Genomic DNA, 49294 nt, shown 5'->3' on the forward strand with positions numbered 1-49294 from the left:
GTACAGCCACTCGTCGAGGCTGGCTGCTTCCCAAATCGGGTAGAAGTGCAGACCAATTGCGTTGGAAGACGGCACAACGGCACCGGAGATGATGTTGTTGCCGTACATCAGGGAGCCAGCAACCGGCTCGCGGATGCCGTCGATGTCGACGGGCGGGGCTGCTACGAAAGCGATGATGAAGCAGGTGGTAGCAGTCAAGAGCGTGGGGATCATCAGCACGCCGAACCAGCCTACGTAAAGGCGGTTTTCGGTACTGGTAACCCACTGGCAGAACTGCTCCCACAGGTTGGCGCTCTCGCGCTGCTGCAGGGTAGTCGTCATGATGAGTGCTTATTGATTATTCGTTGTGGTGCACTTGGCACCATGTGTGTCATGATAGCGAAACCTTGCTGATTGTAAAGCGAATTTAATATTCATCTAAGCGTCGCTTCTACCCAGGTGGCCATTCCATCTGGCGTCCGCCGAGAATATGGAAGTGCAGGTGATCTACGGTCTGACCGCCATCGCGACCGGTGTTGGCAACCACGCGATAGCCATCGCTCAGCCCAGCTTGCTCTGCAATCTGCTTAAGAGTGACTAGTAAGTGTCCGAGGAGGGCCCGATCGCCGAGTTCGGCTGCAGAAAGCCTTGGTATGGGCTTTTTGGGGATCGCGATAATGTGGACGGGCGCTTGCGGGTTGATGTCTTCAAAAGCAAGGACGAGGTCGTCCTCATATACGATGTTTGCCGGGATTTCTCGGCGAATGATTTTGCCGAAGATAGTGTCGCTCATAGAGATTGACCGAATTTCTGCTCTCATTTTAGGGGGGTGGGGTCCGACAGCCTGACTATAACGAGTGCGATCTGCGTCTTAGCCTGGATTATTCACGAAGATTTTTACGAGGCCTCAAACCTTTGCTCTGACTAGGCTCCAATCCAGGTGAATAGAAACGCACTGTCATTGAGCGAAAAAGTCTGCAAGTCTTTCACGGCAAAAGCTTTAGGGTCTCCGCATAAGAGTTCATGAATAATCCAGGTTAGAAAATGCAATGGCGTCGCACGTTTATGCGACTGACGAACTCGAACAAAAGTACTAATCTCAACCTACGGGTTGAGGAAGGAGTATGCTGGCTCGGGTTTGGAGTGCGACACTTGTTGGGATTGATGCCATCAAGGTTGGGGTTGAGGTAGATATATCTGGCGGCTTGCCGGGCATTGTTGTCGTCGGTTTGCCCGATGCGGCGGTACAGGAGTCGCGCGAGCGGGTGAAGGCCGCGCTCAAAAATGCCGAGCTTGCCTTCCCCATGCGCAAGATCGTTGTCAATCTGGCACCAGCAGATTTACGGAAGGAAGGACCGAGCTTCGATCTACCGATAGCCGTTGGGATTCTGGCAGCGTCAGAGCAAGCCAGCGCGCAGTTGCTGCGGGACTATCTTTTCTTAGGGGAAGTGTCGCTAGACGGCAGCCTGCGACCGGTTGCAGGTGTGTTGCCGATCGCCGCTGCCGCTGCACGTCTGGGAATTGCTGGGGTGGTGGTGCCAGCGGACAATGCCCGCGAAGCAGCTGTAGTGGAGGGATTGACCGTTTATGGCTGCAAGCATCTTGGTGAGGTTGCCGGATTGTTAAGCCATCCGCAGCAAGCTACTCCCGTTCGATCGGATGCCCGCGAGCAATCGATCCAATCTCCAGTTGCCGCGCCAGACCTCAAGGACGTGAAGGGACAGAGCCATGCGCGACGCGCACTAGAGATTGCAGCCGCCGGCGGCCACAATCTGGTCTTTGTCGGACCTCCGGGAAGTGGCAAAACGATGCTGGCCCGTCGCCTTCCGGGGATTTTACCGCCGCTGTCCTTTAGCGAGGCCTTAGAGGTGTCCCAAATCCATTCGGTGGCTGGATTGCTCAAGGAGCGCGGTTCGTTATTACACGAACGTCCGTTTCGCAGCCCGCATCATTCCGCATCAGGACCTGCTTTGGTCGGCGGCGGCAGCTTCCCGCGACCGGGAGAGATTTCCCTGGCACATCGCGGCGTGCTGTTTTTAGACGAGCTGACGGAGTTCAAGCGCAACGTGTTGGAGTACTTGCGCCAGCCCCTGGAGGACGGCTGCATATCCATTTCGCGAGCGCGTCAGTCGGTAGGATTTCCAGCGCGGTTTACGCTGATTGCAAGCACGAATCCTTGTCCGTGCGGGTACTACGGCGACCCAATCCAGTCTTGCTCTTGCTCGCGAGCGCAGCGCGAGCGCTATTGGGCGCGTCTCTCCGGTCCGCTCATGGACCGCATCGACCTACAGGTTGCGGTCAATCGGCTCAAGCCCGAGGAGATGACTCGCCAGGCACGGGGCGAGTCATCGGCGAGCGTTCGCGATCGCGTGAAGGCTGCTCGCGAACGGGCGTTCCATCGCTTCCAAGCTACCGGACTGAGTTGCAATGCCGAGTTGCAGAACCAGCAGCTGCAACGTGTCTGCACCTTGGACGATGCCAGCCGCGGGTTGCTGGAAGGGGCGATTAGACGTTTAGGATTGTCAAATCGCGCGATGGACCGGATATTGAAGGTGGCGCGCACGATCGCGGATCTAGCCGGTACAGATCGGCTGCAAGCCACGCATGTAGCCGAAGCTATCCAATACCGCACGCTCGACCGCATGCAGCAATGATGCCAATGTAAGCGCAACGTGTCTGCCAGGCGGCCGCTATGGCAGGAAATCGATTCAGTATCAGTATCAACTGCAGCGTGCACTCGAACTGGCTTGCTTCTCTTACATGGGCCGCTTGCTTGCGCTAGTTATATCCCACGCAACGACATTTAAGGGACGACATTTCAGGTTAAGAGTGTTGAGTGTCAGGTCGCTCGGCACCAGAGGATTGCGTATCGGCAACAACTGCGGTGGTGTAGGCGGCTTTAGCTGCCGCTTGCTCGGCCGCCTTTTTTGAAGGTCCCGTCCCTATACCGAGGCAGTTGCCGCGAAACCAAACCTCGGCAGTAAAACGACTGGATGGATCCGTTGCGACCTTGGCTGCACGCACGCGATATTCCGGCAAGCTTTTGTGCTGCGCCTGAGTCCATTCTTGGAGGGCGTCTTTGTAGTTGTAGAGTGCTGGGTCGCGGCGGATGTCGTCTGCCCGGGGCACCAATAATGGGTCGAGCCAGGGACGGACCAGATCGAACGAGTGCGTACTGGCATAAAGCGCGCCCAGTACGGCCTCAAAGGCATCGGCCAGACGCGATCGTCGACCTGCAGGGTCTCCTGCCGCGCCGGTTGACATGAGCAAATAGCGCTCTAGTCCCAATCCATCTGCGAGTTCGGCGAGGACGCGATCGCTGACCAAAATCGAGCGCAATGCCGCAAACTCGCCGACCGTGCCGTCGGGGTACATCTCTTGGAGCAACTCCGATGCAGCCAAACGCAGCACAGAATCGCCGAGAAACTCCAGCTGTTGGTAGTTGACGCACGACGCGCTCGGGTGAGTTAGGGCACGGTCGAGTAATTCCCAGGCAATTGGGGCATCAGCCGGCAGTCCGAGCTTGAGAGTCAGACACTGTAAGTGTTGGAGGCGGGGTTGCGGTACGGTCATGGATTCGCAGTTGCGTGCAGTTGCGATTTTCGAGAGTGGGGCTCTCGGTGTGCCCGAATCCCAGCAGTGCGGCATCGCCGCTTAGAAATTGCTCGGCAGTCGCAGCAAGTATCAGCGTAAAGGCAAAAAAAATAGCCTTGGGTGCGATTGCAGGTCCATTCGCTCAACACTCGTTCATGCGTTGGGTTATCGCTACTTAGGCACGGATATCATACCCAGCTGCTATTCCTAACGAAGAAGCGTGCGAACGAACCCAGCTTCCGACGGAACTTGCTCGAGGCGTGCGATGAAGGAACGTTTGATTTTGAGGACATCTGCAGGCGAAAGGTTGAAGATGTCCCTAATTAGTTACTTTAGGGGAAGGATAAAAAGTCGATCTGTTCGACGCTGGTTTAATAAAGATTTCGAGCCGGCTCGAACGAAGACCTATCGTTTAAGCCATTCTCTGCCTGCAGTAACAAAAACAGAATTATAGCAAGCTGCACCAAGCTGTAGGCAGAGGCTGAAATGCCTGATTTGTAATAGTCTTCAGCTTAGGTCCGTACTTTGGAAAGTCCCTCACCCTCTATTCTTTACCCTGAACCATTCTTGCTAGATCGAGTGGCGACCAATTTCAGTGTGGAGCTGTTCGACCTGAACATCAATGCCATGCTGTCCGTGCTCATATGTCAGCATGCTGGTGATGCTGACAGCAACAACAGGCAGCAGCAAGAAAGTATTGAGGATAGTTGCGCGAAGCAAGAGCAAAGCGCGCGAAAGGAGCAAACGAACTACACCCGAGATCGATGGGGATCCAGTGGGCTGCTGGAGCGGCGAAATGTAATACACATAGTGCAAGCTAAACATGCACTTACAATTGCCCTAGACAGCATTGAAATCCCCAAAAAGTAACGGCACGTTTGGGTGCTAGAGCACGCCGCCCTCGCTCGCGATCGCTCGCGATCGCTTTCGTAGAGGGCGAGCAAATGCCTCTGCGGGTGGAACTTCGCAGTTTCGACGGGACCGCACGAGCGCATGGAAACCAGGCTTTGAAGGGTGCGGATGTACCCGGGAGCGATCGTTTACAAGGTTCGTGCACGACATCCATTGCCGCTTGCTGAGTTTGCCAGGAAATGCCAATGCGATCGCCTCGCAACGAATGCAGAGGGCTACATACTGTCGGCGATCGCCGCGAAAGGGGCACAATCTTGAGGTAGGAATTCGGTCGGTTTGTGCCGTGAGCGACCCGTTATTTGTCCCGTATCTTCCCCTTTCCGCGATTGCCCTGACGCCGTCCGCAGCTCGCACGCTCCAGCCGCTGGTGGCGGCCGGCGCGACGCTGTGGGTGCCGCCCGCGCTGATGCCGCTGCCAGATGCTCGACCCTATGAAGAACCGTTTGGGGCGTGGCTTGCCGCCCAGTGGCTGCAGCAGCGAGCTTTTGTCTTCGCGATGGCTACCGGTGCAGTCGTGCGAGCGATCGCGCCGCTGTTGAGCAACAAGTCCAGCGACCCGCCTGTGGTAGTGGTCGATCGCGCCGGCCAGTTCGCGTTGGGACTCTGCGGCAGCCATGCCGGTGGCGGCAATCGTCTGACGCGCTTGGTCGCCAACTATCTTGGCGCAGTGCCGGTTTTAACTGATGCGGCAGCTGATGCAGACCTGCCGAGCGTCGACGTGTTGGGCGTGCCTTTTGGCTGGCACCGAGGGAACGGCAACTGGACGGCCGTAAGTGCCGCTGGTGCGCGGTCGGAGCCGATCCGGGTGTGGCAGTCTGCCGGGTCGCATCTCTGGCGCGAGCAGTTGCCTGACGACCATCCTTTTGTTTTTGCAACGGACGCCGCAACTGCACCACTCGCTCCGGAGGCGGCCGGCAAGCCCATAGCAGAGCTGTGGATCGATGCGGTCGAGCGGGAATTTCCCCCCGAAACAGCAGCCGTGCAGTGGCACCCGCGGGTGCTCTGGATCGGCATCGGTTGCGAGCGGGGGACGCCACAAGCACTTTTGGAATCGGCGCTCGCGCGCGTGCTGGCAGAACGGGGTCTGACTGCCGAGGCAATTGCAGGCGTTGCCACGCTGGACCTCAAAGCCGACGAGCCGGGCCTGCGGTCGTTCTGCCGCGATCGCGACCTGCCGCTACAGGTGTTCGCACCGGAGGTGCTGCAGGCGGTGCCCGTGCCCAATCCGTCAGAGGTGGTCGCCGAAGCCGTTGGCACGCCGAGCGTTGCCGAGGCAGCCGCGCTGCAAGCCGCGGGCGATGGGGCAGAGTTGCTGGTGCCAAAGCAAATCGAACGTGGGGAAGGCGGAGCAGCCACGATCGCGATTGCGCAGGCAGTTTACGAGTTCACTGGACGAAGCGGGCGGCTGTACCTAGTCGGGATCGGTCCTGGCGCGACCGCGCAGGTCACCCCAGCAGCACGGGCAGCGCTGCAGCAGGCCGACGTTCTTGTTGGGTACGCGCGCTATCTGGACTGCGTTGCACCGTTGCGACGGCCGGGGCAGATTGTCGAACCCTATCCGATCGGGGCGGAGTTGGAACGGGCCCGTCGGGCGATCGCACTGGCCGAATGGGGGCTAACGGTTGCCGTCGTTTCATCAGGGGATGCAGGCATCTACGGTATCGGTGGCGTGGTTATGGAAGAGCTGCGCCAGTTGGGATGGGACGGACGCGAGCCGGCAGTCGAGATTTTTCCCGGCATCACCGCGCTGCAGTCGGCTGCCGCGCGCGTTGGTACGCCCTTGATGCACGATTTCTGTGCTATCAGCCTCAGTGATTTACTTACCCCTTGGAGCGCGATCGCCGCCCGTCTGGAAGCTGCCGCCAGTGCCGATTTTGTGACGGCTCTCTACAACCCGCAGTCGCGCGATCGCAAGCGCCCTTTTGCAGCAGCTTGCGAGATCTTTATGCGCTACCGCGATCCAGAAACACCCGTGGCAATCGTGCGCAATGCTCTGCGCAAGGACGAGCGCGTCTACCGCACGCAGCTCGATCGCCTAGAAGATGCGCCGGTGGATATGGTTTGCACGGTTATCATCGGCAACCGCAGCACGCAGTTTTATGGCGACTGGATGCTGACGCCGCGCGGCTACCTCGGGTTCGGGGCAGATGAAAATACGCCTGCAGACGATTAACACCGATGCCGCGCGAACGGCATGCTTCAGGACCTTATCATCAAGATCGTCAAGGCCCGCAAAGGGCATCGCCGAGGCGATCGCGGCAGAAGGCTTGTTCTTGGGCGTTGAGGTCGGTCCACTCGACGTCGCGGCGGAGAACGATACCGTTGTGACCGGCTAGGAAGCGCGGGAGTTGCCCGTAGGCAATTGTCTCCAAGGTGCGAATATCGTAGGTGGTGTAGGTCGTCAGTTCTGGTTTCTCGAAGTTAACGTCGAGAACCGTTAGGGCTTTCCAGGGCGGGAGGTTGCTATCGATCAGCGGGCGCGGACCCGAGCCGAGAATGCCCATGTGCAGCAGCTGTAAGTCGCCGCGATGGCCGGGATAGTAGGCGTGGTGGTGGCCGCTAATATAGGTGTGGACGTTATATCGCTCTAGCATCGCGCGCAGTTCGTCGGCGTTTGCCATCACTTCCGCCGGTTCGTTACGCCCGACTGCCACGGCGTAAAGCGGCAAGTGCCCGAGCAGGACCCGCAGCTTGGCATTTTGGGCTTCGGGACTGGCGAGCGCCAGCTCTACCCAAGCCAACTTCTCGTCAGGAATGCGATGCGAGGAGCCGTCCCACGCCAAGAAGAAAACATCGCCGGATTTGAAAGTGTAATAGAACGGAAACTCAAAGCGATCGATGAAGTCAATGCCGGGGTCGTGCTCTGGTTCGAGCCAGTATTCCGAAGCCAGGTCGCGTTCGCGTTGGAACAGAAAGGAACCGCCGACGCCAAGGGCACTGGAGGCATCGTGATTGCCGATGGTGAAACCGTAGGGCAACCCCGCGTTCCGCAGCGGCGCCGCAACGTGCTCGTCGAATCCCTGCCACATGGCGCGGATTTGTTCATCGGAAAGCGTGGGGTTTTGCCCTGCCACCATATCGCCGCTGCAGACGACGATATCCGGGTTCCAGAACTGAATTAGCGCCATGCCTTTGTCGACTTCCGGATCGTAGTCCGTTGAGCCATAAATGCCGTTGAGGTCGCTGACGACGACCATGCGTACGTCGCCGCGCGGCGGATCGAACACCTTACCTGCACCGCCCGCGTTTGCCAAAATCGCTTGCGTTGCCTCAGGGAGCAGTCTTGGTGCGGGTGCGGACAGTTGCGGTTCCGAGGCGTCGGGTTCGGGTGCGATCGCCTCTACTGGCGGTGACGCATGCGGGGCAGTTGTCTCGGGTTGTTGGGGCGAGCGGCACCCCCACGCCACAACCAGGACCAAACATATTCCGATTGCGAGTCTCCGTCCAAAACGCTTCCAGTTCATAGACCAACACTTGCAAGTTGCTATCGAGCCCATTCCTATCGAGCCCATTCATTGTCAATCACGCTGCAGTCATTTGACCTGCAGCGCTTCCCCTGGAAAAAAGCAGGCAACCGTCCCAATAGTCTGGGGATAGTCTGGTGCGACCTCAGTGTTGAAGAGCGAACAGAGATTTAGAGTTTGTTGAGGATCTTGGCAACAATTTGCATGCCTGAGACTGCCTGCCAACCGAAGATACCGAGCATCGCTAGGTTTAGAGCAATGTGGGTGTTGCGGGCCCATTCATGTCCTTGCTGCATGAGCGGCGTCAGGGCTGCGGCAATTGTCAGCATGCCTACCATACCCAAACCGGCAAGCAGATGCGGACCGAGGAATAAGCGGCCGTTGTTGATATACGTCACCGCCATCCCGCCGAGACACCCTAGCGTAACTAACGCTAGCAGCGCCGATCCGATCTGGTGATGCTTGTCGCGCGACTTCCGCTCGATCAGCAATTGCTTGCGGAGAGCCTTGTCATCCGTCGTCCGTCCCCGCCGCGCCTGCCAGCCGAGATAGAGCGCGTAACCAGCTCCTGCTAGCAGCACCCACATAAAAATTGGGTGGAATGCCTGCGACCAAACCTTTACCGAATCGGGAATTTCGATGCCCATGACTGCCAGTCCTTGCAAAACTCGCTCTCAAAACCGGACTCTTCAAGCGCGCGCAATTCGCGCTCGGAAATCCTTTGGCTTATTTTAAGCTTTGTAACAAGCATTGCATAGGCGTTTGCTGGATGTGACTAAGAGAAGTTTGGGATAGGTCAGGATCTCCTGCAAAGTCCGGGCTCGGTCCCTCAATCCAGCTAGGTGTGGTGATGTGCTTCCCCATCGGCTGGCTGCCTGACCCAGTTGCAATCGCTGATGACCGATCGCATCATCACTGGCGTCTCTTCTCAAACCTTGCCACACTTGTTCTGTCAGCGGAGCCACCGTCCCGCTTTTTGTCTCAGGATTCCATCCGCTCGTTCCAAACGCTGCGGGTTCTCATTCCCGACTAGGTGCTGCTGAACTGGCCTCAACACTCGCCCGTACCGACCCCACTCATCGGTACATCAGCAGACACAATCGGTCTCACCCCTGTTCGGCACCAGCTCTGCCGGCAACGGCTCGTTGTGCTTGCCGACCGGCCCATCTAACATCAGCCCGCGTTCTTGGGCAAAAGTGACTCCAACCCAGCGGTCGCCACAATCAATGTCTTGAAGGCTGTAATGATTCTGCATTTTTTGATCGAGGACCAAATTTTTTCGGCACCCACAGGTTCGCACGCTACGTTCCAAATTAGCTGGTGATGTATGAGTGCGCTTTATTGCCTCAAGCGGGCTGGCTGAAGTGGCTGATGCCCTGCAAATGCTGACCTCAGCGTGAGTTTGCAGGATGTGTTCTCCTGCTGCGGCATTACTTGGTATCGGAAGTAGAGGGTGCCGAATGTGTCGACAAAAGCAGGTTTGCATCAATGGCATTTGAAGCGACGGCTATCTTAGCTGATGCCACCTTGTTTGTGAGTCTTGAGACGATCGCTGAGGAGGCAGTGGATTGAAACGAGTCTTGACCGACGCCGAAATTTCCTCTGACAGATCCAACTCTGCTTTGGTTAACAACCCGCAAACCTTTTACGAGTGTGATAGCCAAGATTATTGTTCGAGGTATGTATAATTACGCAATCCACGTTCGTACGTACGGAGCAGGCGCTGGGCGTCGGGTAGTGCGATTTGCTGGCTCGCGATCGCGCACTCGGTTCGCCGGCGCAACGCCTCGACTAAGTCTTCGGCATCGTAATGAACGCGCGCGAGTATCTCGGTCGCCGTATCGCCGCGGATTAGGTGCTCGATTTGATAGCCGTCTGGGCGGACACGTACGTGGGCAACGTTCGCATCGCCGAACAAATTGTGCGCGCTCCCTAAAATCTCTTGATATGCGCCGACTAGAAACACGCCCAGGTAGTAGGGCTCGCCCGCAACCGGCGGGTGTAGCTCGAGAAAGGGTTTGCTATGGCCGCTTGTGCTCGGAAAGCGATCCAGCCGTCCGTCGCTGTCGCAGGTCAGATCCGCGAGGGTGGCGCGCTCGGACGGTTCGGTATCGAGGCGGTGAATTGGCAGTATCGGGAATAGTTGCTGTAGCGCCCAGCTATCGGGCAACGAGCGAAATACCGATAGATTGACGTAATACGTTGCTGCCAAAGTCGCTTCCAAATGGCTGAGGTCGTCGGGCACGCTCGGTAGGGTGCGCAGGCAATCGCGGATCTGGCGGCAGCACGCCCAATACAAACGCTCGACCCGGGCGCGATCGCGCAAGCTCAGGTACCCGAAGTCGAACAAGCTCGCAGCTTCGTCCTTAAATTGGACGGCGTCGTGATAGGACTCCTGCAGGTTGTCCGGCGCGATCGCGGCATAGGTGTCGCGCAGCTCTCGTACGAGTGCGTGTTCGGACTCTGCAGGGGAACTGTCCGAAGAGCTACTGTCCGAGCGCGACAATGCGATCTCTGCACTGGGTTGCAACTCGGGTGGGGTGTTGATGCCGAGCACGTTCGCAATCAATACTGCGTGATGCGCGGCGATCGCCCGACCGCTTTCGCTGATCAGGGTTGGCAAGGCAACCCCTGCGCGATCGCAGGCTTCTTTCACTTCTGCTGCGATGTCGTTGGCGTAGTTTTGCAGGCTGTAATTCTTTGAGGCATCGCTGTGAGTTTTGGAGCCGTCATAGTCCACAGCCAAACCGCCGCCCACGTCCAAGTAATGTAAATTTGCCCCGAGCTGCACCAGTGCTACATAAAGCTGGGCGGCTTCGCGGATTGCGGCTTTGATCGTCCCGATCGCGGCAATTTGCGAGCCGATGTGGAAGTGCAAGAGCTGCAGGCACTGTAACTGTCCGCTCGCGCGTAACTGCTCTACGGCTGCTAACAGTTGCGGCGCGCTCAGCCCGAACTTGGCGCGATCGCCTGTCGAAGCGCTCCAGCGTCCGCTGCCTGCTGCGCTCAGCTTGGCCCGCACGCCCAGTAGGGGCTCCAGATTGAACTCGTGACTTAACTCGAGTGCGATCGCGAGTTCCTCCAACTGCTCGACCACCACCACCGGCGTTTGCCCCAACCGCGATGCCAGCAACGCCATCGCAATGTAATCGCGGTCTTTGTAACCGTTGCATATCAAGAGCCCATCTGTGCCAGAGGGATCCCCATGTGCTTCCAGCACTGCCAGCGCCAGCGCCAGCTCGGGCTTCGAGCCCGCTTCTAACCCCAAGCAATAGGGCCGGCCAGCTGCCACGATCGCCTCAACTAAGTGGCGTTGCTGGTTGCACTTGAGCGGATACACGCCCCGATAGCTGCCGTCATAGCCATAGCGCGCGATCGCGCGTTCGAAGCAGGAGTAAAGCTGCCCGATTCGATCGGCCAGAATATCCGGGAAGCGGAGTAATAGGGGTAACTCAACGTCTCGCTGGCGCAGAGATGTCACCAAATCGTATAAATCCAGCGAGGCACCGCCCCCGCCTTGAGGCGACACTAGCACGTGCCCGCCAGCATCTGCTGAAAAATATGGCGCGCCCCAAGCAGGCAACCCGTAAAGCTCCTCGCTATCGGCTGACGTCCACGCGACGCGCTTGCGATCGGCTGGAAGCGCTGGCACTGAAGTTCCTCCTAATAAATGCAACTGGTCGAGATCGATGCCGAGACAGTCGACCGACTATTCCAAACTCCTCGCCAGCCCTGCAGCCATACGGACGTACTCCCCCTAGCTGCAAGCACAGAGGGTGCGCGTGGAAACACTGTCGACTGGGGATGCGGCAATCAGCAAACAGAGTTCTCCATCGCCGCTTGACAATGGCTGCTGTCTAGCCGATGTTACCGAATGCATTGCCAGCCCCTTGAAACAACAGCCACGACAAAAAGAAGTTGGTCACGAAGATTGCCAGCAGCGACGTCACCACCGCGGTGGTCGTTGACTGCCCGACTCCCTTGGCTCCTCCGGTAGTTGTCAAACCCCAACTACAACCGATTGTGGCAATGAGTGCCCCAAATACCACCGACTTGATCGCTGCACTAGCTAGGTCCCAGGAATCGAGAAATTCCCGGGCCGAATTCAGAAATACTTGTTGCGGCAAGTCGTACACGGTGGTTGCGATTAACAACCCGCCTGCCATACCTGTCAGCAATGCCAGAATTGTCAGTAGTGGCAGCATCAAGCAACAAGCGATCAAGCGCGGCAACACTAGGAAATCGATCGGATCGGTGCGCAGAATGTACAATGCGTCGATTTGCTCGGTCACTTGCATCGTCCCGATTTCCGCGGCAAAGGCCGACCCCACGCGTCCAGCCAGCACTACTGCCGTCAGCACTGGGGACAGCTCTCGTGCAATCGCGATCGCCAATACGCCGCCTACTGCCGAACTGGCACCAAAGTTGATAAACTCCCGCGCGACCTGAATCGTAAACACCATCCCGACAAATGCTGCAGTCAGCATTGTAATCCCGATCGAATCCGGGCCCACCACCGCCATCTGCTCGAGCGTGTTCCGTCGGTGAATATTTCCCGGTCGAAGGTGAAAGAGGAGCTGGCCGCCCAGAAACAGCGCTGCCAGTGCTCGCTCAGCCCAACGTCCAAATCCCGCAGCTGCTGCCATTGTCGGTCTAGCTCGCCTCGCCTGGATCGACGCGGAACCGTTCCACCGAAGCCAGCAGGTCGCCCGCCAGACTTACTAGGTTCTGAAGCGCACCAGACACCTGCTGTGACTCCTGAGATGTTCCTTGGGCAGTCATTTCAACGGACTGCATGACCTGTGCTACTGAGCGGGAGGTTTCTGTTTGCTCGACCGTGTCGGCCGTAATCGAGCGCACCAGAGTGTCGATGCGCTTGGAGACCTGAATAATGTCTTCCAGAGACTGCTTCGCCTGTTCGGCGCGATTCGTTCCTTCGATTACTTGTTGAGTGCCTTCTTCCATCGCCACCATGACCGAACTCGTCTCACTTTGAATCTGCAATACGATTTTTTCGATCTCCCGCAATGACTTTGCAGAGCGGTCTGCTAGCTGGCGCACCTCGTCTGCAATCACGGCAAATCCACGTCCCGCTTCGCCAGCGCGTGCCGCCTCAATGGATGCGTTCAATGCCAGGTTGTTGGTTCGAGAGGCAATCTGAGAAATTGCCGAGACGATCTTGGAAATCTCTTGGGATGATTCGGCAAGACGTTTTACTTTGCGTGCCGTTTGCGCCACCGTCTCGCGAATCTGCAAAATGCCAGCCACCGCACTGTCTACAGCTTCGCCCCCCCGCAGTGCCGTTTCCGATGCCTGCTGCGCCACGTCCTCTGCTTCCTGAGCGTTTTCAGCCACGCGTTGAATCGAGTCGGTCATCATCTGCACCGAATTTAACGTGACCGCTAGTTCCTCTGCCTGCCGCAGCGCGTCCTCCGATAAGCTGTGCGCGAAGGATTCGCTCTCGGCAGAACACTTGTTAACCTGCCGCGCAGCCTCTTTCACCTGCTGCACGATGGTTCTTAGGTTGCGAATCGTTAAGTTGAAGGCATCGGCAACTGCACCCAACACATCTGCACTAACTTCGGCCTGTACGGTCAAGTCGCCACGAGCTGCGCCTTCTACGTCGTCCAGCAGGCGGATCACCTGGCGCTGCAAGTCCTCTTTAGCTTGCTCTTGCTCTTGAGCTTTGCGCTGCGCTTCGTTGGTGACAGTCGCGATCGCGCGCGTCATCTGGTTGAAACCCGCCGATAGCTGCCCGAGCTCGTCGCCTGAGTAAACAGTTGCTTTCGCGTTTAAATTCCCTTGCTGTACGGCATAGAATTGTGCTTGCAAGTCAGCAGTCGCACGCTTGGTGTGGCGCGCAACTGCGCCGCCAATAAGCCAGACCGTCCCGAAGCTAGTAATACCCGCGATCGCGCCCATGGCTGCCGAGATCTTGAAACGAGCCGGGGGGGACGAACTGCCCCCGCCCGAAATTGGCAGTAACGTTCCGGCCAGGAGCACAGCCCCGGCTGCCACGATCCCGGCCGCTCCAGCCACATACAACTGCTTGCGCCCGAGCGGTGCGTCGTGTAGGGCGGCCAGTATCCCGCGTGACCGGACTGTCGGCTCTTCAGAACCCGACAAAAATTCTGCCGATGTATCGGCTGTCCACCCCGACGTTGAAGTTGCTTTGGAAGCTGGGGGAGACGGCACTTGCGTCCCGCTCGACATGGTGCCCAAGTCGTCCACTTCGTTATCCGCTGTGGCGAAGCTGCGACTTTCGAGCTCGTTCATATCTAGCTGGGGCAACCTGAAGTCCGCTAGGTCTTGAGCTGCTGCCGATTCCGACCACGTCGTTTGCTCGACATCGACTGACTGAAATCCATTCTCGACAGCGTCATGAGTTCCAGTCAGGTTTGCGTCGGACAGCTCGACAGATGCTTCAAAAGCATCGCCAGCCCCTTCACCCGGCATCATCAGCAGCGTGGCTGCATCGCTAAGCTCGCTGTCTGCTTCCCCTTCACCATCGTCTTCGCGAGCAAAACCGGTGACTTCGCCCGTCGTATTCTCTCCCGTATCAAACGGTATCCCGGTGGGTTGGGAATCTTCTTCCGTAGGAACGACAAACCCTTGTTCGCTGGTACTGGTTTGTTGATTTGCTTCGTTGCTATCAAGGACAAACGGATCCTCGACACTCCAGTCGCTCGGCAACTTTTCGCTGGCAGCTGCCATTCCGTCCTCCGACAGAGTCGTTGCAAACGGATCGAGCGCATCTGCCGCCGGTAAAGTAACTTCGCTACCCTCGTCCCACTCTTCCAAACTGCTGAGGCTGCCGCTCAACGGCCCTGAAAATGGCTGCGATGCGAGGTCGCCTCTGTCGGGCGACGGCGGCGAGAGTTCGGTGACGTTATCCGAGTGTTGCCCTTGCTGCTCCTGCCAGCGTTGAGCGTCCTCGATACCCTTACGGGCATAACCGAGAAAGTCCTCCTCAGCCGTTACGCTCAGAACTCGCTCGTACTCGGCACGGGCGCGGTCGTATTGTTCGAAGCAGCAATAAATGTGTCCCCGCAGCAGCAGAATACTCGGGTCGGTCGGCGACTTCTGAATTAGGCGATCGGCAATATCTGCTGCCTCTTTATAGCGACCCTGAATATAGGCGCGCTCGGCGCGTTGGTATTCCTGCTCGTACTGCGTACTTAGTGCCATTTGCCTTCTCTACCGCTGTTTCCTGCTGCTACTGGGGGATTGATTCCCGTTGCCATGAGACGCAACCGCGCGACTTGCGGTTGCCAGCGCGTCTAAGCAGCCCAACGCGCCGAGCGAAGAATTGCTGCCGCATCGAGCAAGCGCAAGCAAGGCCCTGATTGGGCATCGAGGTCCCACTCGCCGCTAACGAACGATGTCATGCTATCGGGAACGGAACTCGACATGCGTAGCCGGTTGGTGTCCAACCAGTCCATGCCGATGATGTCCTCAACAGCCAGCCCAATTGTCGTCTCCTGCTCCTCAATGGCGATTACGGGAATTTCAGACCGCTCGGTCGTTAGTGCCGTTGTTTCGCCCAGGAACTGCCCGAGATCGGCAACCCAAATAACTTGCCCGCGAAGGTTCATCGTACCGAGCAGTAAATATGAAGCATTGGGAATTGCTGTAATCAGCCCGGGCGACTGAGAAACCACTTCGCGGATCCCAGTTGCCGACAGTGCAAACTCCTTACCCGAGGGAATGCAGAACCGCAAATAAAGCTCACCCTCAGGGGCAAGCCGCTGCTCGAAATCCTCAACAGCAGCGTTGCTAGGAACTAGGTTGCCGAGAAGTGGTTGGTCGGCCGTCATGGCTACTCCCTCCCGCGCAAAAGCTGTTTGACCGTGCCGATTAGTTCTGCTGGCTCGAAGGGTTTGGAAATATAGGCATCAGCACCCTGCTTGATACCCCAGTAGCGATCGAATTCTTCGCCCTTGGAAGAACACATCACAACGGGAACGCCCTGAGTCTCGGGGTCGGTTTTAATCTGACGGCAGACCTCGTACCCGTTCATCCGCGGCATAACAATATCTAAGACAACAATATCGGGGCGACTCTCCTGAATACGTTCGAGTGCTTCAACACCGTCGCTAACGCTTTCTACGGCTGTTTGCAACTCGCTGTCCTTAAGAATGTCCGAGATCATCTGCCGCTGCGTTAGGCTATCCTCTACCACCAAGACGGTGCTCATGTCTCTCTTCCCTGATAGGTTCCTACCGCTCCAAACCGGTTTAGGGCAATCAATAACTTAGAATGCCCAAACTTTAACTTAGAATGCCCAAACTTTTGCCCTTCAGTATCCCCCAAGACCCGCTGACTTGCTTGCCCGGAGTCGGGCCGATAAATCTCCTCGCCTTAGATGCTTAGCAAGCAGTGCGGCAGGTTCGCTTTCGTCAAAGGGTTGGAACAATAATTCAGTTGCTCCAGCAAGCTGTGCTCGCATGCAATCGAAATAGTTGCTGTCGATAGGTAGGATTATCGCGATCGGAGCGTGGCGATAATTCGCAGTTGCTCGCAACATCGCACAATACTCATCGCCTGCCAGCATGGGTAGCGATAGCGCGCAAAAGATAAAGTCTGGACGAAGCTCGAAAGTAAGATCCAGAACCCGGCGCATGTCGTTAACAGCCACCGTGTTGCAATCGTACTGATTCAAACTATACTCCACGCGCTGGCAGTTCGTCACGTCACTATCTATACAAATAACCTGGGGTTTGTGCGGTTCTTTTGGTGGGGTAGCGCTTGGCGTTCCATCGACACGCGATAGTTGGACCCAACCGCACTCGACGTAGGGGTAAATTGCCTTGGCCGTTGACAACAAGTCACGGTTGAGCAGGCGAGCTATGCGCCTTAGGGAGAGGTTGCCATTACAAGCACGAGCAAGGCTACGGAACGCTCGCTCGCTCAAGGCGGATTGCAAAGAGCAGCGATCGACAACAGTTGGGCGCTGCTCGGGCGACTGCACGTGCGGGTGCAATAGCTTCCATTGCTGCAATTGAAGGACGGCCAGCGGTGCAACTTCGCTAGGGGCAAGGGCAACGAGTTGAGGTTCGAGAGCTGGTCCGGACTGGAACCAGAACCGACCCTGCTGGAGGCTCATTAGATCGAATAAGGTCTCCACAACAAGGTTCTCAAGTACAAAGCGTCCTTGAGCGGGAGATAACAAGCGGTGTTCGAGCAGCTGCCACAGATAAGTATGTTCGAGGGGACGGGCGCAATCGCTAAGAGAATAACCCGCGTCGAGAGCACTAGCGGCACCTTTGTAGCGCCGCAGTGAATCGCGCAGTCGCAGAAGTGGATCGCTGTGGAGCTCGGTTGCAAAAACAATCCGACCCTGAGCGAGTTCCACCGACCAGAATCGCAAGGATAAGCACTCGCTACCCGATGTGGGGGCTTCTACAAACAACACGCCCGTTCGCTGACCCAATTCAAGGAATTGCAGTATGCTACGGATGTCGATCTCGTCAAGCGTACCTTGCAGCATGGCTTTGAGAAGCTTTGGTTGCATCAATCACGAGCCTGGCAATAATCAAGTGAGCGATTGGGGCGCAACGGACAAGTTCGGCATCGACCTCAAGACGCAGCGGGGATTAAGAGTGTGCTGTACATCGTGGAAGTCAAGCGACAGACTAAGACATTTATGGGTACTCCCAGGACGATGTTGAAGTTGCTGGGATGCCAGCGCAGCGACCAAGGTTGGAGTGCCGTTCAAGGTGACGAGACGCTGACACTTGAAGACGCAAGCATGAACTTCAATGAGGGTTCGCTGCTGTTAGTTGACCTCTCAAGCACCCGTCAATTGCAAGGGCGTCCCGAGTTGGCTGGTGCAAAGCTAGTGGGACTGTTGCAGAATCTCTCACGACTGGTGGAAAAGTCAAGAGGTCAGGAAGAGGAAATCGAACAGTGGAAGCAGTCTCTGACTTACCAAGCTCAGGAGCTTAATCGCCGCGAAATGGAGATGGAAAGTGCGGAGATGGAGTTGGAGGCGGCTCGCGATCGGATCGAGTCAATGGAAAAGGATCTTAGCCGCATAGAGCAAGAGCGTGCCGATCTCGAACGTTTGCGCGCCGATCTCGGTAGCCGCCCGGAGTTTCAAAGCGGTGCGTTGCTGGATGAGTCGCAGATGATGCAACTGCGCGGTGTTGTCGAGCAACTCTCAGCAATTGGTGGAGCGGTGCTCGAGCCAGCCCGGGAGGCCATTTCGATGGTCGAGCAGCAACAGCAGCAACTTGCCCAGCGCTCCGAGCAGCTCGACCGCGAACGTTTGGAAGCCCAGCATAAGACCAACGAAACCGAGCATCAGCTAAGACGATTGGGCGCTTTGCAACAGGAGCTGGGCGACCTACAAACAACTCTTGATGAAGTTCGTACGCAGTCGCGAGCTCAGGACCGGGTGCTGGAGAGCAAACAAGAAACTCTCAAGTTACTGGCTCGCCAACTCCAAGCTCAGAGTGAGTTGCGAGACTCTCTGGCCTATTTAGCAACGACATCGAATTTGGTCAAACTCACCCAAGCGCTAGATCTCGATGCGCTCGAGCAAATGCCTGTTGAGGATTTGCAGGGTACGGTCGATTCGCTTCAGCGCGACCTCGAAAAGGCTATTCCCTTCGTGAACGACCAAGAAGAAGAATTACGCTTTCAGTGCGGGCGCATTGAGGAACTACAGGAGCAACTACGGCAAGCTGGCGAGGTCGAGCGCTCGAGCGTCCAGCTGGAGCTGGAGGAGGAAATGGATCGCTATCGTTTTTTAGAAGAAACGCTTGTCGGTCAACGCCGAACGCTAAAGATCCGGGAGAATATCCTGGAACAACATCAGCACGTCTTAATGCGCCGACAGGGTTATTCTGTAGAGTCCGACGCGATCGAGCGCATCGATCTCGGTCCTGTCTTGCACCAACTTGAGGAGCGCCGCGCGCACCTTGAGGAAGAGCTACAACGCATCGACGGCACGATCGAGCAGCTGCGTTCGGGGGCGGGGCAATTACAGGAGCAGGTACGATTCTACGAGAGCCAGTGCGCTTCCAAACGTAAGGAAGTGCAAGTGGCCGAAGCAGTACTTCAGCAATTGCAGGCAGCGGCTGCCAGAGTGTGGGGCCAAGTTAATGCCAGCGAAGCGATGCTGCAGCAGCAACGAGATGCACTCCAGGCTACCCGCGAACGGCTCGAAGCAGTGGTGCTAGAGGTAGGTGGCAATCACTATCGAGAGGTGTTGGGCGAGGTGCAACGTGCACTGGGGTTGTTGGCACCCTCGGAGGTTAGCGCAAGCTGATCTAGAGCCACAGCGATCTCGTTGAAATAGAGTTGCTAAAATCGACTCGCTGCTGCTGCCGAAACTGCTTATGGACGCACCCTACCGCGGGTTTGTCGTGTCTCATACTCACTGGGACCGGGCTTGGTATTTGCCCTTCCAATCATTCCGTTTTCGGCTCGTTCGGGCGATAGACAGCTTGCTAGTGCTGCTGGATCGCGATCGGGGCTTTCGTGCGTTTGCCCTCGACGGTCAAACAGTCTTGCTAGAGGATTATCTGGAAATCCGCCCCGAGCGAGCGTCACACCTGCAGGAATATGTTAAATCCGGCCGCTTGTCGGTAGGACCGTGGTACACGATGCCCGACTTATTTCTAGCGAGCGGGGAAGCGATCGTACGCAACCTACAAATCGGGCAGCGATTGGCAGAGCAATTTGGCGGCAGCTTGGCGATCGGCTACGCCCCCGATCCATTCGGCCATTTCGCACAGATACCCCAGATTCTACGTGGGTTCGGCATCGACACCTACATTTTCATGCGCGGGCTGGATGCTGCGACAAAAAAGACGCACGGTGCCGTGTTCGACTGGGCGGCACCGGATGGCTCGACAGTGACGGCGGTTTACCAACGCGAAGGCTATTTCCCGATGGGTGCTTTGGGACATCCAAGTGTCTTCGGGCGCTTTGAAGGTCACAAGCCAGACATGGCACTGGCTGAGGAGAGAGTGAGAGGCGCGATCGCAACCATGGCACCGCTCCAGAGAGAATCGGCACTGTTGTTGAGCAATGGCTTCGATCACATGCCACCGCAGCCGGAGCTGCCGCACTTGCTGGCTCGATTAAATGCCGACCTCGACGAGATCGAATTGGAGCACGCGACCCTGTCGGAGTTTACGGACGCGCTGCAGCAGGAGCGAGGCGAACGCCAGGTTTACCGCGGCGATTTACTCGGTAACGCCGATCAGCCGATATTGTCGAGCGTGTATTCGACACGCATGTACCTCAAGCAGCAGAACCACCGCAGCCAACAATTGCTCGTGCAATATGTCGAACCTTTCAGTGTTTGGATGCAAGCAATGGGTTTGGGAGCCGACATCCGGCCGTTTTGGGAGCGAGCCTGGAAACTGTTGCTGCAGAACCATCCCCACGACGATATTTGCGGCTGTAGCGTCGATGCCGTCCACGACGATGCCGAGTACCGCACGCGCCAAATCGAGCAAATCGCCGATGCAATTCTCGTCGAGCACCTCGAACGTTTGCAGCAGTTCGGGTTTGCAGCTCCAGCCCAGACTGCCAGCCGCGGTTCTGACGTGTGGGTGTTCAATCCCCACCCGCATCAGCAGCGTTACCGAGTCATCACGAATGTTTTGTTCCCAAATCCAGATGGCGAATGGGGCGAACCGCCGCCCGAGCGCCAGCTAATCGGTTGCGACGGCGACGGTCGAACGCTGAACGTCGCAGTTCTCAATAGCGAGGCACCGGTGGTGCGATCGCGCTACCTGGAGACGACGTGGGGGCGCCGCTATGACGCGACCTTTGTTGTAAACGTCCCGCCCCTGGGCTATCAGCTCGTGCGCCTCAACGAACTTGACGCGCCGATCGCACCAGCAGTCGAGCCGCCGTCGCCAGTGCTAGAAAACGCGAGTTATCGCGTCGAGGTTGTCGGCGATCGCGTCGAGCTGACCGAGAAGGAAACCGGCACGTTTTTTCCCAACGTCTTGCAGTTTGAGTATCAGCTAGATCGCGGCGATACCTACTCGTTCGGTCCGGCCCCCGAGTGCGGGCCCTGGTGGGCAACGCTAATGGGTGCAAGCTGGCACCCGCAGCGCTGCGACCTACTGCAGCTAAGATATGCGCTTGACGTGCCTCTCTCGGCTGATGCCGATACAACAACAAATTTAGAACTGAACGTCTGGCTGGAGCTTGACGAGACCCGATCGCTCGCCGTCACGGTTATGTATGAAAATTGTGCTCGCGACGGTCGCCTACGCGCCGTGTTTCCGGTTGGATTTGCCACTGACACCTCGCTAGCAGACGGTCATTTTCGCCTCGCCGAGCGTTGCAAACCACCGCAACGTACCCCCGAATCGGACCCCGAGTGCTACGGAACCTATCCAGGTGAGTTGGACTATCCCACCCACCACCAGGGCGACTTCGTCCTCGTTGAAGGTGCAACACATCGTGTCTGGATCGCCAACCGCGGCCTGCCGGAGTACGAGTTGCTAGACCCTGAAGGCGATACTCGCGTTGCCGTTACGCTCCATCGCGCAGTTGGCTATTTATCCGTGGGCGGCGGACGCATTCGTCCGTGCCAGGCCGGTCCATCCGTCCCGACACCCGGCGCGCAGTGCTTGCGATCGCTCCGAGCCGAACTAGCGTTTGGTGTCGGCACGATTGCCCGCGAAATTGCGATTCGTTGCGCTCGTGCATTTGCCCATCCGGCTTGGGTGAGGGAGATGCCGTATCTACCCTACGTTAAGGGCGATGCCGAAACGCGGCTGCCGCGTTCGGGAACGCTACTGCGCTCAGAAAACCCTTGGATTCTGCTGTCGGCGCTCAAGCCAACCGAGCACGACCAAATCTGCGTCTTGCGCGTTTGCAACCTCAGCGACCGCCTGCAAACAGCACGGCTGCAACTCGGGTTCCCGGCGGCCGCCTACTGCCGAACCACTCTATATGAGACGTGGGACGAAAGCAGTGCCCAGTTGTTGTCCGAAAACCGGATCGAACTCGTACTCGAACCTTACCAAATCGCTTCTTTGGCGATCGCGTTGGGGAACTAGCTCCTAGAAAAAAGTTGGTGGTGGGTGCAACTGCTCGGGCACTCCACATCCCGACATCAACAGCCTGCGATTAATCTTCGTGGTCCTCGAAGGGATCGTCGAGTTCCAACGACGGCGGACCGAACGATAAATATACCGAGTACCCAGCAACGCCTAAAACCAGCGTACCGATACCGATGATAAGAACTGTTGCGGGTTCCATGGCGAAGTCCGTGCATACGATGCGTACTCCTTTACAATATTACACAAACTTTACGAAGTGTCCTCGCGACTCCAACGCAGAACGGGAATCATCATGGCACAGCGCACGCGACTCGGAAACTTGCTCAAACCCCTGAATTCGGAGTACGGAAAAGTAGCCCCAGGTTGGGGGACTACCCCGCTCATGGCGGTTTTCATTGGATTGTTCTTCGTCTTTCTGCTAATCATCCTGCAGATCTATAACAACTCCTTGATCCTCGATACCTTTGATGTCGATTGGCGCAGCTTGGGCTAAGTCCGTTCGCTGCCTCTCGACTGTTCCGGCCCGGCACGCCCGGGCTTTTTCAATATTTTCCCAGCGTCTCAATGGTCTTGCGCTGACGTCGTGCCGAGGTGTGTGACCGGCTTCGTCCGATCGTTTTGCCGGGAGGCAATCGGCACTAGCTCAGTCGCAACCAGGTACATACGTGTTGCTTAGGGCTTCAGCGAATGCATGGCGCGAGTGGGTTTTCATAGGCAGGAGCTTTTTGCGTTGGGGGCTTAACTCCCAACTGCTGCAACCGCCTTATCCGCCTCCGTATACACTGGGTGGCGAGCTAAATAGGAGCTGCATATGAATGTATTCGGCATCGGTCTGCCGGAAATGGTTCTGATTCTGGCAATCGCGCTGCTAGTGTTCGGTCCAAAAAAACTACCGGAGATTGGGCGCAGCCTTGGCAAGGCTATCCGCGGCTTCCAGGATGCTTCAAAGGAATTCGAGAACGAGTTCAAGCGCGAGAGCCAAGAACTCGAGGAGGCGGTCAAAATGAGCGCACGTCTGGAAGCAAGTGAAGCGACATCAGTTTCACCCGAACCCAATACGCCTGAGACGTCGGTCGAGCGTTCCGGTACCGAAAATGAGGTGAGCTAAGCATGCCGCCGCGGCAGCACCCTCAGTCAAGGTTTAAGACGCACGATCTATGAATGGAGATCCTTCAGGGTAGTTGCGAGCTAGCTGAATGCTCCGAAACGTTCGGGCTACACTGACTTTAGAGATTGCGTGCGTTGGCGTTGGCAAGGGTAGCTAGTTAGCGCGCGGACAGCAGATGCGGAGGTAGGCATGAGCGAGCAGCAGAGTCCCTTCGAGCAGCTTGGGGTTACCGAGGACGCATCCTTTGAGGAAATCCAGGATGCAAAGCGCCGTCTCAATCAAGAGCACAGCGGCGATAGCAAAGTTATCGAAACTGTTGAGGCGGCCTATGACGCCATTATTATGGAACGCCTGCGCTTGCGTCAGGAAGGCAAGATCAAAGTACCCGAGCGCATCCGCTTCCCCGAACGTACAGTCGAGCCGCCTCCGACGTCTCCCCTCGAACACAGCAATAGCTCCCCGCCATGGCTGCAAGGTTTGCTAGATACACCGTCACGTGCGGACTTACTGCTGTCCTCAGGCATTTTTATCGGTTTGGTCCTACTTACGTTACTCGTGCCTAACTCAGAGGCGCGATCGCTTTCGCTTCTGTTGCCGCTGGGATTTGGCGCATGTGGTTTCCTGCTAACGCGTAAAGAGCGACGTTTTGGGAGATCGCTACTACTATCGGGTATCGCCCTTGCCGTTGGCATTGGTTTGGGAGCCGTTTTGTCCCCAATTGCAGGTCGGGGTATGGAAGAAGCGCACTTCATCTCGCTAGTATCGTTTTTCTTTCTGTGGTTGGTTAGTAGCTTTATGCGCTAGTGGCTAGGGGTTTGAGCCTGCTGCGCTGGAGCTGCTCGCGTTCGATAGCCTCGAAGAGAGCCTGGAAATTTCCCTCGCCGAAGCCTCGGGCACTCGCACGGCGTTCGATGAGTTCGAAAAAAAACGTCGACTGCCCGAACACCGGTTGCGTGAAGATCTGAAACAGTAAGGGTGCTTCGTGCCCGACCCCGACATTGAGGTCGGCGTCGATGCTGCGGTCTACAAGGATGCGCGCGCGCGCGACCGCCTCGCATTCAATTGCCTGCAAAGAGTAGGGCTGCAGGCGCGTATTGAGCTCGGCATAGTAGCTTCCGGGGACGTCTAGGAACCGGACGCCCGCTCGACGTAAGTGCGTCACCACCTCGGCGATCTCGGTGGTTTCTAGCGCGACATGTTGGATGCCAGGCCCGCGGTTGGCGTCGAGAAACTCTTGGATTTGCGAGTTTGGTGACATCGGTTCGTTGACAGGCAATTGCGTGCCGCTTTCAGGATGGACCAGCACTTGTGAGGCAAGGGCGGAATGATCGGTGCCGATCGCGAACGACTGGCGGAGCTGGAATCCGAACGCAGCTTCTAGCCAACGTGCAGTTGGTGCGAGCTGCCCGGCAGCGACATTTAAGACGACGTGATCTAGCTCCCGGAACGGTCCGGTAGTCGGGCAGCTACCGGCTAAAAGATCGATGTTACTGTCGGGCAAGGCCGGGGTATTTCCCTTTCGTTCGATCGTGACGAAGTCTACAGACCCAGCACAGGCAATACGCGCCCAACGCACGCGACCGCGCTCGTCGTGTCGCTCGCGGGGGGGGTGTCGGAGGCGCGAGCCGGCCGCGAGCGCTCGCGCTAGGCAGATATCAAGGTTATCAACAACGAAGTCAATTGCGCCGACACCAGGGGGATGCTGTCGCAGGTAGGACGCAATTGTGCCGTGCCGACCGGTCGGCGCGGCAATAACGAACTGCACGGCCTCGCTGTTTACAACGACTGCGCTCGCGTTGGAGTCGAGGGATCCTTCAGCCACAACCTGCAGTCCCCAACACCCAATAAACCAGTCGCGCCAGCGATCGGCTGCATCGACGTAGAAACGTACGCGCTCGATTTTCATAGCCACAATGCATCCGGAGCTGAAAGAGCGACCCATTTGGCCCGCTATCGACCGCATACCCCTCTTCAGTCAGAATAGCGCCCCTAACACCAGCTATTCCTTAGTGGAGCCAAATGAGAGCTGCGCTTCGCACGCAAAACTGAAGGTCCTTCGACGTGGCCGCAATGGTTTGCCTCGACAACGCAGGGGTCGAGCGACATGCCCTAAAAAAACTCCCCACCCGCGTGGGTGGGGAGCTGTCTTCAGTGCCTAGCAAATCGAGGCTAGACCCTTAGGTATCAGCCAAAAGCGCTAGCTGTCGAGGCAATCACGAAGGCTGCGTAAGTCAAGATGAAGCCAACTGTGAAGTGGGCCAGACCGATCACGCGACCCTGAACGATCGACATCGCCACCGGCTTGTCCTTCCAGCGCACTAAGTTTGCTAGAGGCGTGCGTTCGTGCGCCCACACCAGCGTCTCGATCAGCTCTTGCCAGTAACCGCGCCAGGAGATCAAGAACATGAATCCCGTCGCCCACACGAGGTGACCGAACAAGAACATCCAGGACCAAACCGCCAGGTTGTTCATGCCGTAGGGGTTGTAGCCGTTGATCAACTGTGCCGAGTTCAGCCATAGATAGTCTCGGAACCAGCCCATCAAGTACGTCGAAGACTCGTTAAACTGTGCGACATTTCCCTGCCAAACGCCAAGGTGTTTCCAGTGCCAGTAGAACGTTAGCCAAGCGATCGTGTTCAGCATCCAGAACATCGCCAGGTAGAAGGAGTCCCACGCCGAGATGTCACAGGTGCCGCCGCGACCCGGACCATCGCACGGGAAGCTGTAGCCGAAATCTTTCTTGTCCGGCATTAGCTTCGAGCCGCGAGCATCCAGAGCGCCCTTGACGAGAATCAAGGTTGTCGTGTGCAATCCCAACGCGATCGCATGGTGCACCAGGAAGTCGCCCGGTCCAATAGTCAAGAACAGCGAGTTCTTGCCGCTATTGATAGCATCCAGCCAACCCGTCAGCCAAACGTTGCCGTAGTTGGGGAATGCCGTGTATGCCACGCTGTCGGGGTTGGACAGGAGAACATCCATGCCATACAGGAGCTTGCCATGTGCAGCTTGAATGAACTGTGCGAACACCGGCTCGATCAGGATCTGCTTCTCGGGGGTTCCGAACGCGACAACGACGTCGTTATGGACGTACAGGCCCAAAGTGTGGAAGCCCAGGAACAGCGATGCCCAGCTCAGGTGCGAGATAATCGCTTCCTTATGCTGTAGCACGCGGTCCAACACGTTGCCTTTGTTCTGGGCGGGATCGTAGTCGCGCACTAGGAAGATCGCCCCGTGTGCGAATGCCCCGACCATGATGAAGCCGGCAATGTACTGGTGGTGCGTGTATAGCGCCGCCTGAGTGGTGTAATCTCGCGCCATAAAGGCATACGGCGGCAAAGAGTACATGTGCTGGGCTACGAGCGAGGTCACCACACCCAGCGATGCCAACGCCAGCGCTAGCTGGAAGTGCAGCGAGTTGTTGAGCGTGTCATAGAGACCCTGGTGTGGCAGGTTGAACTGCCCCTGGTTCTCCATACCGAACAACGGCTTCTTGGAGTTCAGCATCTCCTTGATGCTGTGCCCGAGACCGAAGTTCGTGCGGTACATGTGACCCGCCACGATGAAAATTACCGCGATCGCCAGGTGGTGGTGGGCGATATCGGTCAGCCACAGGGACTCGGTCTGGGGGTGGAAGCCGCCCAGGAACGTCAGGATCGCCGTCCCTGCTCCGTCAGCCGTACCGAACACGTGCTGAGCGGTATCCGGGTTCTGCGCGTAAACGCCCCAGTTGCCCGTAAAGAACGGACCGAGACCGGCCGGGTGCGGCTTGACGGACAAAAAGTTGTCCCAACCTACGTGCTGTCCTCGTGCTTCCGGAATCGCAACGTGAACCAGGTGACCGGTCCACGCCAGCGAGCTAACGCCGAACAGAGCGGCCAAGTGATGGTTGAGGCGCGACTCCGCATTCTTGAACCAGGAGAGACTGGGGCGGAACTTCGGCTGCAGATGCAGCCAGCCCGCGAACAAGAATACCGACGAGAGCAACAGCAAGAACACCGCACCCATATAGAGGTCGCTGTTCTGGGTCATACCGATGGTGTAGAACCAGTGATAAACGCCCGAGTAGGCGATGTTCACGGGGTTCGAGGCTCCTGCCTGTGTGAAGGCATCCACTGCCGGCTGACCGAAATGCGGATCCCAAATCGCGTGAGCGATCGGGCGGACGTTGAGTGGATCTTGGATCCACTGCTCGAAGTTGCCTTGCCAGGCAACGTGGAACAGGGTGCCGGAGGTCCACAGGAAAATGATTGCCAGGTGACCGAAGTGCGACGCGAAGATCTTCTGGTAAAGATTCTCTTCGGTCATGCCATCGTGGCTTTCAAAGTCGTGGGCCGTGGCAATCCCGTACCAGATCCGACGCGTGGTCGGATCTTGAGCCAAGTCTTGGCTGAATTTCGGGAACTTAGTTGCCATGAGTCTTCAGGAATTCCTCCTCGCTGAGAGACGAGCAAGCGCTTGCGGATAGCTTCGCGCGCTCCAGCTCTCAATCCGGTGAAGCTATGGGAACGCCAACCAGAGAGAGAACCATGGATGTCGAGTCAGTTGATGCGACACATTGGGGCGATAATTACCGTTCAGTTTAGCCTCAGCCAACGGCAATGATTCGCGCCAGGAAGAACGCCCAAGTCGTGACGATTCCACCCAACAGGTAGTGAGCGACGCCGACTGCGCGTCCTTGGATGATGCTGAGCGCGCGCGGTTGAATCGCAGGAGCGACCTTGAGCTTGTTGTGCGCCCAAACGATGGATTCGATCAGCTCCTGCCAGTAGCCGCGACCGCTAAACAGGAACATCAGGCTGAATGCCCAGACGAAGTGCGCTCCCAAGAACAACAGTCCGTAAGCCGACAGGGCCGACCCATAGGAGTTGATCACGTTAGCAGCTTGACCCCAGAGGAAGTCACGCAACCAGCCGTTAATGCAAATCGCGCTCGTGGCAAAGTTGCCACCGGTGATGTGCGAGACCGTTCCGTCCGGTGCTACCGTCCCCCAGACGTCCGACTGCATCTTCCAGCTGAAGTGGAAAATCGCGATCGACAAGGAGTTGTACATCCAGAACAATCCAAGGAACACGTGGTCCCAACCAGACACTTGGCAGGTACCACCACGACCCGGACCGTCACAGGGGAAGCGGAAACCCAACTCGGACTTGTCCGGAATCAGGCGCGAGTTGCGCGCGTAAAGCACGCCTTTGAGCAGAACCAGCACCGTCACGTGAATTGTAAAGGCGTGGATGTGGTGGACCATGAAGTCCGCCGTGCCCAAGACAATCGGCATCATTGCCACTTTGCCGCCGACTGCAACCACATCACCACCAAAGGCGACGCTAGCTGTAGCCGCAGCATGGGGAGCCGTGCTGCCCGGTGCGAGGGTATGCAGGTTTTGCAACCACTGCGCGAACACTGGCTGCAGTTGAATCCCCGTATCGGAGAACATGTCTTGCGGACGTCCCAACGCACGCATGGTGTCGTTGTGAACGTAAAGTCCGAAGCTGTGGAAGCCCAGGAAAATACACACCCAGTTCAAGTGCGAGATAATCGCGTCGCGCACGCGCAGGACGCGGTCGAGGGCGTTATCGACGTTTTTAGCCGGGTCGTAATCGCGCACCAAGAAGATCGCACCATGAGCTGCAGCACCAACAATTAGGAAGCCGCCGATCCACATGTGGTGGGTGAACAGCGAAAGCTGAGTGGCATAGTCAGTAGCCATGTACGGATACGGCGGCATCGAGTACATGTGCTGGGCGACGATGATGGTCAGAGAGCCCAACATCGCCAAGTTGATGGCCAGCTGAGCGTGCCAGGAGGTGGTCAGAACCTCATACAATCCCTGGTGACCTTTGCCACCGAACAGCAGCGGATCGCCTTGGTGACCGTCCAAGAGTTCCTTAAGGCTGTGTCCGATGCCCCAGTTGGTGCGGTACATGTGTCCGGCAATGATGAAGAGCACCGCGATCGCCAAATGGTGGTGCGCGGTGTCCGTCAACCACAACCCGCCCGTTACGGGGTTCAAGCCGCCCTTGAAGGTCAAGAAATCGGCGTATGCTCCCCAGTTAAGAGCAAAGAAGGGTTTTAATCCTTGGGCAAAGCTGGGGTACAGCTCGGCCATTAGATTTGTATTGAGAATGAACTCGTGCGGGAGTGGAATGTCCGCTGGAGACACGCCGCGATCGAGCAGCTCATTGATCGGTAAAGACACGTGGATCTGGTGACCGGCCCAGGCCAAAGAGCCGAGACCGAGCAATCCTGCCAAGTGGTGGTTGAGCATCGACTCCACATTCTGGAACCATTCCAGCTTGGGAGCGCGCTTGTGATAGTGAAACCACCCGGCAAAAAGCATCAACCCGGCCATCACCAGCGCGCCGATCGCGGTGGCATAAAGCTCGTAGGAGTGGACGAAGCCAGATGCTCGCCATAGGTAGAAGAATCCAGAAGTGATCTGAATTCCGTGGAAGCCTCCGCCCACATCGGCGTTGAGGATTTCTTGACCGACGATCGGCCAGACCACTTGAGCGCTCGGTTTGATGGCGGTGGGATCGGCAAGCCACGCTTCGTAGTTGGAGAAGCGCGCACCGTGGAAATACATGCCGCTCAGCCACAGAAAAATGACTGCCAGGTGCCCGAAGTGCGCGCTGAAGATTTTGCGCGAAATTTCTTCGAGATTGCCCTGACTGTCGAAATCGTGAACGTCAGCATGTAGGTTCCAAATCCAGGTTGTGGTTTTGGGACCTTTGGCCAGCGTGCGGTCGAAGTGACCCGGTTTAGCCCAGCGTTCGAATGAAGTAGGGACCGGATCCTCGTCAACCGTCACTTTGACCTTAGCCTCGCGATCTGGAGGGCTAATTGTCATAGGGGATCTCCTCTCTGAACAATGGAGACGCGACTATTTCGAAGAACGAAACAGCGTGAAAACAAGAACAGTAACGGATTTGGCGGAAATTAAATTCGCCATGCCGTGAGTGAGGCCGCGTGTAAATTGACTGTTCTGACGTGACATGGAACGTCTTACCAGACGATCATAGAGGTTGCTCTGACAGCACCCGAGCGAGCGACACAATTTTTAAACTTGCCTCAAATCGCGACGGCACAAGCTTTGCACGCGACCGAGCGGATGCTTCTTGTGGTTGCAAAGTGTTGTCTTCGAAACAATCTGCAACAAAGTGGCTGATAAGTTACTGCGGCCGAATTGCTAAATGACTAGCGGTATCTGTCAATACAGATCTGCCCATAGAATGGGAGGCGGTTGAGTCGCGAGTAGCGTCGATTTATGGCGAGTTGGTTGGCGAGCGATTGGAAGCGCGCGGCGATCGTAGGATCGCTGCTAGTACTATTAGTTTTCGGTATAAATGGTTGCAGCGATCGCGTTGAGCCGGACAGAGCAGTTGATGGCGAACCGACTGCACCCATTACGCGTTTGGTGGAAGTCGCACCGCCGCCGGTCATCCGCGAGTTGCGCCAGCGTTTGGATGCATTCCGACCGCAAGTGACCGTACTCAGTCCGGAGGACGGAGCCGTTTTAACCGACACAACAGCGCGCGTGCGGGTACGAGTGCGGGACTTGCCTATATTTAAGGACGAGCAGTTGGGGCTGGGGCCGCACTTACACGTCATACTCGACAACGAACCCTATCGAGCGGTTTACACCGACGACGAACCACTGGTGTTTGAGAATCTGGCACCGGGAACTCATACGGTGCGGATTTTTGCATCGCGACCGTGGCATGAAAGTTTTAAAAACGAGGGTGCTTACGCCCAGGTAACCTTCCACGTTCTAACGCCAACAGCTGGAAACAACCCCGATCCGGGTCTGCCGTTGTTAACCTACAGCCGCCCGCGCGGGAGCTACGGTGCCGAGCCGATTATGCTCGATTTCTTTCTGACCAATGCACCGATTCGCTTGGGCGTTCGCGAAGCAAATGCTCTTGGCAGCGATGACTGGCGGGTACGCGTGACAGTTAACGGCCAAAGTTTTTTGATGGACACGTGGATGCCGGTGTACCTCGAAGGGTTTGAGGTCGGGCGCAACTGGGTGAAGTTGGAGTATCTGGACGCGGAAGCCAATCCGGTCGGAAATGCCTTTAACACGACGGCACGGATCTTGGAGTTCCAACCGGAGGGACAGGATACGCTGGCGAAGCTCGTGCGCGGAGAGCTGAGCCTCGAAGAATCCCTGGGCATTGTCGACCCGAACTACCACTTGCCGGCGGCATCGGAGGAGATTGGCGTGCCAGAAGGTCTGGATGTTGAAGGGGATGAAGAGCCCGAGGCGATCGCGCCGCCGACATCGGATTCTGATGTGAGCGCGGGACCGGATGCCTCCGAGGTCGAGGAGTCCGGAGCTGCGGCAGTTGAAGATTCGGCAGCAATTACTCCACCAGATACCGAAGTGCCTGAGGCCCCTGAGGAGATCGCATCGCCACAGTCGGAAGCAGCTGACACGCTTGATGTTGGCGAACCCGAAGCAGTAGAGGCGATCGCGCCGCAGCAGTCAGAAGTACCCGAGCCAGAAGTCGAAGTAACCCCAGAGCCCGAGGCAAATGAGGCGATCGCGCCACCGGACCCCGCCACAGTCCCCTTACAGGAGGTCGATGCAACAGGGCCCGAGGAAATCGAAGCAATCGCTCCCGACGCCGAGGGAGATACTGATGTCGATGCCGACATCGATGCCGAAGCCGATAGCGAACCGACTGGGGTTAGCCTTGGTGATTAGTACATCTGTTTTTCTGTCGTTCAGACGCATTGGATGCGGTCTGACCGTCTGGCCGCTGATAGATTTAAAGCGGTTGCGACGGTAGTGAACGGCTGACGATTGCCAGGCATTGCGGGCGATACGCGTCAACCATCGCGATCGTCAGATATCGACTGTACTGGGGGTATCTTCGAGCCGAGAGCCGCTTGCTAGCAGCAGTTGCATGGTGCGGCAAGCTGACACAATACACTTGTCTGGCACAATACACTTGTATTTTCGAGAGGCAGGCGGATGCTCCAGGTATGAGTCTCGACCTATGTCAAACACTGTTCCAACTGCCTGCCGACGGTTGCAATCGCTCTACAGGCGTCAATCAATCATGAGCACCAGTCCCGACTGGACCCGTTTTGAGGCATTCGCGCGCGCGCTGACCGCTCGCGTGGGCGAGCGTTTGTTGGCGTTCGGCGATGCTGCCGTCGAGCAAAAAGCCGACGGTTCGTTAGTGACGGAAGCCGATTTGTGGGCAGATGGCGAAATCCGCGCGGCGATCGCGGCAGAGTTTCCCGAGCACGGCGTCATTACTGAAGAAACCGAGCATTTGTTTTCGGGGACCGAGTGGTGTTGGGTGGTCGATCCGATCGACGGTACGACAAACTTCACGCGAGGGATTCCGATCTGGGGGACATCGATGGGCTTGCTGTATTGCGGGACGCCAGTATTTGGCCTCGTGCATTTCCCCCCCTTACAGCAGACGTTCCACGGCATTTGGATCGGCGATTCGGGATTGGACGGTCAGAGTGGGGCATTTTTGAACGGGAAACCGATTCGGACGAGCCCGGACGAGCCAAGCTCCAACCATCTATTTAATGCGTGTACCCGGAGCACGTCGGTGTTGCAACCGTCGCTGCCGTGCAAGTCGCGCGTGGTTGGCGTTTGTACCTATAGTTTTCTGTTAGTCGCGACCGGAGCGGTTTTGGCGGCAGTCGAGGCGATTCCTAAGGTTTGGGACATCGCAGCGACGTGGGCGATCCTGCAAGCTGCTGGCGGAACGTTCGAGCAACTCGGTTCCGAGCCAGTCTTTCCGTTGCAGACAGGACGCGATTACGGCAGCCAAGCGCTTCCGAGTTTGGTGGCCAGTCGGCCGGCGGTTGCCACAGTATTTGCGCCGCTTGTCGAGTCGGTTTGGAAAAATTCACGGTTCTAAATAGCATTGTCGGTCTACCGTCTGGTGTCTAGGGCGATCCAACTGCGTGCTGAAATCTTCCAGTGCAAGTGCTGAGTTGCGAAGCTATTGCCCAGCAGACCGCAGTTCAATGCCAACGCATTGCTCCTATACTGGGGGTCGGCGGGCCCCTCATGTATGGGGATTCCGAGGGAGTGGCACGCGACCCGGGCGATCTGCTAGCTAGCGGGCAGTTTCAGGCGAGATCGGTTTTTGTAGAGAGCGCGCCCGCAGTCGAACGGACAGGAAGGACTATCAATGACCGGTGTTGTCGATAAGCCCAAACTGGATCTGACCGCCGTTAACGAGCGGTTAGTCGATTTAGATGCTGAGCGTGTCGTGCAGTGGGCATCCGAGACCTTCGGGAACGGCTTGGTGTTGAGCACGAGTTTCGGCATTCAATCCGCAGTGATGCTACACCTAGTCACCCGCGAGCTCCCGAACATCCCGGTCATCTGGATCGACACCGGTTATCTACCACCAGAAACCTATCGCTACGCCGATGAGTTGAGCGAGTGTCTCCAACTCAACCTACACGTATACCAATCACCGATCAGTCCCGCCCGCATGGAGGCAATCTATGGAAAGCTGTGGGAGCGCGGCACGGTAGACGCGCTGAACCAGTACGATCGCATCCGCAAAGTCGAACCGATGCAACAAGCATTAACCGATTTGGGTACAACGGCTTGGCTGGCTGGATTGCGCCGCCAACAAACCGAAAGTCGACAAGCTTTGGGACGGGTCAATTTACAAGACGGTCGCTACAAGATTTATCCAATCGTCAACTGGTCGTCGAAGGATGTTTACTACTACATCCAAAACAACGACCTGCCGCAGCATCCCCTGTTCGAAGCGGGGTACTCGACCGTTGGCGACTGGCACTCCAGCCGGCCGCTCGGAGCTGACGATACTCACGAGCGCGATACTCGCTTTCAAGGTCTCAAGCAAGAATGCGGATTACATCTGCCGCAGTCGCCGGGTGAAGCCGAGAGCCTGAATTCTAGTCTCCTCTAGCCACCTCGGGAGTCCAACAGTTAACCGATCTGCTGCCGGATCTGCAAGCGAGTTGCGGATCTTGACTTATCGCGAGTTAAGCAAAGCGGCGGCGCAGCAGCGGCTGCACCAGCACCACCACGAGCGTATCGAAGCCTACCAAAACCAGCATTGCGGTACCAAATGACAACGACCCCCATGCGGTTTGCATTGCGGAGCTGCCGAGCGTCCAATCGGCGTGGGTGTAGATGTAGCGAATCGGCTCGATCGCGTAGGTTAGCGGGTTCAGTGACGCGACGATCTGCAGCCAGTCAGCCATGAAGTCCAGCGGTGCCAGGGCAGTGCTAGCAAATAGCAGCGGTAGGTTCGTCACGAAAATCACGGCAATGAGCTCGACGTGACCGGGCAGGGCAAATGCCAGCCCCAAGCTCAAGGCAGTGACCCCGAAGACGATCGCAAAGACAATTGCGGCGATCGCCCCCAAGCCGCCGATACCCGGCAATCCTGCCCCGAGCAGAGCGCTCGCCACCACGATTGTGGCGGTTTGAATCAGTGCCAGGCTGATGATGTAAATCGTCGAGGCCGCAACGATCGAAAAGCGCGACGATAGCGGTGCGACGAGCAGGCGGTTGAGAAAACCAAACTCGCGATCGAACATCACGGGTAAGCCGGCATTGAGCGCACCAGAAAATGCGGTAAACACGATCACGCCAGGGGCAAGAAACTTACCGTAGCTGATACCGCCGCCAAGCAAGCCCTCGGGTGCTTTGTAAAAAAGCGCGCCGAACAAGACCAACCACATCAGCGGTTGGATGACGCCGGCTGCCAGCGACGACGGACGACGCCGCAGCTGAATAAACAAACGTGTTGTCAGTGCGAGCGTTTCCTGAACGAACTCGCCGATAAAGCGATCGTTGGCGCGATCGTTAGGCGAGACAGTCGGTTGTGTGATGCTCTGGCTCATAGCGAATCGGTCCTTGCGTTGCGTGAGTTCTCGTTACGTCTAGTCGGCTTGCCAGCGGCGGGTTGGGTCGTCTGCGATCGCCGCAAGTGCCATTTGGTTTGGAGGGTCGGTTGAGCGACTAGTAGCACCGAAGGCGTGAATGCAGACGTCGGTTTGGCGGCACGACCCGTACGGACTGCGTGCTTAACTACCGCGCATAGCTTGCTTCTTTTCGGCTTTGAGGTCGCGCATCCCGGCAGCAGCCAGTTCGGCATCGGTAAGCGTGCGTCCCGTAGCGGCGAGATAAACGTCGTCTAGGCTCGGCCGCGATTGGGAAATCCCGAAAAGCGGTAGGTTGGCGTCCTGCAGGGCGCGTTCGATCGCGCTCAGGGAATTTCCATTGCTGTCGACCACGAGATTGAGCGAATTGCCCTGCGCGGTATTGACGATCGCCTGACGCACGAACGGCAGTTCGGTCAGGACGAACTTGGCTTTTTCGGCTTCTTCGTTAGTGGCAAACTCTCTTACCCGAAGCGTGACGCGATCGCCGCCGAGCCGATCTTTGAGGTCTTCCGGTCGTCCCGCGGCCACAACGGTACCGCGATCGATAATCGCTACGCGATCGGCCAAGGAGTCGATCTCCTCGAGGTAATGGCTGGCGATCAGGACTGTCGTGCCGCTGGCACGCAATTGCTGCAGGAACTTCCACACTGCCAGGCGACTGTCGATGTCGAGACCGACTGTCGGCTCGTCGAGGACCAGGACCTTCGGTTGGTGGAGCAATCCTGCAGCGAGATCCAAGCGCTTGCGCAATCCACCCGAATAAGTCCCGGTTTTGCGATCGGCGTATTCGGCGAGTTCCAAGAGCTCGAGCAGTTCGTCGATGCGAGTTTTACTCTGTGACTTCGGCAAGTGGTATAGTGCTGCCTGCAGTTGCAGGAGCTCGCGACCGGTCAGAACTTTATCGAGTGCCACCTCCTGAGCCACGTACCCGAGACGGCGACGAGCAGCACGCGGGTTGTCGATCGCCGAAACGCCACAAACCTCCACCCTGCCGGCGTCCGGCTTGGCGAGCGTGCACACACACCGGATCGTCGTCGTTTTACCGGCACCATTGGGACCGAGCAGTCCGAATATCTCGCCTGAATCGATCTCAAAAGTTACGTCTTTAATAGCCTCGACAGTTCCGTAGTGTTTCTGAAGCTTTTCGATAGCGACGGCAACAGACATAGACCTCGTACGATTTCAGCTTTGTCAAGCTCCGGCTAACAAAAGTTAAGCCTATTTAGCTTTATTGTAAGTGTCTGCCCTAAAGGCGGTAGGTTCTATGGAATGCAAGGCTTCGAAAGTCTTGCTTAGAAGACCTTTCCAAGTTCATCAGACAAATCTCATGCTCATTAAGCCCCGACTCATGGGACGAGTGAGGCTTGTTCTCGACCGAGCAGCCGAATGCAGCCCAAGTTCGGTCTTCGAGAAATCCGGCCCCCTCACAAAAGTGGTTTCAGCGTTCGGTTCCGTTTAACCCGCATCTTAAGGGGTGGCGTATCTACAGGCACGGTTAAAATTTTGCCAAGCGCGCGAACTTTCCCGACAGCGGGCGACTCCACTGCCGGCGACCCGAGCTTGTTAGGGAGTTGGCAATTATTGAGGCAAGTCATTCCGGCAATCGCCAACCTGCAGGCGACAGACGCGATCGATGAAAGGGTGCAAGTTCGGGGGCGCGATCGCTTGCTTGCCAGCTGTCGGTACGTGTAGCTGCGCCAGCAGTGGAATTGCCTCGGTATCCAAACAAGCCGCGAACCAGTCTGCCGGCAAAATCAAGTCCGACGCCGCGCGCGCGTCTTGCACCGAGGTGACAGTGCCGTCCGCCGCGATCGCCGCCAGCAGCAGCGGCCGCACCCACAGCGTCCCGCGCGCCGGAATTGCCCGAACGACCTCTCCATACAACCGCGCGTCGGCATGGGCGAGCGCGACAATTCGATGGGGTTGAAACATGGCAAGCACCAAATCGAAAATCGGATGGCGGCGGCTAAGGGCGTGCTAACCGGCTGTGGCCGCCGGCTCGGTTTCCGGCACGCGTTCGCGAAAGCGAATCAAGTCCTGACGCGGGTCGGCAGCAATCACCTCCACTTCTACGCGATCGCCGAGGTTGACGTCGAGCTGAAAGCGATGTGGAAGCTCTAATCCAAGGTCTTCGATTAAGAGGATGCCGAGTTTCTCGTCCGGGCGGAGCCATCGTAAAATCAGCGCCTGCCAGGGCTGGTTGGCATGACGGCGCAAATACTCTAGGCCCCAGTAACGCTTAGTCTGACGCTCGACTTGAACGGCTTCGTAGGCCGCTGAGGCTGCACTTGAGGTAATGGCTTGCACCTGTTCGGCAGTGAATGGTAACTCTTCACCCCGTAGATGCGCTTTGAGCTGAAAATGCCCCAATAAGTCGATATAGCGACGGATTGGAGAGGTCACTTGTACGTAGACATCGAGTCCGAGACCGGCATGACGAGCAGGCACGATCCCCATCTCGCTGCGGGTCATGCAGCCGCGCACGGCACAGTCGCGTACGGGTCCGGCTGGTAACTGCAACAGTTCGTCCTCCGAGGGCAGCTCCGGCTGCGGCTGCCCGCGAAACGGCATCGTTACCTCGCGATCGCGAGCAAAGCGTCCGGCGGTTTCCCCAGCCAGGATCATCATCTCGGCTACGAGCTGGCGCGCGCGCGACGCATCCAGTACTTGAATGGCAATCTGTTCCTCGGCATCGACCTTGATGACGCATTCGGGCATGTTGATTTCGATCGAGCCTTGAGTCTGCCGCCACTGCCGCCGCCGTTCGGCACCAGCCGCTAGCGACGCAATTTCCGGCTCGGCACGCAGTCCCAACTCCAGCATCTCGTCCACGTCGTCGTAGGTGAGGCGATAGGTCGGCCGCACCAAGCTGGCGTGGATCTCGTACTCGGCGATCGCGCCGTCGTCGTCCAAAATCACGCCAAAGCTAAGCGCCGGACAAATTTGCCCTTGGACCAGGCTCATCGGTCCGGTTGCTAGCTCGGCCGGAAACATCGAAATCGTGCCCGTTGGCAGATACAGACTCGTGCTGCGGCGACGCGCCTCGCGATCGAGAGCGTCTTCGGGCACCAACAAGCGCGTTGGGTCGGCAATATGCACCCAGATGCGTTCTCGACCGTCGTCGAGTCCCTCCACGCTCAGTCCGTCGTCGATCTCGCACGTGCTTTCGTCATCGATGGTGTAGAGCTTGAGATGGGTCAAATCCAACCGATCCCCATCGGAATCGGTTGGCAGAGTTGCGAGCGTTTGCTGCGCCACGTCGAGTACCTGGTGCGGAAACTGCTGCGGATAAGCGCTGCGGTGCAGAAACAGATTCTCGTGCTCGCTCCAGACGCGCAAGTCAACCAACAACTGCAGCGCGCCTTGAGGAGTTGGGGCGCGTTCCACGTCGCTGAGGGTCTCGCGCGCCACGCGCACGTCCTGTTCGGGATGCAGAGCAAACCGCGCCAGCGCGTCGAAGCGGGCGCGATCGCTGTCGGTCCAGCCAACCAATTCGCCAGCAAGCGCGCCGCGGATGCGCTCTTGAAACTCTGCTTTCTCGCACCGCCGCTGGGCTTCGACGGCACTCTGGTGCTTGAGTTCGGTCACTTGCGCGGACGAGCGCGGCTCGTAGGTCTCGCCCTTGCGCTTGAAGTAAAACTTGTCGTCTGCCAAAAGCACGTGAGCGGCATAGCACTGCTCGGGTTCCTGGCTGGAAAATAGCAGCACGGCCAGCTCGGACGGTCCAACCGCCTCGCCCGTTTCTGACAGCAGCTCCCACGCCACCTCCAAATGCGATGGCTCGAGATAGGGTTCTACCTGAGTGAGGAAGGTCTCGATCTCTGCGGCATGCTGCGGACCGCCCTCGACCTCGTATTCGACTTGGCGGGGATGCAGCGTGTGCGATTGACCGCGCTCGTCGATCGCGACCCACTGCTTCTTGCCCTCGGGACGCTCGACAACAGCAAGCCGGCGCTCGCCGCGCACGCGAAACTCAACTAGCGATCCTTTCTGCACCTCGGATCCTTACGGGATGGCGAACTGAATTCGATCTCCAGTCTATCGACCGGGTTGCAGGCGAACGCGCTGGAAATCGGGGACGACACGCTCGCAACCGCAAAGTGAGGGCGCGAGTTAGCCTTCGCTATCGACGTACGGCAGCAAAGCAAGCATGCGCGCGCGCTTGATGGCAATGGTGAGTTCGCGCTGCTGGCGGGCCGTTAAGCCAGAAATCCGCCGTGGGAGAATCTTGCCGCGCTCGGTGATGTACTTGCGGAGCAAATCGACATCCTTGTAGTCGATCGGATCGCCGGGTTTGATCGGCGAAAGGCGCTTGCGGAAATAAGCCATCGTTTGCTGTCGAGTATTGCTAATACAGTTGCGGTGTGCGGTCGTGCGTTTGCTAGCACGGAGCTGGCGTCCGGCCGCGCGGCAGATGCCGTCGTTGCCGTCCGGTTGGCGTTACTTAGTTTCTTTGTGGATGGTGTGCTTGTTGCAGCACGGGCAAAACTTTTTGAGCTCCATCCGCGCCGTTTGATTGCGACGGTTCTTTTCGGTGGTGTAGCGCGAGACGCCGTTCTTCCGCTTATTCGGGTTCGTCCGGCACTCGGTACATTCCAGAGTGATGATGACTCTTACGCCTTTCTTGCTTGCCATGACACGCGACTACGGCCGTACCGCCATTTTTTGAGACACAAACAACTATCTTTGCACGCGATCGCTGAATAGTGCAACCCAGCGCCGCACGCGCACGTCAAGGGAGAATCCGCGCTTCGTCGGGACCACGAGGGTATTGGCGAGGCGATCGTGCAAGGCCAGCTGGTTTTCATCGGCGATTGCCACCACCAAGTCGGCAATGAGCGGCGAGATCAAGATCGAGAAGGACAAACCGTTGGGCAACCCATACTCGATGCCGAAAACGGCAAGGTAGCCCGCGATCGCCAGCGCGCCTTCGCGCTTAGCCAGGTCGATTAGGTCGGGAATGCGCCGCCGACGCGGGTCGATGACGATCAAATCGAACGCCCAGCGCCCGAGGCTTTGACCCCGCCAGCGCGCCACGACGAGAACGCGCAGCACCATCCAGCCGGTGAAGAAAACGACGAACTGAAAAAAAGGTAGCGCTGCCAGCAAGCTGACAAACCACACCGCACAAAAGTCCAGCAAAAAAGCATAAATCCGGCGCAGAATCGGGGCGCTGGGATAGTGCTGGGGTGGGCGGCGGTCGCGCATGAGACGTTTGGAGCGCAAGGTAGCTCCTTAACTTTAATTGACCTGCCGTGCGAATGGTGCATTGGGACTGAATCCCGCACCAAGCCATTGCCACATCCGAATGGTGAGGGGCGGCAGCGATCGCCGGCCGCGGTGCAGATCGCTGCTGGCTCGGATCTAAATCGAGCGAGCAGCGACTGGTCTGGCGATCGAGCCTGCTCGAAGCGGCGGCTGCACCCTGGTTATTCCGTCCCGACCAACCGCAACGAGACCGTTGCCTGCCTTACGTCATCCTGGCTGCCGCGACTGCTGAGCGCCACTGCACCGAGATGGTCGAATAGGGGTTGACCGGCTAGTTCGATCGCTCTCAACAGAGGCAGTTGCTGCTCTAGGTTTGCACGACTGCCGCGCCAATCGAGGTATAAATAGCCGTCGTTATCATCCGGTAGCGATTGGATGGCGTCCTGAAAGGTCGCACGAGCGAGCAGCGAGTCGGCTTCATCGTGGCTCACCTGCGCAATTGCTGCCAGCGAACTGGCCAACACCACGTAATTACCTACCGTTATGCGGACGCCCTTAACCCGCGCGTCGAGCTGCAGTCCCGCTTGGGTGTGCAAGTCGACGGGTGCGGCTGCCTGAAGCTGCGTCCAGGCCGTCACTGCCCGGCCGTCGAGCGAAAACGTCCCGATGCCCAAACCGCCATCTGCTGCTGCGCGGTCGATGCGGGCGATTGCAGCCGCGGCTGTAGCCTCTGGGTCGTCGGTCGGCACTTTCTCCGCAACAAAAATCCAGTCGCCCTGACTATCAGAGGTGCTCCCCGGCAGGAGCGCGAGAGCATACTCGCCGTGCACCCAGCTAAAAATCGCCTCGGGCACGTCAAGACCGACCCCATCCTGCAGGCGATCGCGCCACTGCCCTAGCAACTGCGCCACCGGACTGGCAGGAGCGAAGTCGGCATCCAAATCCGCCCACAACTGCGCCAAATCGGACCCCGCGATCGCAAGGGTACTGCCGGCCGGGACGTAGCGGAGTGCGCCTACGGGTTCGTGCAGGGCAGGAGCGCGATCGCCGGGCGTGCCGATGCCCTGCAGCGCGGTTTGTGCGCTCACTCCAAATGGATTGACCGAAAGCGCCACGGTTAAGGTTTGCTCGCTTTCTGGTGGCGCGAGCGCCGGCTTGCCGGCCAGCCATGCGGCGATCGCCGGCACATTCGCGAAAACTTCGCCGATGCGAGGGGTAGTGAGCGTTGGTAGGGCATGCTGGTAGGGTTTCGAGCCCAGTAAGTTCAACGCGGGCACTTGCACGTCAGTGAGAGCCTCGCGCAGCACTTTGGGATGGTTGGCAAACAAGACGAAGCGATCGCCGACAACGGCACTGGCAAGGGCGTCCGAGCCCTGATATCCGGGCACGGGGCGGCGATAAATAATGTTGGTGCCCTTGTACTGCTCGAAAACCAAATCCGTCGTTCCCGCGGCGGCTTGGCGCGAATAGTACGCCTGCAAAAACTCTCGGGCGCGATCGCCATTATCAGTGGTTGCCACCAGCAGGTATCCGGGCTGCACGCCGTTGTCTGGGTCGCGATCGTAATCGAGGCTGGTGACGGCGAAGGTCAGTTCTCGACCGAGCCACGGCTGAATATCCCGGGCGTAATTCAATCGGGTGCCGTCGAGGAGGTCGGCTTTGAGGCGTTCCAGTTCTCGATACGAGCGCGAGCGCTGCAGCACGGGCGCAAGCAATTGACGATAGGCGACGAGGCGATCGACGTCTACCAGCAACGACCCCATCAGCGGTGCTTGCCGGGGGACGAACACCGCTGCTTCGGGATGTGCTTCGACGCCGCCGTCGCGCAAGTCGAGCGGACTGTCGCTCAGGATCCAGAAAACCCCGGCTGCCGCAATCGCTACCAGACTCAGCGCTCCGGCTGCCAGCACCAATAAAAACGAACGCAATTTCATGTTCCTATCGCACGCAAGCTCACAAGTAGTCTATACGGTTGCCGCGGGCCCGTCGCTGACGGGCGGACCGCGATCGCGCAGCAAATTCATCACTAGCGCGTCGAATAACTTTATTTGAGGGAGAGAGAAGCGGGAGATACGCGCGCAGTCGGCAGCTGCAGCCGCGCGCGTTGGACGATCGCCTAGAAGGCGGACAAATCGACTTTGGGGGCGCCATGCCTTGGTGAGGAGTGGAGCGCGATCGAACGCGTTAACGGTGCATGGCTGCGGGGCTACCGAACCTAAGTGCGGCTTGAAGATCGCGCGGGCTCTCGTCGATAACCTTTTGTGCTTTGGGCGAGAACGGCGAACCTAGTTTTGCAGCGACCTAGCTCGATTCGGCCGGTCGGCTCGGATGTTGTAGGAAGCCTCGCGAAACAGCAGTTGCCAGGCTCGTCCGCCGGATCGTGCTATGGGGACTAAGCCAGGCAGCGCGCGTTTCGGCATCACCATCGGGGGGTTGACATGGGTAATATATGGCATCGAGGCCCATGGCTAGTAGGCGGTCTAGGTCGCCCGGTAGCGGTCCGAAGCTCTGAAGGTTGAAGACATGGCGGACGCGCGCGTAGATCGCGAGGTCGGCAGCAGTTGCAATTGCAGTTGGAGGAAAAGGATTGCAGCAACCACAGGTGGGGTTGCTGCACCGGTCGATAAGAAACCAACTGGCGATCGCGCTTCAGTGACGCTATAAGCAGGCAGTAGGAGCAGGCAGTCGCGAAAACCCGAGGATGAAAACTCCGCACAGGGCTCCCAATTGTCGTAGCATGATTCCCTTCCGGCAGTGACACGTCCAGTTTTGCCAAGCCGTTCTACCGCCTTCGATTGCAGCTGGTTAGACCGTCGGAGCAAACATAAACTGTTCCAATTAGTGGCTGCTAGCAGTTTGTAACCTCCGGCTATGATGGCGGTCGATGTGGCAGGCGATTCGGAGAGGCAATTGGGTACGTTGCAATCGGGAATCTTGTATGGCGTCAGTGTTGGTCCGGGCGATCCAGAACTGATTGCTATTAAAGGCGTTCGTATTTTGCAGCAGGCAGATGTCGTGGCCTATCCCTCCGGACGCGACGGCGAACCAGGATTGGCCGAGCGGATCGTAGCACCGTGGTTGCAACCGAAACAGATCCGATTGCCGCTGTACTTTTCCTTCGCCCGCGTTCCAGATATCCAACAACAAGCGTGGACTGCAGCCAGCGACTGCGTCTGGGAGCATCTCAAGAGCGGGCGATCGGTGGCATTTGCTTGCGAGGGCGATGCGGGGTTTTATGGAACGTTCGCGTACTTATCGCAAACCTTGCGATTGCGTTATCCCGAAGCCCGTATCGAAGTCGTGCCTGGAGTCATCTCGCCGATCGCCGCCGCTGCTGCCCTCGGTATCCCGCTGGTGGCGCGCGATCGCAAGCTAGCGGTCTTGCCCGCACTTTACGCTGTCGGAGAACTCGAGCAGGCGCTGGACTGGGCGGATGCGGTCGTTTTGCTCAAGGTCAGTTCGTCCTACGTGCAAGTGTGGGACATACTGCAATCGCGCGACTTGCTCGCCAGCAGTTGGGTGGTGGTGCGCGCCACCCAACCCGGACAAGAAATCCTCGCCGACCTGCGCGATCGCCGCGACCTGAAACTGCCATACTTCTCGCTATTGGTCGTCCAAACGCGATCGCCAATAGGGCTTCATACCTCCCAATAGGGGGGACGGTTCGGGAGGTGCTGGTTTTGGTCGATGCAATTGTAAACAGTTTGGCGATCTCTTAACCGGCGCTCGCGCAGCGAGCGCCTTTAATATTTCTTTACATCTGTACCTTTTGGACTCTCAATAGTTCGCTTTATGGAGGTCAAATGCCGCTATTGGTTCTCTTGAGCAGGAAATGGTGGTTATGCGATCCCGCACATGCGACCTCGATCCATCCGCGCCCGCAAGCGACTGCCAGGCGGGCGATTGCCAGGTTCGGAGGGCAACTGAATTATTGGTATTGAGTGCTTCAAACCCTTGCCCAGAGGGAATTTGATGGAATGACGATCGCGTTGCAAGAACTTTGCAAAAGTCAATGTCGAGATCGTGAGGTTGCTTTTAGACTGGGGTACGCACTGGTGGCAGTGCCTCGGACGAGATCGTCGACTGAGGCGAACGGCCGTGCCCCGTCATCTCCCCTTCGCTGTCGTCCCGATGTCCCCGCAGCAACTTTGGACTCAAGTTCTGTCCCAGCTTCGCGTGCAATTGCCCAGAGGCATGTATGACAACCTGGTTGCCAAACTCGTTGCAGAAGCGCTCACGACCGAGTGCCTGACGCTGTGCGCTCCAGATCCCTTCACTCGCGACTGGCTGCAAAAGCACATTAGCGACAAGACCGCCGCTGCCATCCAGGAAGTTCTGGGTTATCCCTTGGCGGTGCGGATCGCTACAGCGGAAGACCTGCAGAGCGAACCTCAGCCTCAGCTCGTTCCCGCAGTTCGCCCGCCCGCGCCAGCACCTATAGCGCGCGCGCGCGGCAGTCTCAACCCGAAATACACGTTCAAGCGGTTTGTCAGCGGCAACTGCAATCGCTTTGCTCATAGCGCAGCCCTGGCTGTGGCGGACAATCCCGGCAATTGCTACAACCCATTGTTCATTTGGGGTGGCGTCGGTCTGGGCAAAACCCATTTGATGCAAGCGATCGGACATCACCGGCTGAGCACCGAGCCCAACGCGACGGTATGCTACATCTCTACCGAGCAGTTCACCAACGATCTCGTCGATGCGCTCAAGCACGATCGCCGCAAAGATTTCCGCGATCGCATCCGCTCTGCCGATGTGCTGCTTCTTGACGACATCCAGTTCATCGAGAATAGCGAAGCCACCCAGGAAGAAATCTTCCACGCATTCAACACGCTTCACGAAGCGGGCAAGCAAGTCGTGCTCGCCTCCGATCGCCCGCCGGACCAGATTCCTCGCTGTTCCGAGCGGTTGACCTCGCGCTTTGCCATGGGTATGACTGCCGACATGCAGATTCCAGACCTAGAGACGCGCATGGCTATCCTGCACAAAAAAGCCGAAGCCGAGCGACACTCGCTGCCACACGACGTTGTTGAATATATTGCCACGCGCCACACCGTTAACGTGCGGGAGCTCGAAGGCGCGCTAACCCGCGCGATCGCTTATTCCTCGATCGAGGAGGTGCCCCTGACCATCGAGGCGGTCGCGAAGTTGCTCGCCCCGGCCGTTCCCCGCCGGGTTGCGGTAACACCCGAGGCGATTTTGCAAATCGTCTCCGAGCGCTTCAGTGTTTCGATCGACGACATGCAAAGCAGCTCGCGCCGCCGGGAAATCGGCTTTGCCCGCCAAGTCGGGATGTACCTGATGCGGGAGCACACGGATTTAAGCCTGCCGCGGATTGGTGACGTTTTTGGGGGGAAAGACCACACAACCGTCATTTACAGCTACAACAAAATCCGCGACCTCCAGCAAACCAACCCCGAACTCTCTCAAATCCTCCGCCTGCTGACCGAGCGCATTGCCCTCGGCGATCGCTAACCAGACGATAGGCAAATCCTCCGGGGAGCATCGCGAGCGCTCGGTATCGATCGGGATTACAACCTAGAGCTGATAAATGGCTGTGCTATATTAGGAGCCGTTATCCGGGGCGTAGCGCAGCTTGGTAGCGCACCACTTTGGGGTAGTGGGGGTCGTGGGTTCAAATCCCGCCGCTCCGATATATGCAAAGCCCTCTCGTTGAGCGGGCTTTGCGCTTTTCGAACACCATCTTGAGGTGCTTATAGACCAGGGTGAAACCCACGCTAGTTGGACCAGTTTTAGGCACTTTAGCTAGTATTTGGGTACGAAATGGGTATGAATTATGCAAACAACTACCCGAACGAAGTCGCCCAAATGCAACGTGTCTATCGAGGAATATCTAGGTCGTTTGCGATTAAGGCGGCGGCTTCAGGGGAAACTATACACTTTTCTATCGGATTACCAGATTCTAAGAGGCTGTTTGAAAAGGGACTAGTCGGGTATCAGAGTACCCTAATCGATCCGTAGAAATACCCCTAAATTCCTATTTCCTCGTCGCGAGGCATGTGCCCGATTTCGCGCAATCCGATTTTTCAAATGGCCTCTTAATCTCAACTGCGGCTGGCTTGGTAGTTGCAATTTTCACAATGCTGTTTGCTAATCTGTTTCGCGATCATTTTAAGCGCCAAGTGGCGATGATTCAGGAGTATGGTGGACAGCTAGAAATCCTTTATCTAGAAATCCTGTATGAGACCACTAAGAGGTTTTGTATCCACAGGAGAAAGCCCATGTATCTGCCTGATGAGCAAGATGAATCCTTTGAACTCAACATCTTGCCTATAATTGATGTCATTTTTGCAATTTTCACGTTCTTCGTCGTATCAACACTGTTTTTGACTCGTTCGGACAGTTTACCCGTCAACTTTTCAAAGGCGGCAACGGTTGAAACGCAGCAGCAAACTAGAGTGACCGTCACTGTCAATGAAGGCAACGATATTTCGTTAAACCGAGAAGCAATTGAATTAAATGAGTTACAGGCAGGTGTGCGATCGCTGATGGACGAAACGCAAAGCACCATTGTGGTAATCAACGCTGACAAAGCAGTCAGCCACGGTCAGGTCATTGCGGTGATGGATTGGCTGCGGGAAGTTGAAGAGGCTGTTTTGGGTATTGCTACTCAACCCGGTTCAGCGCCTGATTCAGCTCAATCTGATTAATATCCAGTCGGTCTAGAAATTCTCTACATTCTCAGTCTTGTCATAATGCCGTTTGCAACTTCTCCGCTACAGTTCAAGCAGTCATCAATCGGGCTGATTCTCGGTTTAGGTATCGGGGTCGTTTTACTCTGTCTCTGCTTTTTAGCTGGCATTTTGCTGGGCGCAGCCGACATCAGCCCAACTATGGTATGGCAGTCTCTGTCTGAGTTTGATGGCTCCACTAATCACTTAATTATCCGGACGGTGCGCCTGCCCCGAGCAATTATGGCTGTTGTCGTCGGAGCAGCACTGGCTGCCGCCGGAGCGATTACCCAAGGGCTGACGCGGAATCCCCTCGCTGCTCCAGATATCCTGGGGATTAACGTCGGCGCAGCCTTAGCAATGGTGCTGGCTGTTTTCCTCGGGATCGGGAGTAGAGCCGTGGGGTTTGCCTTTATCGGAGCTGCGATCGCAGCTGTGACCGTGTACTGGCTCGGCTCAATGGGGCGCAGCGGCCTCACACCGCTGAAGCTAGTGATTGCTGGGGCTGCACTGAGCTATTTACTCAGTTCAATCACGACCGGAGTGCTCATCCTCAGTCAGCGCACTCTGGAGGAAATTCGCTTTTGGCTAGCAGGATCGCTAGCAGGGCAGGACATGAGCAGCTTGCTGCCGATTTTGCCCTACATTTGCGTCGGGCTGATCGGTTCCCTAACGCTTGGACGGCAACTCACCCTGCTATCCCTCGGTGAAGATGTGGCTCAAGGACTGGGTTTGCAAACGGTCTGGATCAAAGCTGCCGCTGCTGTGACAGTGGTATTGCTGGCAGGTAGCGCCGTGGCGTTGGCTGGCCCCATCGCCTTTGTAGGCTTGGTCGTCCCCCACGTTGTCCGGTTTGGTGTCGGCGTAGACTATCGCTGGATTTTGCCCTACGCCATGATTGCAGGCGGCATCCTGTTGTCAGTTGCTGACATTGCAGCGCGACTAATCATTCGCCCTCAAGAGCTACCCGTCGGCATCATGACTGCTCTCGTCGGCGCACCGTTCTTTATCTATTTAGCGCGATCTCAGATCAAACGATGACGCCCTCCTGAATTTCGTGATTTTAAGGGCGAATGGCATTCGCCCCTACCCATTTGCCATCCCATCCATCTACCCTCATAACTCCCCTGACCCATGCCGGTAACCAAACCCTGGATTTCCATCCGACCGCGACGATCGCCTGTGTCTTTTCGGGTTGATCGGCGGGTGCCTGTGGTTTTGGTTGCTTTAGTGGCAATGGCTTTGCTGTCTCTGGTGTTTAATGTCAGCCAGGGTGAATATCCGGTACCGCCTTTGGAGGTGGTGAAAACGATTCTGGGTCTACCCGCTAATCCAGACTATGAATTTGTGATCAACACGCTGCGTTTGCCTCGTGCTCTGGTGGCACTTCTGGTCGGTATGGGACTAGCTACAGCGGGGACAGTCTTACAGGGATTGACGCGTAATCCCCTGGCTGCCCCCGAAATTATTGGCATTAATTCGGGGGCCAGCTTGGTTGCCGTGGCTTCGATCGTATTGCTGCCACAGGTTCCTGTTGGCTGGCTGCCCGTAGCCGCATTTTTAGGTGGCTTAGGAGCTGCGATCGCAATTTATCTCTTGGCCTGGAATCAAGGCAGTTCGCCGGTTCGCTTAATCTTGGTGGGCGTTGGTCTAACCGCTTTGACGGGAGCCTGCACCAGCTTGATGATTACCTTCGGGAACATCTACAACGTCAGCCAAGCCTTAGTCTGGCTAACGGGCAGTGTCTACGGTCGCAGTTGGGAACATCTCTGGCCTCTGCTGCCGTGGCTGATTGTTTTTATGCCCCTGTCGCTAGTGCTGGCGCGAGATCTGGATACGCTCAATCTAGGAGATCACTTGGCCCAGGGGCTAGGCAGTCGGGTGGAATGGATGCGGGGCTTGCTGTTAGTATGTGTGGTTGCGCTCGCTGGAGCCTCAGTTGCAAACGCAGGCACGATCGGTTTCATTGGCTTAATGGCTCCTCATTTGGCGCGGCAGTTGGTTGGGCCATCCCATGCCGGGCTGATTCCAGTGGCAGCACTGGTGGGAGCTTGCATTGTTGAACTTGCAGATTTAACTGGACGGTTGTTATTTGCGCCAATTGAACTGCCGTGTGGTGTGATTACTGCCGTGATCGGTGCGCCCTATTTTCTATGGCTACTTTACCGCAATCGCGATCGCTAAATTTAGATGGATGAACTCGACAAAATCAATCGGAATTTGACTGATATTCAATGATGATATGGTCGGCACAACTTCATTTTAGCCTTTTCCCGATCGGTACGATCGCACTGGCAATACCGATTGCTGGCCCATTAGCAGACCGCGTCTTTGAACCTTTAATGAGTGCTCCCCATGGAATTTCAGCGAGGTTAGGCGAACTGTTTGGTA

Annotated in this window: 38 protein-coding genes, 1 tRNA gene and 1 pseudogene; 17 read left to right on the plus strand and 23 right to left on the minus strand. The window is 57.3% G+C overall.

Translation table 11 applies throughout. The features are described from left to right. Positions 1-321 (minus strand): annotated as a pseudogene (locus KR51_RS11010) (photosystem II q(b) protein); the annotation flags it as partial. Positions 322-430: 109 nt separating this feature from the next. Continuing rightward, complete coding sequence (locus KR51_RS11015) at positions 431-772, minus strand: histidine triad nucleotide-binding protein (protein ID WP_022607717.1); 342 nt, start codon at positions 770-772, stop codon at positions 431-433. Between the two features lie 331 nt (positions 773-1103). Here KR51_RS11015 and KR51_RS11020 point away from each other — a divergent pair, with 331 nt between their 5' ends. Continuing rightward, positions 1104-2633 (plus strand): YifB family Mg chelatase-like AAA ATPase, encoded by a 1530-nt coding sequence (locus KR51_RS11020; RefSeq protein ID WP_022607719.1) that lies wholly within the window; start codon positions 1104-1106, stop codon positions 2631-2633. 169 nt (positions 2634-2802) lie between these two features. On the opposite strand, the gene rnc is transcribed toward KR51_RS11020, so the two are convergent. Beyond that, complete coding sequence (rnc, locus tag KR51_RS11025) at positions 2803-3552, minus strand: ribonuclease III (RefSeq protein WP_022607721.1); 750 nt, start codon at positions 3550-3552, stop codon at positions 2803-2805. 600 nt (positions 3553-4152) lie between these two features. On the opposite strand from rnc, the gene KR51_RS19745 reads away from it, so the two are divergent. Both KR51_RS19745 and cobJ read left to right on the plus strand, forming a co-directional pair. After that, positions 4153-4443: a hypothetical protein gene (locus tag KR51_RS19745; protein ID WP_156915090.1), complete on the plus strand. Its 291-nt coding sequence runs from the start codon at positions 4153-4155 to the stop codon at positions 4441-4443. 325 nt (positions 4444-4768) lie between these two features. Continuing rightward, entirely contained in the window at positions 4769-6658 is a 1890-nt protein-coding gene (cobJ, locus tag KR51_RS11035; RefSeq protein ID WP_051358169.1) for a precorrin-3B C(17)-methyltransferase, read from the plus strand. Between the two features lie 49 nt (positions 6659-6707). Here the strand turns inward: cobJ and KR51_RS11040 are convergent, their stop codons facing one another. From KR51_RS11040 to KR51_RS11080, 8 genes are all read right to left on the minus strand, one after another. Next, positions 6708-7949 carry a metallophosphoesterase family protein gene (locus tag KR51_RS11040; protein WP_022607724.1) on the minus strand — a complete coding sequence of 414 codons (1242 nt, stop codon included), beginning with the start codon at positions 7947-7949 and terminating at the stop codon, positions 6708-6710. A 170-nt stretch (positions 7950-8119) separates the two neighbouring features. Continuing rightward, on the minus strand, positions 8120-8596 hold the full coding sequence (locus KR51_RS11045) for a DUF4079 domain-containing protein (protein ID WP_022607725.1): 477 nt from the start codon (positions 8594-8596) through the stop codon (positions 8120-8122). Between the two features lie 1019 nt (positions 8597-9615). Further along, entirely contained in the window at positions 9616-11601 is a 1986-nt protein-coding gene (speA, locus tag KR51_RS11055) for a biosynthetic arginine decarboxylase (protein ID WP_022607726.1), read from the minus strand. A gap of 205 nt (positions 11602-11806) precedes the next feature. Then, positions 11807-12595, minus strand: a complete 789-nt coding sequence (locus tag KR51_RS11060; protein WP_022607727.1) for an MlaE family lipid ABC transporter permease subunit — start codon at positions 12593-12595, stop codon at positions 11807-11809. A gap of 7 nt (positions 12596-12602) precedes the next feature. After that, positions 12603-15137 (minus strand): methyl-accepting chemotaxis protein, encoded by a 2535-nt coding sequence (locus KR51_RS11065; protein WP_022607728.1) that lies wholly within the window; start codon positions 15135-15137, stop codon positions 12603-12605. A 92-nt stretch (positions 15138-15229) separates the two neighbouring features. Continuing rightward, positions 15230-15766, minus strand: a complete 537-nt coding sequence (locus KR51_RS11070) for a CheW domain-containing protein (protein ID WP_022607729.1) — start codon at positions 15764-15766, stop codon at positions 15230-15232. A gap of 2 nt (positions 15767-15768) precedes the next feature. Further along, complete coding sequence (locus tag KR51_RS11075; RefSeq protein ID WP_022607730.1) at positions 15769-16146, minus strand: response regulator; 378 nt, start codon at positions 16144-16146, stop codon at positions 15769-15771. Positions 16147-16248: 102 nt separating this feature from the next. Next, positions 16249-17463 carry a response regulator gene (locus tag KR51_RS11080; RefSeq protein ID WP_051358172.1) on the minus strand — a complete coding sequence of 405 codons (1215 nt, stop codon included), beginning with the start codon at positions 17461-17463 and terminating at the stop codon, positions 16249-16251. Positions 17464-17553: 90 nt separating this feature from the next. On the opposite strand from KR51_RS11080, the gene hmpF reads away from it, so the two are divergent. Both hmpF and KR51_RS11090 read left to right on the plus strand, forming a co-directional pair. After that, on the plus strand, positions 17554-19224 hold the full coding sequence (hmpF, locus tag KR51_RS11085; RefSeq protein WP_022607733.1) for a pilus motility taxis protein HmpF: 1671 nt from the start codon (positions 17554-17556) through the stop codon (positions 19222-19224). A 70-nt stretch (positions 19225-19294) separates the two neighbouring features. Then, the gene (locus KR51_RS11090; RefSeq protein WP_022607736.1) at positions 19295-21985 is read left to right on the plus strand and encodes an alpha-mannosidase; all 2691 of its coding nucleotides are present in this window, start codon (positions 19295-19297) and stop codon (positions 21983-21985) included. Positions 21986-22055: 70 nt separating this feature from the next. Here KR51_RS11090 and psbN read toward each other — a convergent pair whose 3' ends face one another. Then, complete coding sequence (gene psbN, locus KR51_RS11095; protein ID WP_022607738.1) at positions 22056-22187, minus strand: photosystem II reaction center protein PsbN; 132 nt, start codon at positions 22185-22187, stop codon at positions 22056-22058. 93 nt (positions 22188-22280) lie between these two features. Between psbN and psbH the strand changes: the two genes are divergently transcribed. The 3 genes from psbH to KR51_RS11110 all read left to right on the plus strand — a co-directional run bounded on the left by psbH (position 22281) and on the right by KR51_RS11110 (position 23900). Then, positions 22281-22481: a photosystem II reaction center phosphoprotein PsbH gene (gene psbH, locus KR51_RS11100; RefSeq protein ID WP_022607740.1), complete on the plus strand. Its 201-nt coding sequence runs from the start codon at positions 22281-22283 to the stop codon at positions 22479-22481. 318 nt (positions 22482-22799) lie between these two features. Further along, positions 22800-23096, plus strand: a complete 297-nt coding sequence (locus KR51_RS11105) for a TatA/E family twin arginine-targeting protein translocase (RefSeq protein WP_022607742.1) — start codon at positions 22800-22802, stop codon at positions 23094-23096. Positions 23097-23285: 189 nt separating this feature from the next. Beyond that, positions 23286-23900 (plus strand): CPP1-like family protein, encoded by a 615-nt coding sequence (locus tag KR51_RS11110; RefSeq protein ID WP_022607745.1) that lies wholly within the window; start codon positions 23286-23288, stop codon positions 23898-23900. Here the strand turns inward: KR51_RS11110 and hppD are convergent. The 3 genes from hppD to psaA all read right to left on the minus strand — a co-directional run bounded on the left by hppD (position 23890) and on the right by psaA (position 29943). Further along, positions 23890-25002 (minus strand): 4-hydroxyphenylpyruvate dioxygenase, encoded by a 1113-nt coding sequence (gene hppD, locus KR51_RS11115; protein ID WP_022607747.1) that lies wholly within the window; start codon positions 25000-25002, stop codon positions 23890-23892. The genes KR51_RS11110 and hppD overlap by 11 nt on opposite strands. Positions 25003-25280: 278 nt before the next feature. Then, a complete protein-coding gene (psaB, locus tag KR51_RS11120) occupies positions 25281-27509 on the minus strand; it encodes a photosystem I core protein PsaB (RefSeq protein WP_022607749.1) in 2229 nt (742 codons plus the stop codon). A gap of 172 nt (positions 27510-27681) precedes the next feature. Further along, positions 27682-29943, minus strand: coding sequence for a photosystem I core protein PsaA (gene psaA, locus KR51_RS11125; protein WP_022607750.1), 2262 nt, complete (start codon positions 29941-29943; stop codon positions 27682-27684). Positions 29944-30360: 417 nt separating this feature from the next. Between psaA and KR51_RS11130 the strand changes: the two genes are divergently transcribed. The 3 genes from KR51_RS11130 (at position 30361) to KR51_RS11140 (ending at position 34018) form a co-directional block, all read left to right on the plus strand. Further along, entirely contained in the window at positions 30361-31803 is a 1443-nt protein-coding gene (locus tag KR51_RS11130; protein WP_022607751.1) for a DUF6130 family protein, read from the plus strand. A 358-nt stretch (positions 31804-32161) separates the two neighbouring features. Continuing rightward, complete coding sequence (locus tag KR51_RS11135; RefSeq protein ID WP_022607753.1) at positions 32162-32986, plus strand: inositol monophosphatase family protein; 825 nt, start codon at positions 32162-32164, stop codon at positions 32984-32986. Positions 32987-33262: 276 nt separating this feature from the next. After that, the gene (locus KR51_RS11140) at positions 33263-34018 is read left to right on the plus strand and encodes a phosphoadenylyl-sulfate reductase (protein ID WP_022607755.1); all 756 of its coding nucleotides are present in this window, start codon (positions 33263-33265) and stop codon (positions 34016-34018) included. A 76-nt stretch (positions 34019-34094) separates the two neighbouring features. Here the strand turns inward: KR51_RS11140 and KR51_RS11145 are convergent, their stop codons facing one another. The 8 genes from KR51_RS11145 to KR51_RS11175 form a co-directional block, all read right to left on the minus strand. Further along, the gene (locus tag KR51_RS11145) at positions 34095-34961 is read right to left on the minus strand and encodes an ABC transporter permease (RefSeq protein ID WP_022607756.1); all 867 of its coding nucleotides are present in this window, start codon (positions 34959-34961) and stop codon (positions 34095-34097) included. 183 nt (positions 34962-35144) lie between these two features. Then, positions 35145-36170, minus strand: coding sequence for a daunorubicin resistance protein DrrA family ABC transporter ATP-binding protein (locus KR51_RS11150; RefSeq protein WP_022607758.1), 1026 nt, complete (start codon positions 36168-36170; stop codon positions 35145-35147). A 411-nt stretch (positions 36171-36581) separates the two neighbouring features. Further along, positions 36582-36935: a hypothetical protein gene (locus tag KR51_RS11155; protein WP_022607762.1), complete on the minus strand. Its 354-nt coding sequence runs from the start codon at positions 36933-36935 to the stop codon at positions 36582-36584. Positions 36936-36980: 45 nt separating this feature from the next. Further along, complete coding sequence (locus KR51_RS11160) at positions 36981-38999, minus strand: ribonuclease catalytic domain-containing protein (protein WP_022607764.1); 2019 nt, start codon at positions 38997-38999, stop codon at positions 36981-36983. A 117-nt stretch (positions 39000-39116) separates the two neighbouring features. Continuing rightward, on the minus strand, positions 39117-39332 hold the full coding sequence (rpsR, locus tag KR51_RS11165) for a 30S ribosomal protein S18 (RefSeq protein ID WP_022607767.1): 216 nt from the start codon (positions 39330-39332) through the stop codon (positions 39117-39119). Positions 39333-39443: 111 nt separating this feature from the next. Next, positions 39444-39638: a 50S ribosomal protein L33 gene (rpmG, locus tag KR51_RS18335; RefSeq protein ID WP_022607769.1), complete on the minus strand. Its 195-nt coding sequence runs from the start codon at positions 39636-39638 to the stop codon at positions 39444-39446. 45 nt (positions 39639-39683) lie between these two features. Continuing rightward, positions 39684-40211, minus strand: a complete 528-nt coding sequence (locus KR51_RS11170) for an RDD family protein (protein WP_022607771.1) — start codon at positions 40209-40211, stop codon at positions 39684-39686. A 221-nt stretch (positions 40212-40432) separates the two neighbouring features. Next, entirely contained in the window at positions 40433-42145 is a 1713-nt protein-coding gene (locus tag KR51_RS11175; protein WP_022607773.1) for a DUF3352 domain-containing protein, read from the minus strand. Between the two features lie 976 nt (positions 42146-43121). On the opposite strand from KR51_RS11175, the gene KR51_RS11180 reads away from it, so the two are divergent. The 6 genes from KR51_RS11180 (at position 43122) to KR51_RS11205 (ending at position 49087) form a co-directional block, all read left to right on the plus strand. Then, positions 43122-43865 carry a precorrin-2 C(20)-methyltransferase gene (locus KR51_RS11180; RefSeq protein WP_232214596.1) on the plus strand — a complete coding sequence of 248 codons (744 nt, stop codon included), beginning with the start codon at positions 43122-43124 and terminating at the stop codon, positions 43863-43865. Positions 43866-44342: 477 nt separating this feature from the next. Further along, positions 44343-45686: a chromosomal replication initiator protein DnaA gene (gene dnaA, locus KR51_RS11185; RefSeq protein WP_040656009.1), complete on the plus strand. Its 1344-nt coding sequence runs from the start codon at positions 44343-44345 to the stop codon at positions 45684-45686. A 105-nt stretch (positions 45687-45791) separates the two neighbouring features. Continuing rightward, positions 45792-45865: transfer RNA gene (locus KR51_RS11190), tRNA-Pro, on the plus strand. A 366-nt stretch (positions 45866-46231) separates the two neighbouring features. Beyond that, positions 46232-46882: an ExbD/TolR family protein gene (locus KR51_RS11195; protein ID WP_022607776.1), complete on the plus strand. Its 651-nt coding sequence runs from the start codon at positions 46232-46234 to the stop codon at positions 46880-46882. A gap of 45 nt (positions 46883-46927) precedes the next feature. Beyond that, on the plus strand, positions 46928-47944 hold the full coding sequence (locus tag KR51_RS11200; protein ID WP_022607777.1) for a FecCD family ABC transporter permease: 1017 nt from the start codon (positions 46928-46930) through the stop codon (positions 47942-47944). A 141-nt stretch (positions 47945-48085) separates the two neighbouring features. Continuing rightward, positions 48086-49087 (plus strand): FecCD family ABC transporter permease, encoded by a 1002-nt coding sequence (locus tag KR51_RS11205; RefSeq protein ID WP_332254554.1) that lies wholly within the window; start codon positions 48086-48088, stop codon positions 49085-49087. Positions 49088-49294 lie beyond the last annotated feature (207 nt).

Source organism: Rubidibacter lacunae KORDI 51-2 (assembly GCF_000473895.1).
GTDB lineage: Bacteria > Cyanobacteriota > Cyanobacteriia > Cyanobacteriales > Rubidibacteraceae > Rubidibacter > Rubidibacter lacunae.

What these genes read in the sequence shown, in the direction of transcription:
- KR51_RS11020 (WP_022607719.1), top strand. Translation starts at nt 1,104, where the DNA reads ATGCTGGCTCGGGTTTGGAGTGCGACACTTGTTGGGATTGATGCCATC.
- rnc (WP_022607721.1), bottom strand. Translation starts at nt 3,552, where the DNA reads ATGACCGTACCGCAACCCCGCCTCCAACACTTACAGTGTCTGACTCTC.
- KR51_RS11105 (WP_022607742.1), top strand. Translation starts at nt 22,800, where the DNA reads ATGAATGTATTCGGCATCGGTCTGCCGGAAATGGTTCTGATTCTGGCA.
- rpsR (WP_022607767.1), bottom strand. Translation starts at nt 39,332, where the DNA reads ATGGCTTATTTCCGCAAGCGCCTTTCGCCGATCAAACCCGGCGATCCG.
- KR51_RS11130 (WP_022607751.1), top strand. Translation starts at nt 30,361, where the DNA reads ATGGCGAGTTGGTTGGCGAGCGATTGGAAGCGCGCGGCGATCGTAGGA.
- KR51_RS11135 (WP_022607753.1), top strand. Translation starts at nt 32,162, where the DNA reads ATGAGCACCAGTCCCGACTGGACCCGTTTTGAGGCATTCGCGCGCGCG.
- KR51_RS11075 (WP_022607730.1), bottom strand. Translation starts at nt 16,146, where the DNA reads ATGAGCACCGTCTTGGTGGTAGAGGATAGCCTAACGCAGCGGCAGATG.
- KR51_RS11090 (WP_022607736.1), top strand. Translation starts at nt 19,295, where the DNA reads ATGGACGCACCCTACCGCGGGTTTGTCGTGTCTCATACTCACTGGGAC.
- KR51_RS11155 (WP_022607762.1), bottom strand. Translation starts at nt 36,935, where the DNA reads ATGTTTCAACCCCATCGAATTGTCGCGCTCGCCCATGCCGACGCGCGG.
- psaB (WP_022607749.1), bottom strand. Translation starts at nt 27,509, where the DNA reads ATGGCAACTAAGTTCCCGAAATTCAGCCAAGACTTGGCTCAAGATCCG.
- KR51_RS11170 (WP_022607771.1), bottom strand. Translation starts at nt 40,211, where the DNA reads ATGCGCGACCGCCGCCCACCCCAGCACTATCCCAGCGCCCCGATTCTG.
- psaA (WP_022607750.1), bottom strand. Translation starts at nt 29,943, where the DNA reads ATGACAATTAGCCCTCCAGATCGCGAGGCTAAGGTCAAAGTGACGGTT.
- KR51_RS11200 (WP_022607777.1), top strand. Translation starts at nt 46,928, where the DNA reads ATGCCGTTTGCAACTTCTCCGCTACAGTTCAAGCAGTCATCAATCGGG.
- KR51_RS11140 (WP_022607755.1), top strand. Translation starts at nt 33,263, where the DNA reads ATGACCGGTGTTGTCGATAAGCCCAAACTGGATCTGACCGCCGTTAAC.
- KR51_RS11080 (WP_051358172.1), bottom strand. Translation starts at nt 17,463, where the DNA reads ATGCAACCAAAGCTTCTCAAAGCCATGCTGCAAGGTACGCTTGACGAG.
- KR51_RS11145 (WP_022607756.1), bottom strand. Translation starts at nt 34,961, where the DNA reads ATGAGCCAGAGCATCACACAACCGACTGTCTCGCCTAACGATCGCGCC.
- KR51_RS11110 (WP_022607745.1), top strand. Translation starts at nt 23,286, where the DNA reads ATGAGCGAGCAGCAGAGTCCCTTCGAGCAGCTTGGGGTTACCGAGGAC.
- psbN (WP_022607738.1), bottom strand. Translation starts at nt 22,187, where the DNA reads ATGGAACCCGCAACAGTTCTTATCATCGGTATCGGTACGCTGGTTTTA.
- psbH (WP_022607740.1), top strand. Translation starts at nt 22,281, where the DNA reads ATGGCACAGCGCACGCGACTCGGAAACTTGCTCAAACCCCTGAATTCG.
- KR51_RS11175 (WP_022607773.1), bottom strand. Translation starts at nt 42,145, where the DNA reads ATGAAATTGCGTTCGTTTTTATTGGTGCTGGCAGCCGGAGCGCTGAGT.
- KR51_RS11065 (WP_022607728.1), bottom strand. Translation starts at nt 15,137, where the DNA reads ATGGCACTAAGTACGCAGTACGAGCAGGAATACCAACGCGCCGAGCGC.
- KR51_RS11015 (WP_022607717.1), bottom strand. Translation starts at nt 772, where the DNA reads ATGAGCGACACTATCTTCGGCAAAATCATTCGCCGAGAAATCCCGGCA.
- KR51_RS11070 (WP_022607729.1), bottom strand. Translation starts at nt 15,766, where the DNA reads ATGACGGCCGACCAACCACTTCTCGGCAACCTAGTTCCTAGCAACGCT.
- rpmG (WP_022607769.1), bottom strand. Translation starts at nt 39,638, where the DNA reads ATGGCAAGCAAGAAAGGCGTAAGAGTCATCATCACTCTGGAATGTACC.
- KR51_RS11060 (WP_022607727.1), bottom strand. Translation starts at nt 12,595, where the DNA reads ATGGCAGCAGCTGCGGGATTTGGACGTTGGGCTGAGCGAGCACTGGCA.
- KR51_RS11150 (WP_022607758.1), bottom strand. Translation starts at nt 36,170, where the DNA reads ATGTCTGTTGCCGTCGCTATCGAAAAGCTTCAGAAACACTACGGAACT.
- KR51_RS11040 (WP_022607724.1), bottom strand. Translation starts at nt 7,949, where the DNA reads ATGAACTGGAAGCGTTTTGGACGGAGACTCGCAATCGGAATATGTTTG.
- dnaA (WP_040656009.1), top strand. Translation starts at nt 44,343, where the DNA reads ATGTCCCCGCAGCAACTTTGGACTCAAGTTCTGTCCCAGCTTCGCGTG.
- KR51_RS11045 (WP_022607725.1), bottom strand. Translation starts at nt 8,596, where the DNA reads ATGGGCATCGAAATTCCCGATTCGGTAAAGGTTTGGTCGCAGGCATTC.
- hppD (WP_022607747.1), bottom strand. Translation starts at nt 25,002, where the DNA reads ATGAAAATCGAGCGCGTACGTTTCTACGTCGATGCAGCCGATCGCTGG.